The 56,559-nt window shown below is 61.2% G+C and carries 52 protein-coding genes (2 of these 52 running past the window's edge); 28 read left to right on the forward strand and 24 right to left on the reverse strand.

The window, feature by feature from the left end:
* The 3 genes from FHT70_RS02265 to FHT70_RS02275 form a co-directional block, all read right to left on the reverse strand.
* Nucleotides 1–567 carry the 5' portion of an ABC transporter ATP-binding protein gene (locus FHT70_RS02265; RefSeq protein WP_183698618.1) on the reverse strand. The gene continues 420 nt to the left of window position 1, outside the view, so the window shows 567 of its 987 coding nt (coding positions 1–567); its start codon is at nt 565–567; its stop codon lies off the left edge, out of view.
* Nucleotides 568–775: 208 nt separating this feature from the next.
* Nucleotides 776–1,936 (reverse strand): ABC transporter substrate-binding protein, encoded by a 1,161-nt coding sequence (locus FHT70_RS02270; protein WP_183698620.1) that lies wholly within the window; start codon nt 1,934–1,936, stop codon nt 776–778.
* A 118-nt stretch (nt 1,937–2,054) separates the two neighbouring features.
* The gene (locus FHT70_RS02275; RefSeq protein ID WP_097597185.1) at nt 2,055–2,963 is read right to left on the reverse strand and encodes a LysR family transcriptional regulator; all 909 of its coding nucleotides are present in this window, start codon (nt 2,961–2,963) and stop codon (nt 2,055–2,057) included.
* A 179-nt stretch (nt 2,964–3,142) separates the two neighbouring features.
* Between FHT70_RS02275 and FHT70_RS02280 the strand changes: the two genes are divergently transcribed.
* Nucleotides 3,143–3,901: a hypothetical protein gene (locus tag FHT70_RS02280; protein ID WP_183698622.1), complete on the forward strand. Its 759-nt coding sequence runs from the start codon at nt 3,143–3,145 to the stop codon at nt 3,899–3,901.
* Nucleotides 3,902–3,965: 64 nt separating this feature from the next.
* On the opposite strand, the gene lysS is transcribed toward FHT70_RS02280, so the two are convergent.
* From lysS to FHT70_RS02305, 5 genes are all read right to left on the reverse strand, one after another.
* Nucleotides 3,966–5,462, reverse strand: a complete 1,497-nt coding sequence (gene lysS, locus FHT70_RS02285) for a lysine--tRNA ligase (protein ID WP_183698624.1) — start codon at nt 5,460–5,462, stop codon at nt 3,966–3,968.
* A gap of 22 nt (nt 5,463–5,484) precedes the next feature.
* Complete coding sequence (gltX, locus tag FHT70_RS02290; protein ID WP_085779528.1) at nt 5,485–6,951, reverse strand: glutamate--tRNA ligase; 1,467 nt, start codon at nt 6,949–6,951, stop codon at nt 5,485–5,487.
* 243 nt (nt 6,952–7,194) lie between these two features.
* Nucleotides 7,195–7,944 carry a TerC family protein gene (locus FHT70_RS02295; RefSeq protein ID WP_097597189.1) on the reverse strand — a complete coding sequence of 250 codons (750 nt, stop codon included), beginning with the start codon at nt 7,942–7,944 and terminating at the stop codon, nt 7,195–7,197.
* Between the two features lie 106 nt (nt 7,945–8,050).
* Nucleotides 8,051–8,887 carry an AraC family transcriptional regulator gene (locus FHT70_RS02300; protein WP_183698626.1) on the reverse strand — a complete coding sequence of 279 codons (837 nt, stop codon included), beginning with the start codon at nt 8,885–8,887 and terminating at the stop codon, nt 8,051–8,053.
* Nucleotides 8,888–8,994: 107 nt separating this feature from the next.
* Nucleotides 8,995–9,675, reverse strand: coding sequence for a TetR/AcrR family transcriptional regulator (locus tag FHT70_RS02305; RefSeq protein WP_183698628.1), 681 nt, complete (start codon nt 9,673–9,675; stop codon nt 8,995–8,997).
* Between the two features lie 151 nt (nt 9,676–9,826).
* Here FHT70_RS02305 and FHT70_RS02310 point away from each other — a divergent pair, with 151 nt between their 5' ends.
* The 5 genes from FHT70_RS02310 to xylA all read left to right on the forward strand — a co-directional run bounded on the left by FHT70_RS02310 (nt 9,827) and on the right by xylA (nt 16,897).
* A complete protein-coding gene (locus FHT70_RS02310; protein ID WP_183698630.1) occupies nt 9,827–11,047 on the forward strand; it encodes an HlyD family secretion protein in 1,221 nt (406 codons plus the stop codon).
* 39 nt (nt 11,048–11,086) lie between these two features.
* Entirely contained in the window at nt 11,087–12,688 is a 1,602-nt protein-coding gene (locus tag FHT70_RS02315) for a DHA2 family efflux MFS transporter permease subunit (RefSeq protein WP_183698632.1), read from the forward strand.
* Between the two features lie 205 nt (nt 12,689–12,893).
* The gene (locus FHT70_RS02320; protein WP_183698634.1) at nt 12,894–13,916 is read left to right on the forward strand and encodes a LacI family DNA-binding transcriptional regulator; all 1,023 of its coding nucleotides are present in this window, start codon (nt 12,894–12,896) and stop codon (nt 13,914–13,916) included.
* Nucleotides 13,917–13,936: 20 nt separating this feature from the next.
* A complete protein-coding gene (gene xylB, locus FHT70_RS02325; protein ID WP_183698636.1) occupies nt 13,937–15,391 on the forward strand; it encodes a xylulokinase in 1,455 nt (484 codons plus the stop codon).
* A gap of 195 nt (nt 15,392–15,586) precedes the next feature.
* On the forward strand, nt 15,587–16,897 hold the full coding sequence (xylA, locus tag FHT70_RS02330; RefSeq protein WP_085779520.1) for a xylose isomerase: 1,311 nt from the start codon (nt 15,587–15,589) through the stop codon (nt 16,895–16,897).
* 61 nt (nt 16,898–16,958) lie between these two features.
* On the opposite strand, the gene FHT70_RS02335 is transcribed toward xylA, so the two are convergent.
* Complete coding sequence (locus FHT70_RS02335) at nt 16,959–17,990, reverse strand: LacI family DNA-binding transcriptional regulator (RefSeq protein ID WP_085779519.1); 1,032 nt, start codon at nt 17,988–17,990, stop codon at nt 16,959–16,961.
* 256 nt (nt 17,991–18,246) lie between these two features.
* On the opposite strand from FHT70_RS02335, the gene FHT70_RS02340 reads away from it, so the two are divergent.
* The 5 genes from FHT70_RS02340 to FHT70_RS02360 all read left to right on the forward strand — a co-directional run bounded on the left by FHT70_RS02340 (nt 18,247) and on the right by FHT70_RS02360 (nt 24,567).
* A complete protein-coding gene (locus FHT70_RS02340) occupies nt 18,247–19,773 on the forward strand; it encodes a sugar ABC transporter ATP-binding protein (protein ID WP_183698638.1) in 1,527 nt (508 codons plus the stop codon).
* A 77-nt stretch (nt 19,774–19,850) separates the two neighbouring features.
* Nucleotides 19,851–20,855: an ABC transporter permease gene (locus FHT70_RS02345; protein WP_085860497.1), complete on the forward strand. Its 1,005-nt coding sequence runs from the start codon at nt 19,851–19,853 to the stop codon at nt 20,853–20,855.
* Nucleotides 20,856–20,941: 86 nt separating this feature from the next.
* On the forward strand, nt 20,942–21,889 hold the full coding sequence (locus tag FHT70_RS02350; RefSeq protein WP_183698640.1) for a substrate-binding domain-containing protein: 948 nt from the start codon (nt 20,942–20,944) through the stop codon (nt 21,887–21,889).
* Between the two features lie 248 nt (nt 21,890–22,137).
* Nucleotides 22,138–23,190 (forward strand): sugar phosphate isomerase/epimerase, encoded by a 1,053-nt coding sequence (locus tag FHT70_RS02355; RefSeq protein WP_183698642.1) that lies wholly within the window; start codon nt 22,138–22,140, stop codon nt 23,188–23,190.
* Between the two features lie 189 nt (nt 23,191–23,379).
* Nucleotides 23,380–24,567, forward strand: coding sequence for a Gfo/Idh/MocA family oxidoreductase (locus FHT70_RS02360; RefSeq protein WP_097597198.1), 1,188 nt, complete (start codon nt 23,380–23,382; stop codon nt 24,565–24,567).
* Between the two features lie 73 nt (nt 24,568–24,640).
* On the opposite strand, the gene FHT70_RS02365 is transcribed toward FHT70_RS02360, so the two are convergent.
* Entirely contained in the window at nt 24,641–25,042 is a 402-nt protein-coding gene (locus FHT70_RS02365) for a DoxX family protein (protein WP_183698644.1), read from the reverse strand.
* 267 nt (nt 25,043–25,309) lie between these two features.
* Here FHT70_RS02365 and FHT70_RS02370 point away from each other — a divergent pair, with 267 nt between their 5' ends.
* Nucleotides 25,310–26,704 (forward strand): GH1 family beta-glucosidase, encoded by a 1,395-nt coding sequence (locus tag FHT70_RS02370; RefSeq protein ID WP_183698646.1) that lies wholly within the window; start codon nt 25,310–25,312, stop codon nt 26,702–26,704.
* A gap of 81 nt (nt 26,705–26,785) precedes the next feature.
* Nucleotides 26,786–28,999: an EAL domain-containing protein gene (locus tag FHT70_RS02375; protein WP_183698648.1), complete on the forward strand. Its 2,214-nt coding sequence runs from the start codon at nt 26,786–26,788 to the stop codon at nt 28,997–28,999.
* Between the two features lie 27 nt (nt 29,000–29,026).
* Here FHT70_RS02375 and FHT70_RS02380 read toward each other — a convergent pair whose 3' ends face one another.
* From FHT70_RS02380 to FHT70_RS02390, 3 genes are all read right to left on the reverse strand, one after another.
* The gene (locus FHT70_RS02380; RefSeq protein ID WP_183698650.1) at nt 29,027–29,956 is read right to left on the reverse strand and encodes a rhodanese-related sulfurtransferase; all 930 of its coding nucleotides are present in this window, start codon (nt 29,954–29,956) and stop codon (nt 29,027–29,029) included.
* 87 nt (nt 29,957–30,043) lie between these two features.
* Complete coding sequence (locus tag FHT70_RS02385; RefSeq protein WP_183698652.1) at nt 30,044–30,952, reverse strand: CHAD domain-containing protein; 909 nt, start codon at nt 30,950–30,952, stop codon at nt 30,044–30,046.
* Nucleotides 30,930–31,418 carry a CYTH domain-containing protein gene (locus FHT70_RS02390; RefSeq protein WP_183698654.1) on the reverse strand — a complete coding sequence of 163 codons (489 nt, stop codon included), beginning with the start codon at nt 31,416–31,418 and terminating at the stop codon, nt 30,930–30,932. The genes FHT70_RS02385 and FHT70_RS02390 overlap by 23 nt, the downstream gene beginning before the upstream one ends.
* Before the next feature lie 155 nt (nt 31,419–31,573).
* On the opposite strand from FHT70_RS02390, the gene FHT70_RS02395 reads away from it, so the two are divergent.
* The 4 genes from FHT70_RS02395 (at nt 31,574) to FHT70_RS02410 (ending at nt 34,058) form a co-directional block, all read left to right on the forward strand.
* Nucleotides 31,574–32,212 (forward strand): 2-dehydro-3-deoxy-phosphogluconate aldolase, encoded by a 639-nt coding sequence (locus FHT70_RS02395; RefSeq protein WP_097597203.1) that lies wholly within the window; start codon nt 31,574–31,576, stop codon nt 32,210–32,212.
* 110 nt (nt 32,213–32,322) lie between these two features.
* Nucleotides 32,323–33,042 carry a tellurite resistance TerB family protein gene (locus tag FHT70_RS02400; RefSeq protein ID WP_183698656.1) on the forward strand — a complete coding sequence of 240 codons (720 nt, stop codon included), beginning with the start codon at nt 32,323–32,325 and terminating at the stop codon, nt 33,040–33,042.
* A 117-nt stretch (nt 33,043–33,159) separates the two neighbouring features.
* Complete coding sequence (locus tag FHT70_RS02405; RefSeq protein WP_097597205.1) at nt 33,160–33,855, forward strand: GNAT family protein; 696 nt, start codon at nt 33,160–33,162, stop codon at nt 33,853–33,855.
* On the forward strand, nt 33,852–34,058 hold the full coding sequence (locus FHT70_RS02410) for a hypothetical protein (RefSeq protein ID WP_183698658.1): 207 nt from the start codon (nt 33,852–33,854) through the stop codon (nt 34,056–34,058). The genes FHT70_RS02405 and FHT70_RS02410 overlap by 4 nt, the downstream gene beginning before the upstream one ends.
* A 1-nt stretch (nt 34,059) precedes the next feature.
* On the opposite strand, the gene FHT70_RS02415 is transcribed toward FHT70_RS02410, so the two are convergent.
* From FHT70_RS02415 to FHT70_RS02425, 3 genes are all read right to left on the reverse strand, one after another.
* Nucleotides 34,060–35,136, reverse strand: coding sequence for a nickel/cobalt transporter (locus tag FHT70_RS02415; protein WP_183698660.1), 1,077 nt, complete (start codon nt 35,134–35,136; stop codon nt 34,060–34,062).
* Nucleotides 35,130–35,771, reverse strand: a complete 642-nt coding sequence (locus FHT70_RS02420) for a DUF1007 family protein (RefSeq protein ID WP_097597208.1) — start codon at nt 35,769–35,771, stop codon at nt 35,130–35,132. The genes FHT70_RS02415 and FHT70_RS02420 overlap by 7 nt, the downstream gene beginning before the upstream one ends.
* Before the next feature lie 130 nt (nt 35,772–35,901).
* Nucleotides 35,902–36,795 (reverse strand): LysR family transcriptional regulator, encoded by an 894-nt coding sequence (locus tag FHT70_RS02425; RefSeq protein ID WP_064805022.1) that lies wholly within the window; start codon nt 36,793–36,795, stop codon nt 35,902–35,904.
* 531 nt (nt 36,796–37,326) lie between these two features.
* Between FHT70_RS02425 and odc2 the strand changes: the two genes are divergently transcribed.
* The 3 genes from odc2 to FHT70_RS02440 all read left to right on the forward strand — a co-directional run bounded on the left by odc2 (nt 37,327) and on the right by FHT70_RS02440 (nt 40,464).
* The gene (gene odc2 / locus FHT70_RS02430; protein WP_183698662.1) at nt 37,327–38,460 is read left to right on the forward strand and encodes an ornithine/lysine decarboxylase; all 1,134 of its coding nucleotides are present in this window, start codon (nt 37,327–37,329) and stop codon (nt 38,458–38,460) included.
* 96 nt (nt 38,461–38,556) lie between these two features.
* A complete protein-coding gene (locus tag FHT70_RS02435) occupies nt 38,557–39,147 on the forward strand; it encodes an N-acetyltransferase (protein WP_183698663.1) in 591 nt (196 codons plus the stop codon).
* 213 nt (nt 39,148–39,360) lie between these two features.
* Entirely contained in the window at nt 39,361–40,464 is a 1,104-nt protein-coding gene (locus FHT70_RS02440; RefSeq protein ID WP_183698665.1) for a serine hydrolase, read from the forward strand.
* On the opposite strand, the gene cysE is transcribed toward FHT70_RS02440, so the two are convergent.
* The 5 genes from cysE to FHT70_RS02465 all read right to left on the reverse strand — a co-directional run bounded on the left by cysE (nt 40,461) and on the right by FHT70_RS02465 (nt 44,879).
* A complete protein-coding gene (gene cysE / locus FHT70_RS02445) occupies nt 40,461–41,279 on the reverse strand; it encodes a serine O-acetyltransferase (protein WP_183698667.1) in 819 nt (272 codons plus the stop codon). The genes FHT70_RS02440 and cysE overlap by 4 nt on opposite strands.
* 87 nt (nt 41,280–41,366) lie before the next feature.
* Nucleotides 41,367–41,861 carry a GNAT family N-acetyltransferase gene (locus FHT70_RS02450; RefSeq protein WP_183698669.1) on the reverse strand — a complete coding sequence of 165 codons (495 nt, stop codon included), beginning with the start codon at nt 41,859–41,861 and terminating at the stop codon, nt 41,367–41,369.
* 15 nt (nt 41,862–41,876) lie between these two features.
* Entirely contained in the window at nt 41,877–42,866 is a 990-nt protein-coding gene (locus FHT70_RS02455) for a WD40 repeat domain-containing protein (protein WP_183698671.1), read from the reverse strand.
* A complete protein-coding gene (locus FHT70_RS02460) occupies nt 42,866–43,945 on the reverse strand; it encodes a GTP-binding protein (protein WP_183698674.1) in 1,080 nt (359 codons plus the stop codon). Before FHT70_RS02460 ends, FHT70_RS02455 begins: the two co-directional genes overlap by 1 nt.
* Nucleotides 43,946–44,090: 145 nt before the next feature.
* A complete protein-coding gene (locus tag FHT70_RS02465; RefSeq protein WP_183698676.1) occupies nt 44,091–44,879 on the reverse strand; it encodes a creatininase family protein in 789 nt (262 codons plus the stop codon).
* Nucleotides 44,880–44,964: 85 nt separating this feature from the next.
* Here FHT70_RS02465 and FHT70_RS02470 point away from each other — a divergent pair, with 85 nt between their 5' ends.
* The 3 genes from FHT70_RS02470 (at nt 44,965) to FHT70_RS02480 (ending at nt 47,612) form a co-directional block, all read left to right on the forward strand.
* Nucleotides 44,965–45,477: a MarR family winged helix-turn-helix transcriptional regulator gene (locus FHT70_RS02470; RefSeq protein WP_183698678.1), complete on the forward strand. Its 513-nt coding sequence runs from the start codon at nt 44,965–44,967 to the stop codon at nt 45,475–45,477.
* Nucleotides 45,478–45,596: 119 nt separating this feature from the next.
* Nucleotides 45,597–46,619: a LacI family DNA-binding transcriptional regulator gene (locus FHT70_RS02475; RefSeq protein ID WP_020922290.1), complete on the forward strand. Its 1,023-nt coding sequence runs from the start codon at nt 45,597–45,599 to the stop codon at nt 46,617–46,619.
* Between the two features lie 27 nt (nt 46,620–46,646).
* Entirely contained in the window at nt 46,647–47,612 is a 966-nt protein-coding gene (locus FHT70_RS02480; protein WP_183698680.1) for a 2-hydroxyacid dehydrogenase, read from the forward strand.
* 13 nt (nt 47,613–47,625) lie between these two features.
* On the opposite strand, the gene FHT70_RS02485 is transcribed toward FHT70_RS02480, so the two are convergent.
* Nucleotides 47,626–48,405, reverse strand: a complete 780-nt coding sequence (locus FHT70_RS02485; protein ID WP_183698681.1) for a gamma-glutamyl-gamma-aminobutyrate hydrolase family protein — start codon at nt 48,403–48,405, stop codon at nt 47,626–47,628.
* Nucleotides 48,406–48,694: 289 nt separating this feature from the next.
* Here FHT70_RS02485 and FHT70_RS02490 point away from each other — a divergent pair, with 289 nt between their 5' ends.
* Nucleotides 48,695–49,801, forward strand: a complete 1,107-nt coding sequence (locus FHT70_RS02490; RefSeq protein ID WP_064804998.1) for a TRAP transporter substrate-binding protein — start codon at nt 48,695–48,697, stop codon at nt 49,799–49,801.
* A gap of 81 nt (nt 49,802–49,882) precedes the next feature.
* Here the strand turns inward: FHT70_RS02490 and FHT70_RS02495 are convergent, their stop codons facing one another.
* On the reverse strand, nt 49,883–51,373 hold the full coding sequence (locus FHT70_RS02495; RefSeq protein WP_183698683.1) for a TRAP transporter large permease subunit: 1,491 nt from the start codon (nt 51,371–51,373) through the stop codon (nt 49,883–49,885).
* A 20-nt stretch (nt 51,374–51,393) separates the two neighbouring features.
* Entirely contained in the window at nt 51,394–51,933 is a 540-nt protein-coding gene (locus FHT70_RS02500; RefSeq protein ID WP_085779491.1) for a TRAP transporter small permease subunit, read from the reverse strand.
* Between the two features lie 317 nt (nt 51,934–52,250).
* On the opposite strand from FHT70_RS02500, the gene FHT70_RS02505 reads away from it, so the two are divergent.
* The 4 genes from FHT70_RS02505 to FHT70_RS02520 form a co-directional block, all read left to right on the forward strand.
* On the forward strand, nt 52,251–54,554 hold the full coding sequence (locus FHT70_RS02505) for an EAL domain-containing protein (RefSeq protein ID WP_183698685.1): 2,304 nt from the start codon (nt 52,251–52,253) through the stop codon (nt 54,552–54,554).
* 137 nt (nt 54,555–54,691) lie between these two features.
* A complete protein-coding gene (locus FHT70_RS02510; protein WP_183698687.1) occupies nt 54,692–55,444 on the forward strand; it encodes a hypothetical protein in 753 nt (250 codons plus the stop codon).
* Nucleotides 55,445–55,667: 223 nt separating this feature from the next.
* The gene (locus tag FHT70_RS02515) at nt 55,668–55,892 is read left to right on the forward strand and encodes an aa3-type cytochrome c oxidase subunit IV (protein WP_011426827.1); all 225 of its coding nucleotides are present in this window, start codon (nt 55,668–55,670) and stop codon (nt 55,890–55,892) included.
* A gap of 206 nt (nt 55,893–56,098) precedes the next feature.
* A protein-coding gene (locus FHT70_RS02520; protein WP_097597220.1) for a Re/Si-specific NAD(P)(+) transhydrogenase subunit alpha crosses the window boundary here: on the forward strand, nt 56,099–56,559 show its 5' end (the start). Its footprint extends 688 nt past the window's final position; 461 of the gene's 1,149 nt are visible here — the first part of the coding sequence; its start codon is at nt 56,099–56,101; its stop codon lies off the right edge, out of view.

Genomic DNA, 56,559 nt, shown 5'->3' on the forward strand with positions numbered 1-56,559 from the left:
GACAAAGGTGATGCCGAGCGCGCGCTGCAGGCTCTTCAATTCCTCCTGCATCTGCTCCCGCAGCTTCAGGTCCAGCGCACCGAGCGGCTCATCGAGCAGCAGCACCTTCGGCTTGTTGACGAGGGCGCGGGCGAGCGCCACGCGCTGCCGCTGGCCGCCGGAGAGCTGGCCGGGGCGGCGGCCGCCATAACCCGGCAGTTTGACGAGCTCGAGGGCTTCTCCCGCTGCCTTCATCCGCTCCGCCTTGCCGACGCCCTTGACCATCAGCCCGTAGGCGACGTTGTCGAGGATGTTGAGATGCGGGAAGAGCGCGTAATCCTGGAATACGGTGTTGACGTTGCGTCGATAGGGCGGAACGCCGTCGGCCGTCTCGCCGAAGATCTGAATGTGGCCTGCTGTCGGCTGTTCGAAGCCGGCGATCAATCTAAGGCATGTCGTCTTGCCGGAACCCGACGGGCCGAGCATGGCGAAGAACTCGCCCGGCGCTATTTCGAGATCGACGCCGTCGACGGCGCGAACCTGGCCGAAATGGCGCGATACCTGTTGGAAGCGGACGGCTGGCGTCATGGAAGGCTCCGGGTCTTTCAATAGAGGGCGTCGGTCGCGGCTTAAAAGACCCCGCCCCAAACCCTCCCCACAAGGGGAGGGGCTTAATCTGCCGCACCCTCGCAAAGAACTCCGTGTTCAAGAGGAGCGAGGCGGTGCCACTTGTAGCCCCTCCCCTTGTGGGGAGGGGTTGGGGAGGGGTCTTCAACCACACAAGCCGACTTGGCTATTACCGCCCGCCAATCACGCCGATGTAATCCGACACCCAGCGGTGATAGGGCACGCATTCGCTCTGCGTTGCGCATTTGGCGACCGGTGTTTTCCAGAACTTGATCTTGTCGAAGTGATCGAAGCCGTTGGTGGCGCAGCCGGTTTCTCCCATCAGCTCGTTGCCCTTGCAGGCAGCGGGAACGGAGGGCACGGCGCCGAACCACGCGGCGGCGTCGCCCTGGACCTTGGCCTGCAGCGAATGTTCCATCCACATATAGGCGCAGTTCGGATGTTCGCTGTCGGCGTGCAGCATGGTCGTGTCGGCCCAGCCGGTGACGCCTTCATCCGGAAAGGTGGAGGCGATCTTCTGCTTGTCGGCCTGGAGCAGGTTGACCTGGAAGGGCCAGGAGCCGGAGGCGACGACGCCTTCGTTTTTGAAGTCGTCGATCTGGATCATCGCGTCGTGCCAGTAGCGTGAGACGAGCTTGCGCTGGCCGCGCAACAGGTCGAGGGCGGCCTTGTACTGGTCCTCGGTCAGTTCGTACGGGTCCTTGATGCCGAGATCGGGCTTATGGGCCATCAGATACATGGCCGCATCGGCGATATAGATCGCGCCGTCATAGGCCTGGACGCGGCCCTTGTTTGACTTGCCGTCCGGCAGGGTCTGCTCCTCGAAGACGACACCCCAGCTGGTCGGCGCCTTGTCCTTGAAGGCGTCGGTATTGTACATCAGGACGTTCGGCCCCCAGAGATAGGGCACGCCGTAATGCACGCCGCCGACCGTGTACCATGGGCCGTCCTGCAGGCGCTTGTCGACATTCTTGAAGCTCGGGATCAGATCGGTATTGATCGGCTGGACACGCTTGCCGGCGATGAGGCGAAGCGACGCGTCGCCGGATGCGGTGACGAGATCGAAGCCACCTTCGTTCATCAGCGACACCATCTCATCGGATGTGGCGGCAGTCTTGACTGAGACCTTGCAGCCGGTTTCCTTTTCGAAGCCGGTGACCCAGTCGTAATTCTTGTCGGTTTCGCCGCGTTCGATGTAGCCGGCCCAGGCGACGATGCTGACCGCGCCTTCGCCCTTACCCAAGGCCTTCAGCGGTTCGGCGGCGACCACCTGTGTCGCGAAGCTCAGGCAGGCGAGTGCTGCCGTGCAGGATTTCAAGAGATTCGTCATCTGCGTCTCCCGGTTTGGTGCCACTTCTGTGGCGATTTGTTCCCGGTTGAAAAGGTGACGCCAAAAGCCCGGTTTCGCAAATTCATTTATCAGAAAGGCGATATCGGAAATTCCGATATCAGCGAAGCCGGCCGGACCGCATGGTTTCGGCGATGCCGACGAAATCGCGCGCCGCCTGCGGCAGGCTCGAGCCCTTGCGCCAGACCATGCCCACCTGGACGACCGGCAGCGAGCCGGAGACGTCGCGGCTCTCGATGCGGTCGCCTTCGAGCGACCAGGGTCGGTAGACAAGATCGGGAAGCAGCGCCACGCCGGCGCCTGTGGCGACCAGGCTGCGCACCGCTTCCACCGAGCGGGTGCGGAAGGCGACGTGCGGGCGGGCGCCGAGTGCGGAGAGCAGTTTGCCGGTATTCTCCTCGATCTCGTCGACCGTCAGCATGATCAGCGGTTCGCGGGCGATATCGGCGACAGAGATGATATCGGCCGACACCAGCGGATGGCCCATCGGCAGCCAGAGGCGATAGGGCGAGGTTTCGAGGATTTCGGCCTGCAGCGCCATGCGGTCGCGCAGATTGGATATCACCATCACCGCCACGTCGAGTTCGCCGCCGACCAGCAGATGTTCGAGATAGCCGCCATTGTCCTCGATGGCGCTGACTTCGATGCCCGGGCAGGCGCGCCGGTATCGCGCCAGCAGATCGGAGAGAACGTAGCCGGCGACAAGCGAGGTGACGCCGATATTCAACGTGCCGGAGAGGGTGCTCTGCTGGCCGGAGAAGCTGGTCCGCGCATCGGAGACGGAGGCGAGAATCTTGGTCGCGTGACGGAGGAACTGATGTCCGTTGTGGGTAATCGTCAGGCCGCGCGGATGGCGCTCGAAGAGTTCGACGCCGAGATCGGTTTCGAGCTCCTTCAGCGCTTCCGTCACCGAGGATTGCGAGATCGAAAGGTTCTGCGCGGCTCGTGTCACCGAACCCTGTTCGGCGACGGCCACGAAATATTGGATCTGGCGAAGCGTGAAGGCCATGGGTGTTTAGAGCATGGCGGAATGTGCCGTGGCAAGCAGCCGAAAAATTCGGACCTTTTTTGGGATTTTCCTGAAATGGAGCGAGCACGGGGCGCCCACTTAAACTTTCCGAAACGTCATTTCCCTAGCATTCTCAGCACCTGTCCTGCGTTGGAGTTTGAGATGGCGGAGCAGTTGGCGTGAAGGCCTTACTGCGCATATTCCGGCCTTCCCGGAAATTGGCAATCATCATCGGCGGAGTCGCGCTTCTGGCGGGCATTTCCGGCGGCGCGGCGCTGTATGTCGGCAAGGACAGGCTGATCGGCGTCTCCGATGGCGGCGCACTCGAATGCAGCGACGTCAACCTTGTGACGATCAGAAAGCAGGATCATGTCTGGGTGCGGAAATACATAAAGACCGAACCGACCGACGGGATGACGCGGGTCAGGACCGCGCTCCGTGTCGCCCAGGCCGTCTATGCCGCGCAGAAACCGGACCTGGTACAGGTGGTGGTGCTTGATGAGAACGGCCCAACGCTGCGCGCCGATATTCGCGGCCGGGCGATAGGCGCCGATGTCGTCTTCATCCCGCATCCCGACAAGAACGTTCCCGGCCTCGACGACAAGCGCTATACGGCGCGCTACTACGACGGCAAGGCCAGCGAAAACGGATTGTTCTTCGGCGAGCGTATCGAACTGCCGGCCGATGAGATCGCCATGATCAGCGCTGGCTTCAAGGATCCGGAGGATTGCGTCGATCCGGTCGCCGTCGCCTCGACCAAGGGCGAGGCGACGGGCAAGAAGATTGAGGAGAAGGACAAGAAGGCCGAGGGCGGGGGACATGGCGCGGCACCGGCTGCCGAAAGCGAACCGGCGCCAGCTGCCGAGGGCGACGGCGCCGATGTAGTGGCCGAAGCGCCGGCCGAAGAGCCGTCGGCGGAAGCCGCCAAGACCCACTGAACAGGCATATGAAAAAGCGGAGCGCCGGCCGGCAGTCCGCTTTGATCAACCTGCCTCTTTCCTGTCAGTCGGCCTTGCTGCGGCGGGCCGGGAAGAGGATGACGTCGCGGATCGACGGCGCGTTGGTCAAAAGCATGATCAGACGGTCGACGCCGATGCCGAGGCCACCAGCCGGCGGCATGCCCTGGTCGATCGCATCCAGGAATTCGTCGTCCAGCTGCTTTTCCTTTTCGCCGCGGGCATGCGCCTGCTCGAGCTGCTCGACCATGCGGCGGCGCTGTTCCTCGGGATCGTTGAGTTCCGAGAAGGCGTTGCCGAGTTCCCAGGCGTTGCAATAGGTCTCGAAGCGTTCGACAAGCCGCGGCTCGCCCGGCACTTCCTTGGCGAAGGGCGAGATGTCCTTCGGGAAATGCGTGACGTGGGCCGGCTGGATCAGCGTCGCTTCCACCTTTTCCTCGAAGATGAAGGCGAGGCATTCGCCCCAGGTCCAGTCCTTCTCGACCGCAAAGCCGGCAGCCTTGGCGGCGGCGCGGGCTTCCTCGTCGGTCTTGATGGCGAGGAAATCGATGCCGGTTGCTTCCTTGACGGCATCCGGCATCGGCACACGTTTGAACGGGCCCTTGAAGGAGAGGCGCTTGTCGACGAAGTCGAATTCCGTCGTGCCATGAATGGAGAGCGCCAGGGTCTCGAACAGCCGCTCGACGAGGTCCATCATGTCCTCGTAATCGGCATAGGCCCAGTAGCACTCCATCATGGTGAATTCGGGATTGTGGCGGGTGGAGACGCCTTCGTTGCGGAAGTTCCGGTTGATCTCGAAGACCTTGTCGGTGAGGCCAGAGACCAGCGTACGCTTCAGGAACAGTTCCGGCGCGATGCGCAGATACATGTCGAGCTTCAGCGTGTTGTGATGCGTCTTGAACGGCTCGGCGGTGGCGCCGCCATAGACGGAATGCAGCATCGGTGTCTCGACTTCCATGAAGCCGTCATTCTCCATGAAACGGCGGATTCCGGAGACGATCTTCGAGCGCTGCTGGAAGCGCAGCTTCGAATCCTCGTTGGTCATGATGTCGAGATGGCGCTTGCGATAACGCAGCTCGATATCGGAGAGACCGTGCCACTTCTCGGGCATCGGCAGCAGCGACTTCGTCAGCATTTCGATTTTCTGCGCGTTGATCGTCAGCTCGCCGCGCTTGGTGCGGCGCACGATGCCGGTGACACCGATGATGTCGCCGATATCGATCATCGGCAGCAGCGCGCGGGCCTCTTCCGGCGTCGTGTCCTTGTGGCTGAAGATCTGGATCTTGCCGGAGGCGTCATGGATATCCATGAACATGCCGGAATTGCGCGAGGAATAGACGCGGCCGGCGACGGTGACGACATCCTGCGTCTCGACGTCGGGTTCCAGAGATTCATACTTGGCGCCAAGCTCGGCATTGGTCAGCGTCCGGTGAAAATGCGCCGGATAGACATCGCCGATCTGCGCGCGCAGCAGCTTGAGCTTCTGGGCGCGCACCTCGGTCGCGTCGGAGGAAAGGGTGTTTTCGGTCTTGTTGTCAGCCACTGTCGAAATCCTCTGACTTTTCTTATTTCGAGCCGACGAGGGCGGCGACCGCCTGTGCTGCGAGCTTCAGGCGCTGGCGCACGACGGAGCGGCCGAGCAGCGCCATGGAATCGAAGAGCGGCAGCGAACGCGACGAGCCGGAGACGGCGACGAAGAGCGGTGCCACCACGACCTTCAGCTTTTTGCCCATGCGGTCGGCGACGGCGCGCAGCTCCGCCTCGATCGTCTCGACATTCCATTCCAGGATCTTTTCGAGATCGGGCTGGACGGTGTTGAGGATCTCTAGGATCTCTTCCGGCGGCGATTTGATCTTGGCGAAATCGGACGGCTGCAGGCTAAGATCGGATTTCAGCAGGAAGCCTGCTAGATCGGGCAGTTCACCGAGCTTGGAAATGCGCGTCTGCGACAGGCGCAGGCCGGCCTTCAGGCGATCGTTCTCCATCGCCCAGGTCAGTACACGCGCCTGGAATTCCTCCTCGGAGAGCTTCTCGCGGATCCAGCGGCCGTTCAGCCAGTCGAGCTTCTGAATGTCGAAGATCGCGCCTGCTTTGGAGAGATTGTCCGGATCGAACTTTTCGGACAGTTCTTCCATCGTCAGAAGCTCTTCGCCTTCGGCGATCTGGATGAAGAACAAGCCGAGGAAGTTCATCAGCGCCTCGGGGATATAACCGAGCGCGGAATAATAGGAGATCGAGGTTGGGTTCTTGCGCTTCGACAGCTTCGACTTGTCGGCGTTGCGCATCAACGACAGATGCATGAAGACCGGCTGCTCCCAGCCGAAATAGCGATAGAGCAGGATGTGCTTCGGCACCGACGCCAGCCATTCCTCGCCGCGCGCCACATGGGTGATCTTCATCAGATGATCGTCGATAACATTGGCCATGTGATAGGTCGGCATGCCGTCGGCCTTGATGAGGACCTGCATGTCGACGGAATCCCACGGAATGGAGACGTCGCCGTAGACGCCGTCGGTAAAGTCGCACGAGCCTTCGGCCGGGATCTTCATGCGGATGACGGTGCTTTCGCCGGCCGCCATGCGCGAGGTGACTTCTTCGGCCGTGAGGTTCAGGCAGAGACCGTCGTATTTCGGCGGCTTGCCGTCGGCGCGCTGCGCCTCGCGCATCTGCTCCAGCCGCGCAGGCGTGCAGAAACAGCGGAAGGCATGGCCATTGTCCAGCAGCTCCTGTGCATAGGGCTGGTACATCGGCTTGCGGTCGGACTGGCGATAAGGGCCGTAGGGACCGCCGATATCGGGGCCTTCCTTCCATTCCAGCCCGCACCATTTCAGCGCGTCCAGCACCTTGGTCTCGAATTCCGGGGTCGAGCGCGTCGCATCGGTATCTTCGATGCGCAGGATGAACTCGCCACCGTGCTTCTTGGCAAAGAGGTAGTTGAAGAGAGCGATATAAGCGGTGCCGACATGCGGCTCGCCGGTCGGCGAGGGAGCGATGCGGACGCGGACGCCGGAAGCTGTCCCGGAATTTGTCATTGTATGTGCCCGTCAATGAATGCCGGACTGCTTTCACGGGAAAGCGACGTTCGGCCGGAAGGATGCAGATATCTTCATCGGCAAACCGGCCGAAAAAGGGCATTCGCCCGCACCATTCGCCGATCGTCCGTTCGGCTGGCCTTAGGCCATATTCAACCGGGCGCGTCAAGAAAAACCGCGTCCGCAACGGCTTGCGGACGCTGAGAAGGTGCGCCGGTTGCGGCGCACGCTCCCGTATCTGCCTCAGTGCGCGCCTTCGCGTTTCCGCTTGCGGGCGTTGCGTGCGAACATGTTCAGCACCTCGACCAGCGCCGAGAAGGCCATGGCGGCGTAGACGTAGCCCTTCGGCACGTGGAAGCCCATGCCTTCGGCGATCAGCGTCGTGCCGATCATCAGCAAGAAGGCGAGCGCCAGCATGACGATCGTCGGATTTCTTTCGATGAAGTTGGCGAGCGGGGTCGCGGCAACCAGCATGACGGTCACAGCGGCGATGACGGCGATCACCATAATCGGCAGATGTGGCGTCATGCCGACGGCGGTGATGATGCTGTCGACGGAGAAGACCAGGTCGAGCAGCAGGATCTGACCGATCGCCGATGCAAAGCCTGTCGTTGCCGACGTGGCGATGAAATCTTCCTGATGGTCTACGGGGTCGACGCTGTGGTGAATTTCCTTGGTGGCTTTCCAGACGAGGAACAGGCCGCCGGCGATCAGGATCAGGTCCTTCCATGAGAAGCCGTGGCCGAAGGCTTCAAACAGCGGTTCGGTCAGTTGCACGATCCAGGCAACGGTGCCGAGCAACGCCAGACGCATGACGAGGGCAAGGCCGATGCCGATCCGGCGAGCTCTCTCGCGGTGCTCAGGAGGCAGTTTGTTGGTCAGAATGGAAATGAAGATCAGGTTGTCGATCCCGAGAACGACTTCCATCACCACCAGTGTGATGAGCGCCACCCAGGCGGCCGGGTCCTGAATGAGCGTCATGATATCCTGCATCAGCGTATATCCTCTTTGGCGTCACATGATGGAACGAGCGCGCAATGTAATGGCGCCTGCCGTCCGGACAAGCGCCACAAGCGGGTATACGAAACTGATATGATCTTTATTCCCTTACAGGCAGCCAGATTTCGGTGACGCCCATGCCGGTATAAGGATCGAAGCGCTCGTCGTAACGTTCGAACATGTCAGGTGTTTCGCCATGTTCCAGGCCTGAGCTTGGCCACCATGTGCCGAAAATCCGGTTCATGGTCAGGGAAATGCCGGAGACATGGCCGCGATGGGTGAAGACGGCGTAGCGCTGTCCCGGAAGCTTGAGCGTCGTAAACTCCGCGGGCAAGTCGCCGGCGTCGGAAATCTCGGCTGCGGCCATGTAGCGGAATTTCTCCTCCTCGCCGATATGTCTGCAGATGCCATAGGCGACATTGCCTTTCTGGCCTGGAATATGCCCGAAATGGGTATTGAACTTTTGCCAAAGCGACGGGATGGCGGCATTGTCGCCATAAGGGTAGGTCTCCTGCAGGCCGGCAAAGAGCATTGGTTGAAGAGTCTCGAAACGGGGTGGTTCGAGGTCGTTGAGGTGGTCGGTATCCATTCGGATCGGCTCCAATAAAACAAGGTTATGGGCGTGTCCCTGTCTGCGCACAGCATCCGGCGTCATGCCGAACTGCTCGCGGAAGGCACGGGTGAAAGCTTCGTGCGAGCCGTAGCCCGCGCAAAGCGCAACCTCGAGAATGGTGGATGAGCCGGTGACCAATGCGGGCACGGCGCGGCTGAGGCGCCGTCCTCTCATGTAGCTGCTGATCGAGTGGCCGGTGACGAGCCCGAAGACGCGCGACAGATGGTAGCGCGACAATCCGGCTGCGTCCGATATCTCTTCCAGCGATATATCGCTTTCGAAATGGCTCTCTATGAACCAGATCGCCCGTGCGATGGCATTCATCTTCATTCCCCTGGTTGCGGCTCCTTCATTAGAGAAAAGCCGGCAGCCGGGTTTGATCGTCCTTGCGGAGTTTTGGCCGAAGGGGAGCGGCAGTCAAGAATGCGGGATTAAGCAGTCTCGTGCCGGCGCGCGCCGTAGGCTGCCATGAAGACCTTGATCGCACCGCGGATGACGCGGTCGATTTCCTCACGAGTCGGCGGTTCTTCCATGCTGCCGAACAGGCGGAGCTTGAAGAAGCTGCCGCTGGCAAGATCGAGAAACTGGCCGGCGGCAAGATCAATGTCGTCGATCTCGAGCCGGCCTTCGGCGACATGCTGTTCCAAAAAATCGCGCATGATCGTGCGCAGGTTTACCGGGCCCTTGAAAAAGCGTTGACAGAGTACCGGCATGCGGTCGCGAACGCCGAGAACGGTGCGCATCGCGCTGATGACCTTCTCATCGGTCATGTGGGTGACGAAGCTTATCCCGAATTCGTACAGGCCGGATTCGGGGTCATCATGCTCGGCAAGGGCCGTGCGCACGGCCGCCACGAAGGCGGCGCGCTCGGTCTCGATCATCGCCGAAAACAGCTCTTCCTTGTTGGTGAAATAGACGTAGAGCGTTCCCTTGGACACGCCAGCTTCGCGCGTTACGTCGTTCATGCTTGCGGCGTCGAAGCCCATCTTCATGAAGACGCGCTTGGCGCCGGCGAGAATCTGCTGGCGCTTGGCCGGATCTTCGCCCGCGGCAAATCGGCCTCCGGGAGCGGGAGGACTGAATACGGCGGTATCGTCGGGTTTAAGCGTCATATCTTCTTAACCGTGTTCACGGTTTCGCATTTTCCTTAAAGAAATCGAACCGATTGGTTCTATACATCTTGATATGACGATAAAACAGGTTTATGTCAACTGAACCGAACCGTTCAGTTCGATTATTTACTCCAAGATCGGTAAAGTGGCCATGTCGAGCAACCAGAAGAGCAACGTCGCGCGTATTGTCAGCGAAAACGCCGAGGCCGAAGAGGCAAAGGCCGATGTCGCGGTCGTCGCAGACGCTCCAAAGGCGGAAGCCCGCGATACGCCGCCAGCGCCAGCCCAGTCGGCGCCGGCCCAGGCTCCGGTTGCTCCTCCCGCTGCCGCGAAAAAGCGCCGTAGCCCGGTGCTTCCGATTGTCGTGCTCGCCCTTCTGGCAGGCGGCGGCTGGTATGGATACGAATGGTGGACGAACGGCCGGTTCATGGTGTCGACCGACGACGCCTATATCGAAGGTGATATCGCGACCATCTCGCCGAAGGTTACCGGCTATGTCGCGAAGGTGAATGTTGTTGCCAACCAGGAAGTCAAGGCAGGCGACGTTCTCGCCACCCTTGATAACGGCGACTACCAGAATGCCCTCGATCAGGCGAATGCCCAGATCGCAACCGAGCAGCTTTCGCTGAGCCGTATCGATGCGCAGATCGAAGGCGCCAAGGCGAGCCTCGTGCAGGCTCAGGCGCAGAAGACTGCCCTCGAAGCCACGGTTCGCGGCGCGGAAATCAAGCAGAAGCGCCAGAGCGACCTGCAGGCAAAGTCGGTCGGCACCACCGCAGATCTTGATGATGCCAATACCGCACTCGATCAGGCCAAGGCCAATCTCGCAGGTGGCGATGCCAATATCGTGGCTGCGCAGGCCAATATTGCCATCCTCGAAGCGCAGCGCAAGGAGGCCGAAGGTTCGGTCCGTTCGCTGGAAATCTCCCGAGACAAGGCCGCCCGCGATCTCTCCTTCACCGTGCTCAAGGCGCCTTATGACGGCATCGTCGGCAACCGCTCTGTCCAGGAAGGCGATCTCGTCTCGCCCGGCCAGCGCCTGATGGCGCTCGTTCCGGTGCGCCAGCTTTATATCGACGCCAATTTCAAGGAAACGCAGATCCAGCATCTCGTTCCGGGCTCGAAGGTCAAGGTCCATGTCGATGCCTATGACGATCATCCGATCGTCGGCACCGTCGAATCGATTTCGCCGGCCTCCGGTTCGGTCTTTTCGCTGCTGCCGCCGGAAAACGCTACCGGCAACTTCACCAAGGTGATCCAGCGCGTGCCGGTTCGCATTGCGCTGCCGCAAGATGCTCTCGACAGTGGGCGTCTGCGCGCGGGCCTCAGCGTCGTCGTAAACGTCGATACCCGCACGGCGCCGAACAAGTAGCTCTCAGAGCAATTCCAGAAAAAGGAAGGCGGAGGTCCGATGGCCGGGAGCGCGACAGCAACAGCGGGAACAATTCCGGCAGCGCCCGCCCACGCCGGAGATCGCATGGATCCGAGGAAACTCATCGCCTTTTTCGCGATGGTGCTCGGCATGTTCATGTCGATCCTTGACATCCAGATCGTCTCTGCGTCGCTTGCCGAAATCCAGGCCGGCCTGTCGGCCGGTTCCGACGAGATCGGCTGGGTGCAGACGGCCTATCTGATCGCGGAAGTTATCATGATCCCGCTGTCGGGCACGTTGGCGCGCATCATCTCGACGCGCTACCTCTTCGCCATCTCGGCCGCCGGCTTCACCATGGCGAGCGCGCTTGCCGCGACGGCGACGAATATCGACCAGATGATCGTCTACCGCGCCATCCAGGGCTTCATCGGCGGCGGCATGATCCCGTCGGTCTTCGCGGCCGCCTTCACCATCTTCCCGCCGTCGAAGCGCAGCATCGTCTCGCCGATCATCGGCCTGATCGCGACGCTGGCGCCGACCATCGGCCCGACCGTCGGCGGCTATCTCAGCCACGCCTTCTCCTGGCACTGGCTGTTCCTCGTCAATATCGTTCCGGGCATCATCGTCACGCTGGTTACCTGGAACTTCATCGACTTCGACAAGCCGGAACTGTCGCTCTTCAAGAAGTTCGACTGGTGGGGGCTGATCTCGATGGGCGTCTTCCTCGGTGCGCTGGAATATGTGCTCGAAGAGGGCAACTCGAACGATTGGTTCAACGACAATTCCATCGCGCTGGCTGCCGTCGCCTCCGGTGCCGCGGCCATTGTCTTCTTCTATCGCGCCTTCACGGTGGAGTTTCCCGTCGTCGACCTGAAGGCCTTTGCCAACCGGAATTTCTCCTTCGGCTCGGTGTTTTCCTTCGTCATGGGCATCGGCCTCTACGGCCTTACCTATATCTACCCCGTCTATCTCGGGCGAATCCGCGGCTATGACTCCCTGATGATCGGCGAGACGATGTTCGTCTCCGGGCTTGCGATGTTTTTCACGGCACCGATCGCCGGGCGGCTGTCGACCAAGATGGACCTGCGCCTGATGATGGTGATCGGTTTCATCAGCTTCGCCGCCGGCACATACATCATGATCCACCTGACGGCGGACTGGGATTTCTACGAACTCTTCATTCCGCAGATCCTGCGCGGTTTCGGACTGATGATGTGCATGGTGCCGATCAACAACATCGCGCTCGGCACGATGCCGCCCTCGCGCATCCGCGGTGCGTCCGGCCTGTTCAACCTGACCAGAAATCTTGGCGGCGCCGTCGGCCTCGCTGTCATCAACACCGTGCTCACCAACCGGCAGGATGTGCACTACGAGCGATTGCGGGAGAATATGGACTGGGGCAATTCGGCGGCGATCGACCAGATGAACAACATGGCCGCCAATTTTACCAGTTACGGCATGGACGGCACTTCGGTCGCGATCAAGCAGATGGTTGGCCTCGCCACTAAGCAGGCGGTCATCCTTTCCTTCAGCGATGTGTTCCTGATCCTGACCGCACTGTTCGTTGCGATGATCCTGGGTGTCGCCATGATCAAGAAACCCGCGCCGCAAGGCGGCGGAGGAGGTGGCGGCGGCCACTGACCTCCGGCCCCGTCCCTCGAAAAGGCCCTCTCCGGAGGGCCTTTTTGTTGCGGTTTTCCAGCCTCTGTGTCATCGAGTGGGCGATTGCTCATCGAATTGATGCCAGCGGCCGGCAAGACCGGAAAAATGATGCGGAAATCGCCCCGCTGGTTTTTTTGATTTACGTACATCAAATTTGGCGCTAATGGTCTCGTCAGGAGGAACGATGAGGCCAACTGTTCACGATATCGCCGCTGCGGCGGGCGTCAGTCTCGCGACTGTCGACCGGGTCCTCAATCAGCGTCCTGGCGTGCGCCACGTCACGCGGGAGAAGGTCGAGACCGCAATCCGCGAACTCGGTTATATAAGGGACGTCGCCGCCGCCAATCTCGCCAAGGGTCGCACCTATCCGCTGGTCTTCATCCTGCCGGCCAGCGACAATTCCTTCATGCACGGGCTCAATGCCGAAATCCGGCAGGCGATCCTCCGCTCGCCTGCTGAACGCACCGATATTCGTACCATCGAGGTGCCTGCCTTCGATCCAGCCGCTCTCGTCGCCGTGCTCGAAGGGCTTTCCCGCGAAAAGCCTTGCGGCATCGCAATGGTTGCGACCGATGCGCCTGAAGTGCGTGCCGTCGTCGACAGGCTGGTGCATGCGGGCTTTCCCATCGTCACGCTGGTGTCCGATCTTACCGGATCGCTGCGCCATCACTATGCCGGTGTCGACAATATTGCGGCTGGCCGCACGGCGGCCCGTCTGCTCGGCCGGTTCCTAGGGCCGCGAAAGGGCAAGATCGCCGTGCTCGCCGGCTCCATGCTGGTGCGCGACCATCGCGAGCGGCTGGAAGGGTTCACTTCGGTCATGGGAGAGGAGTTTCCCGATCTTGCGATCCTTCCGGTTCTGGAGGGCCGTGACGATCCGGAGATCGCCCATATGCTCGTCGCGGAGGCACTTGGGAATGCCGACATTATCGGCGTCTATAGCCTCGGCGCCGGCAATCGCGGCCTCATCCGTGCACTGAAGGAGAAGGCCGTCGACCGGACGCTGACGGTCATCGCCCACGAGCTGACCGCCCACACGCGGGCGGCGCTTATCGACAACACGATCGATGCGATACTCAATCAGAATGCCGGTCACGAGGTGCGCAGCGCCATCCGGGTGTTGAAGGCCAAGGCGGACGGGCTCGCCGTCATCGAAGCGCAGGAGCGCATCCGGCTCGACATATTCCTGAAGGACAATCTGCCGTAACGGCAAAGGGAGAATGCCACATGTATCTCGGTCTCGATCTCGGAACCTCCGGCGTCAAGGCGATGCTGATCGACGGCGACCAGAAGATCGTCGGTTCGGCCAACGGCGCGCTCGAAGTCTCGCGCCCGCATTCCGGCTGGTCGGAACAGGAACCGGCTCACTGGGTGCGCGCGACCGAGGAGGCCGTCGCCGGGCTCAAGGCGAAACATCCAAAGGAGTTTGCCGCAGTCAAGGGCATCGGTCTTTCCGGGCAGATGCACGGCGCGACCCTGCTCGATGCTTCCGACAATGTGCTACGCCCCTGCATCCTCTGGAACGACACGCGCAGCCATGTCGAAGCGGCGGCACTCGATGCCGATCCGCGCTTCCGTGCGCTGACCGGCAACATCGTCTTCCCCGGCTTCACTGCGCCGAAACTCGCATGGGTTCAGAAGCATGAGTCCGAGGTCTTCGCCAAGATTGCCAAGGTGCTGCTGCCGAAGGATTATTTACGCCTTTGGCTGACCGGCGAATATATCTCCGAAATGTCGGATTCGGCGGGCACCTCCTGGCTCGATACAGGAAAGCGCGGCTGGTCGTCCGAACTGCTTGCTGCCACCAACCTTTCCAAGGAGCAGATGCCGGCGCTCGTCGAAGGCACCGATCAGGCCGGCAGACTAAGGTCCGAACTCGCGGCGCAATGGGGCATATCGGGCACCGTCGTCGTCGCCGGCGGCGCAGGCGACAATGCGGCTTCGGCCTGTGGCATGGGTACGGTCAGCGACGGCGCGGCCTTCGTCTCGCTCGGCACCTCGGGCGTGCTTTTTGCGGCCAACGGCTCCTATCTGCCGAAGCCGGAAAGCGCCGTGCATGCCTTCTGCCACGCGCTGCCCAACACCTGGCACCAGATGGGAGTCATCCTGTCGGCCACGGATGCCCTCAACTGGCACTCCGGTGTGACCGGCAAATCCGCTGCCGAACTCACAGGCGAACTTGGCGAGAGGGTGAAGGCGCCTTCCGGCGTCACCTTCCTACCCTATCTCTCCGGCGAGCGTACGCCGCACAATGACGCCGTGATCCGCGGCGCATTCTTCGGGCTGGAGCATGAAAGCAGCCGCGTCGTGCTCACCCAGGCCGTGCTAGAAGGGGTGGCCTTCGCCATCCGCGACAATCTCGAAGCTTTGCGCTCTGCCGGCACCAACATTTCCCGCGTTACGGCAATCGGCGGCGGCTCGCGCTCCCGTTATTGGCTGGGTTCGATCGCCACTGCGCTCGGCGTTCCTGTCGACCTGCCGACTGACGGCGATTTCGGCGCGGCCTTCGGCGCCGCTCGTCTCGGTCTGATCGCGGCGACGGGTGCGGATCCGATCGCCGTCTGCACGCCGCCAATGACGGCAGGCACGATTGAACCGGTCGCGGCGCTGAAGGGCGCTTATGAGGATGCTTACAAGCGTTACCGGGCGCTCTATCCGGCGATCAAGTCGCTGGCGCATTGAGAGTTTGAGCCAGCGGCCCCCTCACCCTACCCTCTCCCCGAGGGGAGAGGGCGGCGCCCGCAGCGACGGCTTTGAAAGAGCTGCAACGTTGCGGCAAGTCTCTTCTCCCCCTGGGGAGAAGGTGCCGGCAGGCGGATGAGGGGGCTGGATGGCACGAACGATAAGACTGAACGACGAACCCAAGGAGACCCCAACATGAGCACCGGATTTTTCGGCGATATCCAGAAGATCAGATATGAGGGCCCGGACAGCACCAATCCGCTGGCCTTCCGCTATTACCAGCCGGACGAGATCGTCCTCGGCAAGCGCATGGAAGACCATCTGCGTTTTGCGGTAGCCTACTGGCACACCTTCACCTGGCCGGGCGGCGACCCCTTCGGCGGCCAGACCTTCCTGCGCCCGTGGTTCGAAGACTCGATGAAGGCGGCCAAGCTGAAGGCCGACGTCGCTTTCGAATTCTTCTCGCTGCTCGGTGCGCCCTACTACTGCTTCCATGACGCTGACGTGCGCCCGGAAGGCAAGAATTTTGCCGAGAACACCAGGAACCTCAACGAGATCGTCGATTATTTCGCCGAAAAGCAGGCGGCCACCGGCACCAAGCTGCTCTGGGGCACGGCGAACCTGTTCTCCAACCGTCGCTATATGTCGGGTGCGGCGACCAATCCTGATCCCGATGTCTTCGCTTTCGCAGCCGCGACGGTCAAGACCTGCATCGACGCTACGCAGAAGCTCGGCGGCGAGAACTACGTGCTCTGGGGCGGCCGCGAAGGCTACGAGACGCTGCTCAACACCGACCTCAAGCGCGAGCTCGACCAGCTCGGCCGCTTCCTCAACCTCGTTGTCGAATACAAGCACAAGATCGGCTTCAAGGGCACGATCCTGATCGAACCGAAGCCACAGGAGCCGACCAAGCACCAGTATGATTACGACGTCGCGACCGTCTACGGCTTCCTCAAGAAGCACGGTCTCGAAAACGAGGTGAAGCTCAATATCGAGCAGGGCCATGCGATCCTCGCCGGCCACTCCTTCGAGCATGAGCTGGCGCTCGCCAATGCGCTCGGCATCTTTGGCTCGATCGACATGAACCGCAACGACTACCAGTCCGGCTGGGATACGGACCAGTTCCCGAACAATGTTCCGGAAATGGCGCTTGCCTATTACCACGTTCTGGCAGGCGGTGGCTTCAAAACCGGCGGCACCAACTTCGACGCGAAGCTGCGTCGCCAGTCGCTCGACCCGGCAGACCTCTTGATCGGCCATATCGGCGGCATGGATTGCTGCGCCCGCGGTCTCAAGGCGGCTGCCAAGATGATCGAGGACAAGGCTCTCTCGCAGCCGCTCGCCGATCGTTACGCCGGCTGGGAATCGGCCGAGGCGCAGAAGCTCTTCCGCGGCGAGTATTCGCTCGAGGAGATCACCAACTGGGTCGAGACCAAGGATGTCAATCCGCAGCCGAGATCCGGCAAGCAGGAACTGCTCGAGAATATCGTCAACCGTTACGTTTGATGATGGACGCCGGCGGCCATCGGTCGCCGGCGCTTTTTGTGGTCGGCTATTCGATCTCCGTTCAGCGCTTCAACCAGTTGCGTGAGGGCGCGGAGACGGAGTTTCTCACCACGAGATCCGGCCTCAGCAGGATTTCCGTCTCGGCCGGCCGGCCATCGGACAAAAGCTCCAGCAGCAGCGCCATCGCCTGCTTGCCGATCGCCGTCCTCGGCTGGCGGATCGTCGTCAGCGACGGGGATATGAAGACGGCCTGCGGCACATCGTCGAAGCCCGTTACCGAGAAATCCCGCGGTATATCATAGCCGCGTGCGCCGAGCCCGATCATGACGCCGATCGCCGTCTGGTCGTTCACGCACATGAAGGCTGTGGGAAGCGTGTCGCGCATGAAAAGCTGTTCGACCGCATGCCGTCCGCTTTCGATCGTGCCGTCGCCTTCGAGCACGATCCTCAAGTCGGGCGGGACGCCAGCAGCGTCGAGACCGGCATCATAACCCATGCGGCGCCTGGTATAGGCGAGCCGGGTGCGGGAATCGCCGATGAAGGCGATCTTGCGATGCCCTTCGGCCAGCAGCAGGTCGACAGCTTTCCGAGCGCCCTCGGTATCGTCAACGCCAACATAGGGAATACCGCCGTTGAAGACCGGTTCGAAAACCCCGACGCTCGGCGGCAGCCGCGCCGTCATGGTCTGATGACCGAAGGGCAGGATGCCGGTGAAGAGGATGAGCCCGGCCGCCTGGTTCGAGTTGAAGAATTTCAGATATTCCAGGCCGCGCTGGGCATCGTTCTGGGTGTGGCCGATCAGGACGCCGTAGCCGTGGGCCCGGGCCTCGTTCTCCAGTCCGACGAGAATATTTGAAAAATTGGGATCGCCGATATCGGGCGCCACCACGAGGATCATGTTGGAGCGGCCGAGTCTGAGGCTCCGGGCCATGGCATTGGTCGTATAACCGGTGATGGCGATCGCCTGATTGACCTTGAGCCGCGTCGAGTTGGCGACTTTTTCCGGCGTGTGGATCGCCCGCGAGACCGTCGCGATGGAGACCTCGGCGATCCGGGCGACATCTTCGATTGTTGCGGGCGTGGAATTCGACACTGGGCTCTGCCTTAAGGCTGTCTTCGCCGCGACACTACACAGACTTGTCGAGAGGTCAAAGGCAAGCGTCAACTGATCTGTGTTAATCCACGATGTAAACCTTTACATCGTCGATGTAAAGGTTTACATAAGGCCCGAAGCGGATGGGAGCCGCATGCGCGTGCCTGTTTGAGGCCTAAGGCGGTTTTCAGACGGAAAATGTGCGCTAGTTCAAAATGGAGCGTTGCCGGGGTGCCGCGCTCTAGGGGAGGGCATAATGACCGTGGAGATCGCCGACACCGCACCCGTGGTGCTGTCCGCCAGGCGCATATGCAAATCCTTCAGCGGCGTGCAGGTCCTCTTCAGCGTCAACTTCGATCTCCGCGCCGGTGAAATCCATGCGCTCATGGGCGAAAACGGCGCCGGCAAATCCACGCTTGTCAAGGTGCTGTCGGGTTTCGAGCAGCCGAGTTCGGGCGAGATCCTGCTCGACGGCAAGCCTGTGGTGCTGCCGCCCAATGGCGCTGCGGAAGCGCTCGGCATCGTCATTATTCACCAGGAATTCAACCTCGCCGACCATTTGACCGTGACGGAAAGTCTTTTCCTCGGTCGCGAAGTCACGCGTCTCGGCGTGCTCGACCGCAAATATATGCGCGCCGAGACCCGCAAGGTTCTCGACGTGCTCGGTTCGCATGTCGATGAGAATGCCTTGATCAGCACGCTTTCCATCGCCGACAAGCAAATGGTCGAGATCGCCAAGGCGATCAGCCGCGATGCGCGCGTCGTCTTCATGGATGAGCCGACCGCCGTGTTGTCGCGGGAAGAGACCAATATGCTTTTCAAGCAGGTCCGCAAGCTCCGCGACCAGGGTACGAGCTTCGTCTTCGTGTCCCACAAGCTCGACGAGGTAATGGAGCTGACCGATCGGGTGACGGTGCTGCGCGACGGCCAATGGATCAAGACGTCGCCGACCTCAATCCTGGACGGGGAATCGATCGCGCAGCTGATGGTCGGCCGCGAACTTTCCAGCCTCTATCCGGCCAAGGTCGAGCCTGATGTCGACGAGGAGATCGTCCTCAGCGTCGCTTCGGTGTCGACCGGTTATGTCAGGGATGCGAGCTTCGAAGTGCGCAAGGGCGAGATCATCGGTTTTTCCGGCCTGATCGGCTCCGGCCGCACCGAACTGATGGAGGCGATTGCCGGACTGCGGCCCCGCCTCGAGGGCGAGGTGGTCATCAAGGGGCAAGCGGTCCCCTCCGGCGATGTGCACGCGGCCAATCGCTGCGGTCTTGCCTATATGACTAAGGACCGCAAGTCGAAGGGTCTGCTGTTGCGCTCCGGCATGGCGACCAATCTGACGCTGCAATCGCTCGGAAGACATTCGCGCCACGGCTATCTCAGCCCGAGCAGCGAGGCGGCCGCACTGTCAAAAGCCAAGCGCCGCTTCGACATCAGGGTTCGCGACACTAATATCGTCGCCGGCCGAATGTCGGGCGGAAACCAGCAGAAGCTGCTGCTCGCCAAGGTCATGGAGACCGATCCCGACATCATCGTCATCGACGAACCGACGCGCGGCATCGATGTCGGCACCAAGCAGCAGATCTATCATTTCATTTCGGCGCTCGCCCGCGACGGCCGGTCAATCATCGTCGTTTCGTCGGAAATGCCCGAAGTCATCGGGCTCTGCACAAGAGTGGCCGTCATGCGCGAAGGACGGATTGTCGGCGTGCTCGAGGGCGACGAGATTTCCGAGCAGGAGATCATGCGTTACGCCGCCGGGCTCAAAAAGAAGGTGGCTGCGTGAGGCCGGAGCGAGACTTCGCCGACGCGGACAATAGATAGGATGCCCAGACGAACTGGGACGGGAGGTTGGTTTTGGACATGAGCATTAACGAGGAGACCAGGGCGATCCGGCGCAGGTCCTGGCGTGACGTTGATCTGCGCGCGGTTGCACCGTTTGCCGCCTTGGCCTTGCTCCTGATTGTCGGCGCACTGGTCAACCCAAATTTCATCGGCATCACCAATCTTGCCAACGTCGCGACACGCTGCGCTTTCATCGCCATCATCGCGGTCGGCGCCACCTTCGTGATCTCGGCCGGAGATCTCGACCTTTCCGTCGGCTCGATGGTCGCCTTCGTTGCCAGCCTGATGATCCTGCTGATCAATTCGGGCGTCATTGCCGATCCGGTGCTGATGCTGACGGCCGCCGTGGTCTTTACGGTGATTGCCGGGGCTCTTTGCGGCCTCGCAAACGGCCTCATCACCACCGTCGGCAAGATCGAGCCTTTCATCGCCACACTCGGCACAATGGGCATTTATCGCGGCTTGACCACCTGGCTGTCGCAGGGCGGCGCGATCACCTTGCGCTCGAGTGAAATCCAGACGCTCTACCGTCCGGCCTATTTCGGCAATATTCTCGGTATTCCCGTGCCGATCGTAGTGATCCTCGTCGTCACCGCGATTGCAGCCTTCATCCTCTATCGCACCCGTTACGGCCGCCATGTCGTGGCTGTCGGTTCGAACAGCGACGTCGCGCGCTATTCGGGCATAGCGGTCAACCGCGTGCGCACCATTGCCTTCGTCATCCAGGGCCTCTGTGTGGCGATTGCCGTGCTGCTCTATGTGCCGCGTCTCGGATCCACCTCGGCAACGACCGGCATCCTGTGGGAGTTGCAGGCCATCACCGCCGTCGTCGTCGGCGGCACGGCGCTCAAGGGTGGCGCCGGCCGGGTCTGGGGGACCATCTGCGGCGCCTTCATTCTCGAACTCGTCGGCAACATCATGCTGCTGTCGAACTTCATCAGCGAGTATCTCATCGGCGCGATCCAGGGTGCAATCATCATCATCGCCATGCTGGTGCAGCGGTCGCTGGTTCGCAAATCCTAAGACAAAGAACTTCTCGGATTGGCCGGGCTTGACAGGGCACCCGGCTCGGATTGGACAAGTCCCTGATATTTTTGGGAGGAAATAGCATGCGCAAGCTCATGTTGGGTCTGGCGGTTGCGGGGGTGGCTTTTGCCGGCGCAGCCTACGCCCAGGACAAGAACTACACGATCGGTGTGTCCATTCCGGCCGCCGATCACGGCTGGACCTCCGGCGTCGTGTTCCATGCCGAGCGTATTGCCAAGAAGCTGATGTCGGAACATCCGGGCCTGAACGTCATCGTCAAGACCTCGCCGGATGCCGCCACGCAGGCAAACGCCGTGCAGGACCTCGATACGCAAGGCATCGATGCGCTCGTCATCCTGCCGTCGGATCCGGATCCGCTCGTCAACGCCATCAAGGAGGTCAAGGACAAGGGCAAGTTCGTAGCACTTGTCGACCGCGCGCCGTCGAATAACGACAATTCCGTGCGTGATCTTTACGTCGCCGGCAACAACCCTGCCCTCGGTGAAGTCGCCGGCAAATATATCGCCGAAAAGACGCCGGAAGCCGAAGTCGTCGTCATCCGCGGTCTGCCGATCCCGATCGACCAGCAGCGCCAGGACGGCTTCGACAAGGGTATCGCCGGCTCCAAGGTCAAGGTTCTCGACCGCCAGTACGGTAACTGGAACCGCGACGACGCCTTCAAGGTGATGCAGGACTACCTGACGAAGTACCCGAAGATCGACGTCGTCTGGTGCCAGGACGACGATATGGCCGTTGGCGTTCTGCAGGCGATCGAGCAGGCCAAACGCACCGACATTCAATATGTCGTCGCCGGCGCCGGCTCCAAGGACATGGTCAAGAAGGTCATGGACGGCGACAAGCTGATCCCGGTCGACGTTCTCTATCCCCCGGCAATGGTCGGCACGGCAATGGAGTTGACGGCGGCGGCACTCTACGACCAGGTCCCGGTTCACGGCAACTACATCCTCGACGCGACGCTCGTCACCAAGGAGAATGCCAAGAACTTCTACTTCCCGGATTCTCCGTTCTGATCACTTGATCAGGCAGGTGCGCCCATTCGCAAGGATGGGCGCATTTTTATGCCCTCACCTGGCGGACGGCGAAAATGCTGCACGTACCTCTTGCCCGCCACAGCCCATCATGATTAGGTCGCAGCCATACCGCATCTGGCCTCGCGCCAATCCGGCGGCAAGTGCGAGGAGGCACCTTGCTCCCGCCGAAATGCGTGCTACAAGTTCTTCAGAAACGTTTACGGTCGATATTCAGGGAGGAATCTGACATGAAGACGATCAAGGGTCCCGGCCTTTTCCTTGGCCAGTTCGCGGGCGATACCGCGCCTTTCAATTCCTGGGACGCGATTACCAAATGGGCGGCCGACATCGGTTACAAGGGCGTTCAGGTTCCGACCTGGGCGAGCCAGCTGATCGATCTGAAAAAGGCAGCAACCTCCAAGGATTATTGCGACGAGTTCGCCGGCAAGGCCCGCGAAAACGGCATCGAAATCACTGAGCTCTCGACCCATCTGCAAGGCCAACTGGTTGCCGTTCATCCCGCCTATGACGAAGCATTCGACGGCTTTGCGGCCCCCGAGGTGCGCGGCAATCCGAAAGCCCGCCAGGAATGGGCGGTCGAGCAGGTCAAGATGGCGCTGACGGCATCGAAAAACCTCGGCCTCAAGGCGCATGCGACCTTCTCCGGCGCGCTCGCCTGGCCCTTCATCTATCCCTGGCCGCAGCGTCCCGCCGGTCTGGTGGAGACGGCCTTCGACGAGCTTGCCCGCCGCTGGACGCCGATTCTCAACCATGCCGATGAGAACGGGATCGACGTCTGCTACGAGATCCATCCGGGCGAGGACCTGCATGACGGCATCACCTTCGAGATGTTCCTGGAGCGGGTGAAGAACCATCCGCGGGCCAACATGCTCTACGATCCCTCGCACTACATCCTGCAATGCCTCGACTATCTCGAGAACATCGACATCTACAAGGACCGCATCAAGATGTTCCACGTCAAGGATGCGGAGTTCAATCCGACCGGGCGCCAGGGCGTCTATGGCGGTTACCAAGGCTGGGTGGAACGCGCCGGCCGCTTCCGCTCGCTCGGCGACGGTCAGGTCGATTTCGGTGCGGTATTCTCGAAGATGACGGCCAATAATTTCGACGGCTGGGCTGTGGTCGAATGGGAGTGTGCGCTGAAACATCCGGAGGACGGCGCCCGGGAGGGGGCCGAATTCGTGGCCGCACATATCATCCGCGTCACGGAAAAGGCCTTCGACGATTTCGCGGCCGGCGGCACGGACCAGGCGGCCAATCGGCGGATGCTCGGGCTTTAAAAAAGACGTGCCGTGAGGCTGCCCCTAACCCTCTCCCGTTCTGACGGGGAGAGGGGACTTGCCGCACCGGCCGTCGAGGTGGGCGTAAACACCGCGGCATATCACCTTCTCCCCGCGAGCGCGGAGAAGGTGGCGGCAGCCGGATGAGGGGCGCGCATCCGCACCAGGTTAAATTTCAGGAGGACAAGAATGGCAATCGAAGCATCATCGGAACAGACACGCGAGCCGCGCATCCGGCTGGGGATGGTGGGCGGCGGCGCGGGCGCGTTCATCGGTGCGGTGCACCGCATCGCAGCCCGCATCGACGATCAATACGATCTCATCGCCGGCGCATTGTCGTCGACGCCTGAGAAGGCGGTTCAGTCCGGCCGCGACCTTGGACTCGACCCGTCGCGGACCTATTCCAGCTACCGCGAAATGGCGATCCGCGAGGCGAAGCTGAAGAACGGCATCGAGGCGGTCGCGATCGTTACCCCGAACCATGTGCATTACGACGCGGCCAAGGAATTCCTGAAACGCGGCATCCATGTTATCTGCGACAAGCCGCTGACATCGAACCTTGCGGACGCGAAGAAGCTGAAGAAGGTGGCCGACGAGAGCGGCGCGCTCTTCGTGCTGACGCACAACTACACCGGGTATCCGATGGTCCGTCAGGCGCGCGAGATGGTCGCGAACGGTGAGCTCGGCGATATCAGAGTGGTCCAGGCCGAATATCCGCAGGACTGGCTGACGGAAGCGGTCGAACAGACCGGCCAAAAGCAGGCGGCTTGGCGCACCGATCCGGCCCAGTCCGGCGTCGGCGGGTCCACAGGCGATATCGGCACGCATGCCTATAATCTCGCTTCGTTCATAACTGGCCTGGAACTCGACAGCCTGGCTGCCGATCTCGACAGCTTTGTTCCCGGCCGCCGGCTTGATGACAATGCTCATGTCATGCTGCGTTTCAAGGCGAAGGGCGCGGAAAAGCCGGCCAAGGGCATGCTCTGGTGCAGCCAGGTGGCGCCCGGCCATGAAAACGGCCTGATGGTTCGCGTCTACGGAACCAAGGGCGGGCTGGAATGGACCCAGAAGGACCCGAACTATCTATGGTACACGCCGTTCGGCGAGCCGAAGCGGCTGATCACCCGCGGCGGCGCCGGCGCCGGAGCGGCGGCCGGTCGTGTCTCGCGGGTGCCGTCGGGGCATCCGGAAGGTTACCTTGAGGCATTCGCGACGATCTATACGGAAGCCGCACATGCGATCAACGCCCGCAAGAAGGGCAAGGCTGTCGACAAGGCTGTGGTCTACCCCACCGTCGATGACGGCGTGAAGGGCGTGGCCTTCGTCGAAGCCTGCGTTGCCTCTTCGAAGAAAAACGGCGCATGGGTCAAGGTCTGAGTTTACCGATCGGCGTGGCTCGAGGAAAATGCCGAGGTGGGCTCAGGTCGCCTCGGCGTTTTGCTTATGGTCATTAGGCAGCAGCGCGGCCACGCTTCAGCAGGTTATCGACGCTGAGCGGGCCGGCGCCTGCCGCCACCAGATAGAGAAACACGAAGCAGAACAGGATTGCAGCGACGCCGCCGTTCTGGGCGGGATAAAAGCTCTTGCCAGCATGGCCGATAAAATAGGCGAATGCCATCAGCCCCGAGAGCACGAAGGCTGCGATGCGGGTCTGGAATCCCACCAGGACGAGGAAGCCGAGGATGAGTTCGATCAGTCCGGCAATCCAGGAGAGCGAGCCGATCGGCGGCACGCTTGCCGCGGCCGGAAAATGCAGGATCTTCTGCGTTCCATAGCTGAAAAGCACAAGCGATGAGACGATGCGCAGCAGGCTCAGCAGATGCGGCTGCAGCAGATGGATTGAAGAGAGCATTGGGTTCCTTTCATGTTTGGCGATGCCTTCGCTGTGTAGTGATCATGGGCTCGGCAGCAAGTCACGACTGCTGACATTCGCGTTATGAGAGCAATCGGAGGCGAAAAACGCGGCAAGTCGAAGCGGCTGGCTTGCGCAGTCTCCGCCGCTCGGTAGCCTATACTGTAACGTTGCAGTTTTTCTGCTGCCGGGCCTGTACTTTGCTTGCCGGCTTGGCTAAATCCGAGCCCCACGGTCAATTCAGATGCTGAGAGACAGGATTTACAGATGATCGATGCGAAGACGCTTGCAAGCCGCTTTCCCGGTGATTTCACCTTCGGTGTTGCCACCGCCGCCTTCCAGATCGAGGGCGCCGGTAAGGCCGATGGCCGCAAGCCGTCCATCTGGGATGCTTTCTGCAACATGCCCGGCCGCGTCTACAATCGCGACAACGGCGACGTTGCCTGCGACCACTATAACCGCCTGGAGCAGGACCTCGATCTCATCAAGGAGATGGGTGTCGAAGCCTATCGCTTCTCCATTGCCTGGCCGCGTATCATCCCGGAGGGCACGGGTCCGGTGAACGAGGCGGGCCTCGACTTCTACGATCGGCTGGTCGACGGCTGCAAGGCGCGCGGGATCAAGACCTTCGCGACGCTCTACCATTGGGACCTGCCCCTGCTGCTCGCGGGCGATGGCGGTTGGACGGCGCGCTCGACTGCCTATGCCTTTCAGCGTTACGCCAAGACTGTCATGAGCCGCCTCGGCGACCGCCTCGATGCCGTCGCCACCTTCAACGAGCCCTGGTGCATCGTCTGGCTGAGCCACCTCTACGGTATCCATGCTCCGGGTGAGCGCAATATGCAGGCTGCCCTTCACGCCATGCATTACATGAATCTTGCCCACGGACTCGGCGTCGAGGCAATCCGTTCGGAAGCTCCCAATGTGCCGGTCGGGCTTGTGCTCAACGCCGCCTCGATCATCCCGGGCTCCGACAGCCCGGCCGATCTTGCCGCCGCCGAACGTGCGCATCAGTTCCACAACGGCGCCTTCTTCGATCCCGTCTTCAAAGGCGAATATTCGAAGGAATTCGTCGAGGCGCTCGGTGACCGCATGCCCGTCATCGAAGACGGCGATCTGAAGCTCATCAGCCAGAAGCTCGATTGGTGGGGTCTGAATTACTACACGCCCGAGCGCGTCGTCGACGATGCCGAACGAAAAGGCGATTTCCCCTGGACGGTGAAAGCGCCACCGAGAAGTGACATCAAGACCGATATCGGCTGGGAAATCTATGCGCCGGGGTTGAAGCTCCTGGTCGAGAACCTTTATCGCCGCTATGACCTGCCGGAATGCTACATCACCGAAAACGGTGCCTGCGACAATACTGGTGTTGTCGATGGCGAGGTCGACGATACGATGCGTCTCGATTATCTCGGCGATCATCTCGACGTCGTGGCCGACCTCATCAAGGACGGTTACCCCATGCGCGGCTATTTCGCCTGGAGCCTGATGGATAATTTCGAATGGGCCGAAGGCTACCGTATGCGCTTTGGCCTCGTCCATGTCGATTACCAAACGCAGGTCCGCACGGTGAAGAAGAGCGGCAAATGGTATAGCGCACTTGCGGCAGAATTTCCGAAAGGCAATCACATGCCGGCTCAGCAGAACAAACTGAAAAAATAGACCGGCGGAAAGCTGCAACAGGCAGTTGCTTAAACGTTTCTGAACCCTTGACTGGCAAACTCCGCTGGTCAGGGAGCCGGAATGCAAATACTCGAAAAATTGCAGGGCAGGGGATCGGCCATAGGCCGTCACATCACCGTCACGGGCGTGCTGTTCTCCTTTGCTGTCATCGTCGCGGTCGCCACCATCATGGTGTTGACGGCACTCGAACGCGTCGCTGAGAACGCCAATGTCCTTGACGACGAGCGCTCACGCGAAACGACGATCGGCGCGTTGAAGACCTTCGAGGATCAGCTCGGCGCGACGCTCGACGATTATGCCGCTTGGGATGATGCCGCTGCCAACGTCTATGCGTCCGATGGCATGGCGTGGACGGTCAGCAACTACGGCGAGATGTCGGTCAACAGCTCGCTTTTCGACATGGCGATCCTTGTCGATGATGCGAAGAACTCGATCATGGCCTATCGCGACGGCAAGCCGATGGAGGAGCCGCCCGCGGATTTCTTCGCGCCCTCGCTGTGGAAACTGTTCGACGTGGTCAAGGCGGCCGGCACGGTCGAGACGCCCCAGGCGGTCGGTTTCATCACCAGCAAACGCGGCATTGCCGCTGTCGGCGTGGCATTGGTGCGGAAGAAATCCGGCGCGCTTGATGCGCCCGCCGGGCAGCACCGTTATCTTATTTTCGCCCGCCATCTCGATGACGACAGGGTGGCCGGGCTCGGGCAGACCTATGTGATCGCCGGACTGAGGCTGGCGCCGCCGAATTTCGCGGCCGAATATCTCGTACCTATCGCCGATCCGTCGGGGGCAACGATCGGCAAGCTCGTCTGGAATTCTCGCTCACCCGGCAATATCGCCTACGCGCAGGTGCGGCCGATGGTCATCCAGGCACTCGGTCTCGTTGGGCTCTTCTTCGTGGTGCTGCTGGCCATCGGCTGGTTGGCCGGCCGACGCCTGAAGGCGGAGGAAAACAGCGCGCGCGAAGAGGCGCTGCGCGACAGGCTGAGCGGCCTTTCCAATCGCGACGGCCTCGGGCTCGCCGTCGATCGTTTTGTGCTCGAAGCGCGCCAGAGCAAACGCAATGTGCTGCTCCTCTATCTCGACCTCGACGGTTTCAAGGAAGTCAATGACAGCTATGGGCATGGCACCGGCGACCAGTTGATCCGCGCGGTCGCGGCCGGCCTTAAAGTATTGATCCCGCAAGGCGCAGTTCTCGCCCGCATCGGCGGAGATGAATTTGCGATCGCCTTTCTCTCCGATGCCGAGAACGCTGCCGCCCTCCAGCTTGCCGAGCAGATCCTTGATTTTCTCGTCGAGCCGCTGGAGATCGGTCGCCGTGTTGTCGTCGTTGGCGCCAGCATCGGCATCGCCATGTCGCCTGCCGGTGCAATCGATCGCGAGGAACTGGTGCGCCGTTCCGACCTTGCCATGTACAAGGCGAAGGAGGCGGGCCGTGCGCGCATGACGCTTTACGATCCGTCGATGGATGCAGACCGGCAGCAGCGCAATGCGCTGGAGCTCGATCTCAGAATCGCCATTGAAAGCGGTGACCTGACGCTTGCCTATCAGCCGCTGGTCGATGCGGGGACGCATGCGCTGACCGGCGTCGAGGCGCTGGTACGGTGGAACCGTCCGGGACACGGCCCGGTTTCGCCCGAGGTGTTCATTCCGATCGCCGAGACCAGCGGCCTCATTGAATCGCTCGGCCTGTTCGTGCTGCGCAAGGCCTGCGAAACGGCCAAGCAGTGGCCGGAACTGAACGTCTCGGTCAATGTCTCGCCCGGCCAGTTCCGCAATCCCGCCTTCACCGATTATGTGCGCTACGTGTTGAAGCAGACGGAGATCGAGGCCAGCCGCATCACGCTCGAGATCACCGAAGGTTATATGATCCAGAATCCGCAGCGCACTCGCCAGTCGATTGAACGGCTGAAGGGGCTGGGGGTTAAAGTGGCGCTCGATGACTTCGGTTCCGGCTTCTCTTCGATCGGCTATCTCAGACAGTTCGGCTTCGACCGCATCAAGATCGACCGCTCACTGGTCATGGGCATCAACGAGGACAAGCGCCAGCGCGAAATGCTGCAGGCAACGGTGGCGCTCGCCCGCTCGCTCGATATCCCGGTGACGGCGGAAGGCATCGAGACCGAGGGACAGGCGGTCGCCATGCGCCTGTTCGGCTGCGACTGTCTGCAAGGCTATTTGTTCGGAAAGCCTCTGGCGGCCGAGCGAATTAGCGAGATGCTGAACGAGCTTCGTACTGCGGAGCAATCAACCCGGCGCCGCCTCGGCGCGGCCTGACGGCGAAATTCCCGGGGCGCGAGCTCATCAGCTGCCGATATGCCGTTGACCGCGTTTTTTCGCCAGCGCGATCTGATGCTGCCGCTGACGGTAGCGCAGCCGGTCTTCCTCTGTCCTCGTGTGATAACAGTGGCTGCAGGAAACGCCTTCCTCATAAAGCGGCGAGGCAATTTCCTCTGAAGTGATCGGGTTGCGGCAGGCGTGGCACAGCCGGTGCTCGCCTTCCTTCAAGCCGTGTTCGACGGATACACGCTCATCAAAGACGAAACAGGCGCCCTCCCAGAGGCTTTCTTCCTGCGGCACTTCCTCCAGATATTTCAGGATGCCGCCCTTTAGATGATAGACCTCATCGAAACCCTCGGCCTTCATGAAGGCCGTGGCCTTCTCGCAGCGTATGCCGCCGGTGCAATACATGGCGACTTTGGGCTTGTTGTGCAGCCCCGTATTCCGGCGCACCCAATCAGGAAATTCGCGGAATGTCTTGGTCTTGGGGTCGAGCGCGCCACGAAAGGTACCGATTGCCGTCTCATAGTCGTTGCGGGTGTCGATGACGATCGTATCGGGATCGGAGATCAGCGCGTTCCAGTCCCGGGGCGCCACATAAGTACCGACAGTCTTATTGGGGTCGATGTCCTCGACGCCCATGGTGACGATTTCCTTCTTCAGCTTCACCTTCATGCGCAGGAAGGGCATTTTCGAGGCGCGGCTTTCCTTGTGCTCCAGGCTCGCAAATTCCGGCTGGGCACGCAGGAAGGCGAGCACGGCGTGGATGCCGGCATCCGGTCCCGCGATCGTACCGTTGATGCCCTCATTCGCCAGAAGCAGCGTTCCCCTGATGTCGTTTTCCTCGCACAGCGCCTGCAGCGGGGCCCGCAAGGTGGCAAAGCGCGGCACGGATACGAAATGGTAGAGCGCCGCTACCAGGAACGGGCCGGTGTGTGTCAGGCTGTCGGTCATGGGCGGGAAATACAGAAAATTGACCGTTCGCGCAATTGCCTTCCGCGCAGGCGGCCGACCGTCTTCAGGATCGCGCCTGCCCATCGCTCAATTCGCAGCCGTCAGCCAGAGAAGCTCGATACGCTCCGATTCCTCATCGGGATCATCGGCGAAGACGGTTTCGGCTTTGAGGAGGGCGTGCCGCCGGTCTTCCTGCTGGCGGAAGATGATCGCGTCAAGAAGATGCGCCAGATCGTCGTTGCGGGTGAAGAGCTGCGGCTCGGCTTCGACTAGCTCACAGAGTACGGCAAGGTCATGGATGTGGCCGAGATCCTCAACCAGTTCCTTGGCCGCATCGCGCTTGGCCTTCATCGCGGTCGGCCAGATGTCGCGCAAAAGAGCGTGGTAGAGCCGATAATCATAGGAGCGTTTGCGCAGATCATGGAAATCCCCGGCCGATGCATCGCCGTGACATCTGGCAAGTGCCGCCTTTGCCTTGCGCGCGGTGCGGCGCCAGCTCTTCGCCAGCATGCGTGCGTTCTTGCGGTGGCTGCCATCGAAGGAAATGCCATCCAAAGCCGCGATTGCCTCCTTCAGCACGCCTGGGGCTTCTATCAGCCGCTGTTGCAGGCCGCTCTCGGCCTCCGCCATCCAGTCGCGGCGCCCCTCGAGAATGGTGACGATCCGGCCGAGCGCCTCGCTTTCCTCTTGCCCGCGGGCTGAATGCTGCAAATATTGGGCGGTGCCGATGAGCGCGGCAGCGTCGCGGATTGCCGAAAGCGAGCGCGCGGCATCACGCAGTCTTGCATTTTCCTGTTTCTGGAAATCCGGCACCTCGCGCGCGACGAGCCGGTAGAGCGAGCGCAATCGCTTCAGGTTTTTTCGGAAGGAATGGATCGCCTCGTGCGCACCGTCCGGCCGCTCTTCGAGAAAGATAATGGCACCTTCCAGCTGCTCAGTCGCGACGCTCCTGAATGCCTCGGTGAAATCGGCGTCAGGCCGAATGCGATAGGCCATGCCTGTCGTGCCCGTATTCTGTGGCAAGGGCCTGGTTGGAGTAGCGGAAATCGCCGGTCACTTCGCGGCCAAGCCAGGCGGGCAGGACGGGTTTGTCAGTTTCTGCCGTCATCTCCACTTCGGCAATCACCAGTCCGCGATGCTCACCGGCAAAGACGTCGACTTCCCAGACGAAGCCTTGATGCGGGACGCGGTAGCGCGTCTTCTCGATGACGACGCCGATCGCGCTCTGCAACAGCTCCTCGGCATCGGCAATCGGGATGTCATATTCGAATTCGTCACGGGTGATGGCACTGCGGCCAATCTTGATCGTCAGCTTCGCTTTCCTGCCGTCGAGGGTGCGAACGCGAACGGAACGGTCGTCCATCGAGGAGATGTAACCCTGCCTCAGGACAGACTTGCTCTCGACGGCGGAACGCCATCCATCGCCGCGTACAAGAAACTTCCGCTCGATCTCTTTCGCCATGTCGGTGAACCTTTTGTGACGATCGCCGCACGGTAGACCAATTTCCAGGCATTTCATACCCTTCTTCTCACGCAGCCGGGTTTTATCTCGACAAGGTTCGGCGAGGGCGTTATTCGGAATGCAAATTTCAATCGTTTCAAGGAGGTCGTGCAACCATGGGCGAGAAAACAGAGAAGCTCCTCTCCATCCTGAAACTCCAGCCGGTCGTTCCGGTCCTGATCGTTGACGATGCCAGGTCGGCGGTGCCGCTGGCCCGCGCGCTCGTCGCAGGCGGCCTGAAAGCAATCGAGATCACCATGCGCACGCCGGCGGCACTTGAGGCCGTGCGCGCCGTCGCCGCCGAGGTCGAGGGCGCCGAAGTCGGCGCCGGCACCATCCTGAATGCCGCCCATTGGGAAGCGGCTGTCGAGGCCGGCTCGAAGTTCATCGTCAGCCCGGGCACGACGCAGGAGCTGATTGATGCCGCCGCCGATTCCGACGTGCCGCTGCTTCCGGGAGCTGCGACCGCCAGCGAAGTCATGGCGCTGCGTGAGGAAGGCTATCAGGTGCTGAAGTTCTTTCCGGCTGAGCAGGCCGGGGGCGCCGCTTATCTCAAGGCACTCTCTTCGCCGCTCGCCGGCACGCTGTTCTGCCCGACCGGCAGCATTTCGCTGAAGAATGCCAGGGATTATCTTTCGCTGCCGAACGTCGTCTGTGTCGGCGGTTCGTGGGTTGCGCCGAAGGAACTGGTCGCTGCCGGCGACTGGACTGGCATCACCAGGCTCGCGGCGGAGGCCGCCGCGCTGAAGGCCTGAGGTTGCATGGGCGGGGATGTGCGCAGGCACAGCCCCCACGCCCAATATTTGTATTTCAGCCGTCGCAAACCTATGTTCTCCTCCGGCCTCAAACAGGGAGACGACGAGGAATGTTCGACGCAAAAAAGCTTCTCGACCAATTCTTGGGTTCGCAGGTGCCGGGTCTCGGCGGTTCAGTCCGCGACAGGGCGGGCGAGGCCATGCAGACGGTAAAGAACAATCCGATGAAGACCGGCGCGATCGCAGCCGTGCTTCTTGGCACCAAGACCGGTCGCAGTATCGCCGGCAATGCGTTGGCGATCGGCGGTCTTGCCGCTATCGCCGGCCTTGGCTATCAGGCCTACAAGAACTATCAGTCGGGCCAAGCGCCCGCGGCCCCCTCGGATGCGCCGTCGGCAAACAATCCGGTGCTCCTGCCGCCGCCCGTCGAATCCGGTTTCGGACCGGCATCGCCTGCTGGCAGCAACGAATTCGTGCTGGTGCTGATCCGGGCGATGATCGCCGCAGCCAAGGCCGACGGCCATATCGACGACGCCGAACGCGCCCTGATCATGGACAAGATCAAGGCCGCTGACGTCAGCGGCGAGGCTGCCGCTTTTATCGAGGGCGAACTAGCGTCACCGACGGATATCGACGCGCTCGTGGCTGCGGCGGTCACGGAAGAACAGCGCGTCGAGCTCTACACCGCCTCGCGGCTGACCATCGATCCGGATTCGCGCGCCGAGCGCGGTTATCTCGATCTGCTCGCCGGCCGGCTCGGCCTCGCCGATCAACTGGTCGACCATATCGAGGCGACGGTGTCATCCGCCAAGACGACCTTGTCACAGTGACATCCAGGCCGGTTGCCTTTATCGGGCGACTGGCCTATCCACTCCCGGAGCCTTCCCCGGTTAAATTGACGCTTTCGTCAATTTAACCGGGGAAGGCTCTGGAATAGGGGAGTGAACATGCGCGATGTTGCAAATTTCAAGGGCTGCCCGGCGCCAAAGCCGGTTACGCTGAAAGGCCGTTTCGTCACGGTCGAGCCCTATCGTCGCGAAGAACATCTCGAGGCGCTGTGGGACGGGCTCGGCGGCATGGGCATCAACCGGCTGCTTCTTTATTTCGCGCAAGACGACTTCTCCGGTATCGAGGATTTCGCCAACTGGCTGGAAAGCGTCTACACCAAGTCCGGCTGGCTCACCCATATCTTCCGTGACAACGCCACAGGAAAGGTCGTCGGCATGGCGAACTACATGCGCGCCGACCCGGCAAACGGTGTCGTCGAAATCGGCGGCGTGGCTCATGGTCGCGAGATGAGCCGTTCGCCGCTGTCCACCGAAGCGCAGTACCTTATGGCCAAACATGTGTTCGAGGACCTCGGCTATCGCCGCTACGAATGGAAATGCGACAATAAGAATGAGGCGAGCAAGATAACGGCACTGCGCTACGGCTTCAGCTTTGAAGGGGTGTTCCGTCAGCACATGATCTCCAAGCATCGCAATCGCGATACTGCCTGGTTCTCGATGATCGACGCCGAATGGCCGCTGATCAACGATGCTTTCGAGGCCTGGCTTTCGCCCGAAAATTTTGACGCGGCCGGCAAACAGATCCGCCGCCTGCAGGATATTCGTGCGGATCTGGAAAAGGAAAGGCTCGCGTGAGCCCGGAAAGCCGCTCGCAGGCGGTCGCCGCCGCTGTCATCCTGCTCGGCGCGGGCATCGTCCTCTATTTTCTGCCGACCATCGTTCTATGGATCGGCAATTTCTCGCCGATGCTGGGGATTACAGTCGGCTTCTGCCTGATCATGGCGTTTTTTGCGGTCTTCTGGCTGCGGGCGCGCTATCAGCGCCACAGAGGAAAATAGTCTACGCTTGCAGGGAGGCCCCGAGCAGGACGGCGCCCATCAGGATGACAAGCAGGGCGCCGAGGATTTCAATGGCGTTGCCAACCCAGACGGAAGCCGTCGAGCCGCGTCCGGAGAGGCGGACGGCCGCACTCTTGGCGGTGACGGCAAGGGTCGCGAGCACGGAAACCGTGATCGCCGTGCCGAGCGACATGGCAGCGACCGAAAGCGCGCCGCCGAGATAGAGGCCGTTCAGCAGCGAGAACGTCATGACAAGCAAAGCCCCGGAGCAGGGTCGAAGGCCGACGGCTACGATCGCCGACCAGGCCTCGCGGACGCTGAAGCTGTCGCCGGCGAGCAGGGCCGGATCGGGCACGTGCGTATTGCCGCAGGTCTCGCAGGCCATGCCGGGAACGAAGCTGTGGCCGGCGTTCACGGCCTGCGCCTTGCCGTTGAAGGCATAGGACTGGCGTTCGGCTGCGTTATCCTTCCATTCCAGCATCATGGACACCGGACCGGCCGACGTCGCCACCAGCCGGCGGCGCGGCAGATGGCTTGCCATCGAACGCAGTTTGCGGAACAGCAGCCAGCCACCGAAGAGGATGACCATGATGAAGCTCATGACTTCCATGGCATGAGTGGCTGTCGTCAGCGTAATCCCGGTGCCGCGCAGCACCAGCCAGGCGCCGCCGACCAGCGCCATGGCGACGACGCCCTGAATGAAAGCCGAAATGAAGGAAATAACCACGCCGCGCTTCAGCTCGACCTCGTTGGCGATCATGTAGGAGGAGATGACCGCCTTGCCGTGACCGGGGCCGGCGGCATGGAAGACGCCGTAGGCGAAGGAAAGGCCGATCAGCGATGTCAGCTGCCACGGATCTTCGCGCATGCCCTTCAGCGCACCGGTCAGCGCCCTGTAGAAGGCCTGCTGTTCATAGTTCACGTAGAGCAAAAGCGGCGCAAACGGTCCGCCTGTCGGTTGAAAACTCGGTTCGGCCGTGCCGATGCCGAGCGGCGATTGCGCGTGGGCGAGGCTTGCCGCCGTCAGGAGCGCGAGCAGTGCTGCGGAAAGGATGAGGGACGGGCGTTTGATCAGCATGTGAGCTCCAGCCGTGTGGCGAAGAGTTTGGACATGTTGGTGCCGGTGGGGTCGTTGAAGAAGGCGTCCGTCAGCGACTGCTTGTTTTGCGAGATCACCTCGTCGGCATCCGGCCTTACCACCTGGTGCTTGCAGGCCTTGAAGCCGTCGCCCACCGTTGCCAGCTCGTTGTCTGTGGGAAAATCAATCGACGTATAGAGCGTCGGATCGTAGACGCCGAAGGTAAGCCTGCCCTTGAGCGGCATCTTCTCCGCCGGCTTGACCGCAAAGAACATCAGGAGCTGGCCGTTCTTATAGTCGACATGGATGATGTCCGGCTGCTGGACGGTGATGCTCTTCCCGTTGATCGTCAGGTTCATGTAATAATCGTAATCGGCAAGCGATTGCTTCACCGTTTTGCCGACCTGCGCGAGTTCGTTCGGCTCCAGCTTCAGATCGGTGTTCTTGTCGAAATCCATGACGACCGAAGAGGAAAAGACCTCGTCAAAGCGCCAGACATTACGCAGTTCCTCGACGCTGCCGTCAGCGCCGGCCACGACTTCGAGCCGCGCCTCCACAAAGATGTGCGGATGCGCAAAGGCGGCGGCCGGCGCCAGCGAAAGAAGCGCGGTGATCAATGGTATGGATTTGTTCATGCGTCCCGCTGCCTTATTCGCTCGACCCGAGTTCTTGCCAGAAATTGGGACGGAATTGGGACCGGTTTGTCGGTGAGTCCCCATCGGCACCGCTCCATCGTCCGACCGGACAGGTCCCGCCGTGCAGATCTCAAGGATGCTTCTTGAACCAATTGTGCAGGTAATCGACAAAGATCCTCACCTTGGCCGGCAAGTATCGACGGTGCGGATAGACGGCGTAGATGCCGCGGTCGGTCGGAATGTAATCGTTGAATAGCGTCACCAGCTCGCCGCTTTCGATCGGCTTGCGGGCGATGAAATCGGGAATAAGGGCGATGCCGATCCCGGCGAGGGCAGCGCGCAGCGTCGCGTGCGGGCTGTTGACCTCGATCGGCCCGGAGACGGCGACGGCGAAGGTTGTGTTGTCAGGATTGTGGAAGCGGATGCTGCCCTGGGTGCGCGAATTGGTATCGACGATAAAGGGAAGATTGGAAATGTCGCTTGGATGCTCCAGATCGGGATGGCGCTCGAGAAAATCCGGCGTGGCGCAGAGGTGGACGCGGAAATCGGAGATCTTGCGGGCGATCATGCCGGAATCTTCGAGCTTGCTGATGCGGATCGCCACGTCAAACCCTTCCTCGATCAGGTCGACGAACCGGTCGTCGGCGGCAATCTCCAGCGAAAGGTCCGGGTTCTCGCCGGCGAAATCGATCAGCGACTGGCCCACGTCGGCGTCGACGAAGGTGCGGGGCACGGAGACGCGCAACCGTCCCTTCAGCTGTGCATTGTTTTCGCGCACGAGATCGGCAAGGTTGTCGATCTCCTTCAAAATATCGGAGGCGCTGCGATAATAGGTGTGGCCGGCCTCCGTCATGGAGAACTGCCGGGTGGTGCGGTTGAGCAGCAGTGCGCCGAGCTCGTCTTCCAGTTCACGCACATATTTCGACAACAGCGCCTTTGAGCGGCCGGTGCGCCTGGCGGCGGCGGAAAAGCCCTCAGCCTCGACGACATCGATGAAGGCGCGTATGCGCGTCAAGGTATCCATGGTGCTTTCCTAGAACTGTTTCGGAACATTGAACAAATTGGCCCGTTCTGTTCAATTATTTTTTTGCCCACAGGATCAAAAAATCGCTTGATTATGAAGGCGAATATTCTTATCTCCCAGTCAGCCCAAAGTCGCACGTGCCCATGGGTGTCCGCCGAACCCTCGAATTGGTGAGGAAATCGGTAAGGTACCTGGAATTAACCCCTCCAGTCGCTATTCCGGCCAACCGGAAAATGCGAGGACGCCTGAAGCAACGACGGTGCGGGCCTTTTTGTTCTCTCCCTGCTTTCCATCAGTGGGGGTTACTGAAGAGGCACACCATCATTGCCGGAAGTGCGGTTGGGACTCTCCCTCCAATCCATGGCAGACAAAGCCGAACTTACACCGCGTCCGCGGCGTTGGTTCACTATCCGCGCATCGAGCGCTTGCTATGGTTCCGGGGTCTCCACCGGCTGGTTCCAATGCGAGTTCTCGTATGCCCTTTGTCCTCCGGTTCATGCCGGAGCTCTGGAATTGGAAGAGGGAACTGAAATGACCACCCAGCGCATCCGCGACTTTCTCGCAACCCGACGTCCCGACGGTCCCTGCCTCGTGGTTGACCTCGATGTTATCAGAGACAATTTCCACGCCTTCCGTCACGCCATGCCGGATAGCGCCATTTACTACGCCGTCAAGGCCAACCCGGCTCCGGAAGTGTTGAAGCTGCTCGCAGGCCTCGGCTCCAATTTCGATTGCGCATCCGTTGCCGAAATCGAAATGGCGCTCGAAGCCGGTGCGACTGCTGCCCGCATCTCCTATGGCAACACGATCAAGAAGGAGCGTGACGTTGCTCGCGCGCACGCGCTCGGCGTCAGCCTCTTTGCGGTCGACAGCCACGAGGAAGTCGAGAAGATCTCGCGCGCCGCTCCCGGCGCCCGTGTCTTCTGCCGCGTGCTCACCGATGGCGAAGGCGCCGAATGGCCGCTGTCGCGCAAGTTCGGCTGCGTTCCGCAGATGGCGGTCGACGTTCTCGTCTACGCCCATCAGCTCGGCCTGCAGTCCTACGGCGTCTCGTTCCATGTCGGCTCACAGATGACCAAGGTCGATGCCTGGGATTCGGCTCTTGCCGATGCCAAGCGTGTCTTCGTCCAGCTCGCCAAGCAGGGCATCCACCTGCAGATGCTCAACATGGGCGGCGGCTTTCCGACCAAGTATCTGCGCGACGTTCCGTCCGCGGAAGCTTACGGCAAGTCGATCTATCAGGCGCTGCGCACGCATTTCGGCAACCAGATCCCGCAGACGATCATCGAGCCGGGTCGCGGCATGGTCGGCAATGCCGGTGTCATCAAGGCGGAAGTCGTGCTGATCTCCAAGAAGTCGGACAATGACGACGCCCGCTGGGTCTTCCTCGACATCGGCAAGTTCGGCGGTCTCGCCGAAACCATGGACGAGGCCATCCGTTACCCGATCCGCACGGAGCGCGACGGCGACGAGATGGAGCCCTGCGTGATCGCCGGCCCGACCTGCGACTCGGCCGACGTGCTGTATGAAAAAAACCTCTATCCGCTGCCGCTGTCTCTGACGATCGGCGACGAGGTGCTGATCGAAGGCACCGGCGCTTATACGACGACCTACTCGGCAGTCGCTTTTAACGGCTTCGAGCCGCTGAAGGCCTACGTCATCTAAGGTCTTGTTTCTGCTAGTCCCGTAACCAGCCGGGGCGGCAAATCCACAATTCTCCGAAGTCACCGTCTGAAACGGTTTTGAGTGCGGGAGGCCACGATGGCCGCTGTTCTTGATTCTGTCCGCGCATTCTTTGCGCCCTCCATTTTCACCATCGACACCGAAAATCCGTCGGATGTCGTCGCGCGTGAAAACCTGCTCGATCGCGTCATGGGCACTGACCGCCGCAAGAAATCGTCGGAGAAAATCCGTCGCAACCGCATTCCGGCCGAAGGACTTGCGCTGGTCGCGCGTGATCGCGACGGTCATCTGATCGGCACGGTACGGCTCTGGAACGTCGAGGCCGGCGTCAACGCCGAAGGCACGCCGATCAACGCGCTGCTGCTCGGCCCCCTGGCCGTCGATTGCCGTCACGGCGGCAAGGGCGTCGGCTCGGCCCTGATGCGCGCGGCAATTCTCGAGGCGAAGAACCGCGGGCATGGCGCCGTCCTGCTCGTCGGCGATGCCGCCTATTACGAGCGTTTCGGCTTCTTCGCCGAAAAGGCTCGCCATCTTGTCATGCCGGGTCCGTTCGAACGTTCGCGCTTTCTCGCGCTTGAGCTCACCGAAGGCTGGCTTGACGGCGCGGCCGGCATGATCGTTCCCTCGGGACGAATGCTGGCCAGCGCGCCGGTTCGCCGCGCAGCTTGAGCTGCGCGCCCGCCGGTGGGATAGGGAACTTTCCCTGCCGGTATTATCCGCGCCGCTGATCATGCGGGCAGGCGGGCCTGTCGTGGTTGCGGCGCGGATTGTCTTTCCAGCCGAGAGGATGAGGCGCAGGTAGCGGCTCACCAGCAGACACGATCGCGTGAAAAGTGCCATGGGCACGCGAAGATACTGCGGCGATATCCTATCTTCGGCCGCATGATCCGTATTTTTTCCCTTCTCCTTTTCTTCTGCCTCCCGTTTGGCGCAACAGGCCTGGCGTCCGCCCAGACCATGGCGTCCGCCGCTGGGCTTGGTCCGCGGCTCGACCAAGCGGCGAGCGACCCGGCGCTGCGGCCGCTCAAGACGGTGGTCGTCGCTCGCGACGGACGCGTGTTCATCGAACGCGGCTTCCGTGGTCATTCGCCGTCGGAATCGACCAATATCAAATCCGCTTCGAAATCGATCATTTCGGCGCTCGTCGGTATCGCGATCGACAAAGGATTGCTTGCTGGGCCGGACCAGAAGATCGCGCCGATCCTGAAGGCCGATCTTCCCTCATCGCCCGACCCGCGCCTCAACGACATCACCATCGGCAATCTTCTCTCCATGCAGGCGGGGCTCGACCGTATGTCCGGGCCGAATTATGGCCGCTGGGTCTCCTCGCCCAACTGGGTGCGCTTTGCACTCTCGCAGCCTTTCGTCGATCAGCCCGGCGGGGAGATGCTCTATTCCACCGCATCAACGCATCTGCTTTCGGCCATTCTGACCAAGGTCAGCGGCCGGTCGACCCTGGCGCTGGCGCGCGAATGGCTCGGCCCAGTCGAGGGTTTCCGCATCGGCGCATGGGAGCGCGACCCACAGGGCATCTATCTCGGTGGCAATCAGATGGCAATGAGCGCCCGGTCCCTACTTGCCTTTGGCGAACTTTATCGCAATGGCGGGCGTACGACGCAGGGAGTGCAGGTGGTGCCTGCCGACTGGATCGCGCAATCCTGGCAGCACCGCACCAATTCGCGCTTCTCCGGCGACGAATATGGCTATGGCTGGTTCACGCGTGAGATCGGCGGCGAGCAGGTGCATTTCGCCTGGGGTTATGGCGGCCAGATGCTCTACATCGTGCCGGCGCTCAATCTGACCGTCGTCATGACGTCCGAAGAGAGCGGTCCCTCGGCCCGAAACGGCTACCGGGATCTGCTACATGGTTTGCTGGCCGACATCATCGGCATCGTGCGGGCGGCTTCACCGCAGCGGCGGGCCGAAATCGAAGGATTCTGGGAAACCGGGCCCCATGGCGAAACGCGGGTTCTCCCGAAAGCTTAGATATTCTGATCCATCATCTCTGCCGGGATCTCATCGCCGCGGTGGATACGAACGACAGTGGCAGGAACGCCGGCGACCGTGCAATGTTCGGGGACCGGCTTCAGCACGACGCTGCCGGCGGCGATCTTGCTGAAGGCACCGATTTCGATATTGCCGAGAATCTTGGCACCTGCGCCGATCATAACGCCGTGGCGGATCTTCGGATGACGGTCGCCCGTCTCCTTGCCGGTGCCGCCGAGGGTGACGTTCTGCAGGATCGATACTTCGTCCTCGATCACAGCCGTTTCGCCGATCACGATGCCCGAGCCATGGTCTAGCATGATGGAAGCGCCGATCTGGGCCGCCGGATGGATATCCGGGCCGAAGACCAGCGAGGCGAGATTGGCGAGCCAGGTGGCAATCTCCCGGCGGCCGGCGCTCCACAGCGCATGGGCGACGCGATGCGTCTGCAGCGCATGAAAGCCCTTGAGGTTCAGAAGCGCATGCAGAAATGTGGTGCAGGCAGGGTCGCGATCGCGCACGGCGGCGAGATCGGCCTCAACTTTCCGCATGATATCGTCATCGAGCGTGGAAAGGATGAGATCGAACAGATCGCCAGTTTCGACGTGCGCCACCGCGAGCCGCGCCGCCAGCACGCGGGCGAGGATCTCATGGCTGGCGGTGGTATCCGTCACCTGCTCCGCCAGCAGTCGCCGCAACATCGGCTCGCGCCCCGCAAGCTTGCCCGCCTCAGCCCGGATCACCGTCCAGACGGATCCGCCATCTGAGGACTGCGGCTGTTGCACAGCCAAACCAGGGCCGGTCGATTTCGGCATTGACGTTTCCTCTGTCAAGTCACGGCCCGGCGGTCGTGGGTGGATTCCATGTTTTGCACAGCCAAGGCGATTAGCAAGCGTGATCTTCTAACCGGACGGTTTCAGGCCCAGCGTCGGGTCCGGAAGACGGCGCCAATGATAGAGCACGTCAGGCTCTTTTTCCTCATTGTCTGCGCCGTCGGTCTTTTCGCCGGCGATGAAGCCATGTCGCTCATAGAACGCGCGTGCGCCCGTATTGCGCTGGAAAGTCCAAAGCCGGATATCCTCCATCTCCTGCTTGGCGCGGCCGAGGAGGAGGGAGCCGATGCCGACGCCCTGGAAATCGGGCAGAACATAGAGCTGCTCTATCCAGTCGTCGCCAAAGGCGATGACACCGATGAGCCTGTTTCCCGTGGCCGCGCCGAGAATCGTGCAGTCGCGCAGCAGATGCATGCGCCAATACTGCTCTTCTTCCTCAGGCGTGTGCAGGATGGGCAGCCAGGGCAGGCGCTGCCGGAGCGCCTCGCGCCTGATTTCCGCCGCCGCACGCATGTGCCCGGCGCCGAGTGTCACGAGTTCAGCTTCCTTCGAAGCGTCGTCCATTTCAGCAACGCGGCCTCAAGCCGAGATATCGATGACGCCGCAATCGCCGGCTTCCGAGGCGAAGGCGAGCAGCTTGCCGTTTGCGCTCCAGCTCATCGCCGTGATTGCGCCCTTGCCGGGGCGGCGCAGCAGCGCTTCCTTGTTGTCGGCAACGCGTACAGCGAGGATCATGCCGTCGACGAAGCCGATGGCGAGGATATCCTCCAGCGGATGGAACTTCACCGAGGTCGCCAAGATGTTGGCGCGGGTGCCGAGCTCCAGCGGTGCCTTGCCCATCGGCCCGTCCTTGCCTTGGAAAGGCCAGACGATGGCAGCCGGCGCCCCCGAGGAGGCGAGCCATTTGCCCTTGACCGACCAGGAGAGGGATTTCACCTTGGCGGGATAGCCGGTCATGCGCATGTGCCGGGCCTCGGCGCCGGGCTTGCTGTCGAGCTTCCAGCCGTGCAGCGCGTTTTCCTGCATCGAGGTGACGAGAAAGTTGCCATCCGGCGAGAAGGTCACGCCGGTGTGCGCGCCTTTCCATTCGAGATCGACCGGTTTGGCGCTCATGCCGACCCAGTGGAGCGACACGCCGTTGTAACGGGCGGCGGCGATGCGCAGACCCTTCGGCGCGAAGGCGATGCCTTCGACCGTGCGCTCCTCCGGGAATTCCTTGGTCGTGCCGTCGGCAAGACGCACGAGCGTACTCTTGCCATAGGAATAGGCGATGGCGCCCTGGGGCCCGGCCGCGACCTGCGAGATCCATTTGCGCGGCGCGGTCGCGAGTTCGCTGACGCTGCCGTCGGCGGCGATGCGCAGGACCTTGCCGTCCTCGCCGCCCGAGATCAGGCTGTCACTATAGGGATCGCGGATTGCGGTGAGCATGCCCTGATGGGCTTCTGAAACCTTCTCGCCGCCGTCCAGCCGGTGAAACGTGCCGTTTGCGCTTGCGAAGAAGGGGACATCACCTAAAAATTCGACGGCCAGAACGTGGCCGTCGAGATCAAGCGGTGCAACTGTGGGCATCAGGCGGCTGCCTCGCAGGCTTTGAAGGAAGCCTCGAGCTTTTCGCGGTCGAGATCGCGGCCGATGAAGACAAGACGGCTTTCATGCTTCTCGCCTTCCTTCCACGGACGCTGGTGATCGCCTTCGATGATCATGTGCACGCCCTGAACGACGTAACGCTGGGGGTCGTCCTTGAAGGCGATGATACCCTTGAGGCGAAGAATGTTCGGCCCCTGCATCTGAGTGACCTTCTGGATCCACGGGAAGAAGCGCTCCGGGTTCATCTCGCCGCCCCGCAGCGACACCGACTGCACCGTCACATCGTGGATCGCCGACATTGGGCCGTGGTGATGATGATCGTGATCGTGGTAATGATGGTGGTGATCATGATGATGGTCGTGATCGCAATCCGGGCCGCAGACATGGTCGTCATGGCCGTGTTCTAGAAAGTGTGGATCGTTTTCGAGCGCGCGCTCCAGGTTGAAGGCGCCCTGATCGAGCACGCGGGCGAGGTCGACGCCGGAGCGGCTGGTCTTGTAGACGCGGGCGGCCGGGTTGATGGCGCGGACGATGTCTTCGATCACATCCAGTTCTTCCGGGGTGACGAGGTCGCTCTTGTTGATGACGACGACGTCGGCGAAGGCGATCTGGTCCTCGGCCTCACGGCTGTCCTTCAGGCGCAGCGGCAGGTGCTTGGCGTCGACAAGCGCGATGACGGCGTCGAGCTCGGTCTTGGCGCGCACGTCGTCGTCCATGAAGAAAGTCTGAGCGACGGGTACCGGATCGGCAAGGCCCGTCGTCTCGACGATGATGCCGTCGAAACGGCCGGGGCGGCGCATCAGGCCTTCGACGACGCGGATCAGGTCGCCGCGCACCGTGCAACAGACGCAGCCATTGTTCATCTCGTAGATTTCTTCATCCGATTCGACGATCAGGTCGTTATCGATGCCGATTTCGCCGAACTCGTTGACGATGACCGCATATTTCTTGCCGTGGTTTTCGGAGAGGATGCGGTTGAGCAAGGTCGTCTTGCCGGCACCGAGATAACCGGTGAGCACGGTGACGGGAATAGGCTTCTGGGTGGAGATCGCGTCGGTCATGAGAACCTCTAAATTAGGCGTACGGCCGAACGGCTAGGGATCGGCCTTTGAGCGGTTGGTCTCATATAATGGCATGGGCACCGCAGTTCAAAGGATTTTATATGTTATAAGATCACGTCGCCGCCCGATGCAGACGATCGCTTTTTCAACGGAGTTCGCCGACGTCGAATGCATCGACATCCTCCAAAAGTTCCACCAGCCCCTTCACCGCATGGGCAATCAGCGCCTCGCCCTTTTCGGCCGTCGCAGCCGCGGCATTGCCAGCCACGCCTTGTTCGTTGATGTCCGACATCTTCCAGCCAAAGGCATGCTGGCCGTAGGCGCGCAGGTGCTTGAAGCGGGTGGCGAATTCCGTCTGCCGCGAGGAAAAATCCTCAGCCTTAGCCATGTCTACCTTGTCCGGGTGAAGCGCCAGCATGACCGAGGTCTCGATATCGCCGCCATGGATGCCGATCGCCTTTTCCTCCGGCGCAATCACGCCATCCGGCAGGCCGAAGCGGGTCCAGCTCGTCGCCACCGCCAGCATGGCAAAGCGGACCCGCGCCTCGGTCGCGACGACCGATATCAGAGGCGAATTGCCGCCATGGGCGTTCAGCATCACGAATTTGCGAATGTCTCTCTTCGCCAGCCCTTCGGCAATGCCGAGCCAGCGGTTGACCGCTTCGTCGAAGGCGAGCGTCTTCGTTCCTTCAACATCCATATGTTCTACGGAATAGCCCACCGATTCAGTGGGCAGGAAGGTGACCGACAGTCCGGCGGGCAGGGCCTTCTTCAATCTTCCGGCGATGCCGTCGGCAATTAGCGTGTCGGTTTCGAAGGGCAGGTGAGGGCCATGCTGCTCATGGGCACCGAGCGGCAGCAGGGCGATCGGGCGGCCTGCGCCGGAGGCACGGACCGAGCCGCTGTCGTCGAAGCGGGGCGAAGGCGTCATCATCCGGTCGTTGCCTCTTGTTTATGACGAGATCATGGGCAATGTCATATCGCAGCGGCGTCGGGGCTTAAAGATCAAAGGGATGGCTATGGGAAAGAAGCATAAGGACGGCAAGAAGAGCAAGTCCAAGAAGAAGGACCAGACGGAGTACACGCTCGTCGATCTTTCTCCGGCGCTCACCCAGGCGGCCCGTTCGATGCGCACGGTGCTCTCGCGCAACCTGTTCGAAAGCGGTCTCTATGCCGGCCAGGACGGCGTCATTCTCTCGCTTGCCGAGAGCGACGGTATGACGGCGGGCGGCCTTGCGCAAAAGCTCGGGGTTAAGGCGCCGACGATGACGCGGACGATCGGCCGCATGGAGGCGCAGGGCTTTCTCGAGCGCAAGCCCGATGCCGAGGATGCGCGCCTCACCAAGGTCTATCTCACTGCGCTCGGCCGTGACAGCGTGCGGGCGATCGAAATGGCGGCCTCGGCCTGTGACAGACTGGCGACGCAGGAATTTTCAGAAAAGGAAATCCGCAATCTGGTTCGCCTGCTGAAGGCGATCGACGCCAATCTGCAAGCCGAAGCGCATGGTATCGAAGAACCGGACGAAGACTGAAATTTCTCCTGAAAGACGAATTGCCTCCGCCGGTTAAATCTTTTAATTAAACATTTTAAGGGGACCGCGCCGGTTGCCGTGCGGTCTTGCTGTCTTGCGTGCTGCCTGGAGGAGGACACGTGGTCCAGAAGATCAAGCTATCGACAATCGCCGAAACGCTCGGCATTTCAACAGCGACCGTATCGCTCGCCTTGCGCGACAGCCCGCTGGTGGCCGGCAATACGCGGGAGAAGATCAAGGAGCAGGCGCGCGCGCTTGGCTATATCTACAACCGGCGTGCCGCCAGCCTGCGCACCTCACGCTCGGGCATCATCGGTGTCGTCGTGCACGACATCATGAATCCCTTCTACGGCGAGATCCTGAAGGCGATCGAAAGCGAGCTCGATCGCAGCCGCCACACCTTCATTCTCTCTAATCATTACGACAATGTCGAAAAGCAACGGACTTTCATCGAGACGCTCCTGCAGCTTGGCGGCGACGGCGTCATCATGTCGCCGGCGATCGGCACGCCGCCGGAAGATCTGCAGCTGGCGGAAGAAAACGGCATGCCGGCGATCCTCGTCGCCCGCTCGATGGACGGTCTGGAACTGCCGACCTATCGCGGCGACGACAGCTACGGCATCTCGCTCGCCACCAACCACCTGATCGGTCTCGGTCACCGCTCGATCGCCATGATCGGCGGCACGGACCAGACATCCACCGGCCGCGACCGCTACCAGGGCTATGTCAACGCCCTGCGCAAGGCGGGCATCGAAGTCGATCCGAATCTGCGCATTCCCGGGCCCCGCTCGAAGCAGGGCGGTTTCGAGGCCGCGGTGCATTTCCTCTCGCTGCCGCAGAAGCCGACGGCGGCGGTCTGCTGGAACGATCTCGTCGCGATCGGCCTGATGAATGGCATAGCCCGCGCCGGTCTGGTGCCGGGCCGCGATATTTCCGTCACCGGTTATGACGATCTCGAGGAAGCCTCGATCGCCACGCCGGCGTTGACGACCGTCTGGAACGGCCAGACCGAAGTCGGCCGTCTGGCTGCGCGCGCACTTCTCGATCGTCTTGCCGGCAGCCACGAACCTGACGGCATGCATCTCATCAAGCCGGAAATGCGCATCCGCCAGTCGACCAGCCCCCATCGGCCCCGCGCCTGAACCAGACCCCGTCCAAGAGGAAAAGCCATGTCCCGCATCGCCATTCTCGTTCCTGGGAAGATACACGAGCGTGTTCTCGAAAGGCTGAAGGATCGTTTTGAGATCATTGCTGTCGCCCGCGAGGAAAAGCTGGCGCTCGACAGCGAGACCGCGGGCCGCATCCGCGGCGTTGCCGTCTCCGGCGCTTTTCCCGGCGCCTGGATGGACCATTTGCCTGGTGTCGAAGTGATCGCCAGTTTCGGCGTCGGTTATGACGGCATGGATGTGAAGCGTGCAGTCGAAAAGGGCATCGTCGTCACCAATACGCCAGACGTTTTGAACGACGAGGTTGCCGATACGGCGATCGGCCTGCTCCTGAACACGATCCGCGAGCTGCCGCGGGCTGAAGCCTGGCTGCGTGCCGGCAATTGGAAGCCGGGCACGGCTTATCCGCTGTCACGCTTCTCGCTCAAGGGCCGCCATGTCGGGCTCTACGGCCTAGGCCGCATCGGTCTTGAGATCGCCAAGCGGCTGGAACCGTTCAAGGTGAAGATCAGTTATCACACGCGTTCGCGCCATACGGAGGCGCCCTACGATTATCACCCGACGTTGAAGGGATTGGCTGAGGCGGTGGACACGCTCATCGCCATCGTTCCGAAGACGCCGCAGACGCATAAGACGATCGACGCCGATGTCCTGGCCGCTCTCGGTCCGGATGGGGTTCTCGTCAATGTCGGCCGCGGCTGGACCGTCGACGAAGAGGCGCTGAGTGCCGCCCTCGCATCAGGCGCGCTCGGTGCGGCCGGCCTCGACGTCTTCTACGAAGAGCCGAGCGTGCCGTCCGGCCTGCTGGAACCGGCCAATGCGGTGCTGCTGCCGCACGTTGCCTCGGCCTCCGTGCCCACGCGCATGGCGATGGCCGATCTGGTTGCCGACAATCTCATCGCCTGGTTCGAGAAAGGGGCAGCGCTGACGCCGGTGCCGGAGACGCCGCAAAAAATTCAGCGCGGCTGAGCTCGACTGCCTCCTAGGCGGTCGCCGGTGCCGTGATAACCGGACGTTTGCCGCCGGCGTAGCTGCGGACGGCGTCGCCGAAGGCGGCAAACAGCTTGTTCGACGCCTTGTCGGTTTCGGCCCAATATTCCGGATGCCATTGCACGCCGACGGCGAAGGCCCTGGCGTCGATGACGGAAACGGCTTCCACGGTGCCGTCTTCGGCGATGGCTTCCACCTGCAGGCGCGGTGCGGTTCTGGCGATCGCCTGGCGATGCAGCGAATTCACGCGGATATCGCCTGAACCGAGAATGCCTGCTATGCAGGAGCCTTCCTTGACATGGACGGTCTGGCGGATGGCATACATGCCGTCACGGTCGACCCCTTCCGGCCGGCGATGATCCCAGATGCCGGGCTGCTCATGGATCTCGCTTGCCAGCGAGCCGCCGAGAGCGACATTCAGTTCCTGAATGCCGCGGCAGATGGCAAGCAGCGGGATGGCACGGTCGATGGCGCGGCGGATCAGCGGCAAACTGGTGGCGTCGCGGGCGGGGTCGAAGGGGCCGTCCCTATCAGTCGCCTCGGCGCCATAGAGTGAGGGATGCACATTGCTGGCCGAGCCTGATACCAGCAGACCATCGACGCGGTCGAGCACCGCGTCGGGATCGTAGCCTGCCTCGAAGGCGGGGATCACGAAGGCCATGACGCCGGCCGCATTCAATGCGGCACCGACATATTGATGCTGCACGGCATGCCAGGTCGCGCCGTCGAAGCTGCGGATATCGGCAGGAATGGCAACGATTGGTTTCGTCATGTTTGCACCGGTAAAATCTTCTGCTCGTCGTTTTTGCCGCCAGAACGGCGGTGGAGTCAACGCCTGGCTTTGTCCGACGACCAATTGCACCGCAAACGGCGCCGCGGCTCCGCGGCTCGCGCTAAGCTGCTGATTTTGATGGACGCCTCGCGCGCTCCCTATTGCTATCCTGATGCCAAAGGCTAATAGACTAAAGCTTGAATCGCGGCCCTCTCCATGCTTAGCTCTGCCCTCGCTGCGGGTAGGGATGGATTGGCCGCGCAGTGCCATCTGTACGGGAGGTTTTTTGATGGATCGTCGTTCGTTTTTCAAGAAGGCGGGAACCGCCAGTGCCGGCGCGGTTGCCGCAACGGCGCTGGCGGCGCCTGCGATCGCGCAAGAGAATCCGAAGATCGCTTGGCGCATGACGTCTTCGTTTCCGAAGAGCCTGGATACGATCTATGGCGGTGCCGAAGACATCGCCAAACATGTTGCCGCTGCGACTGATGGCAATTTCACCATCCAGCCTTTCGCGGCCGGTGAAGTCGTGCCGGGCCTGCAGGCTGTCGATGCCGTGGCCGCCGGTACGGTCGAGGCAGCCCACACCACCTCCTATTATTTCGTCGGCAAGGATCCGGCCTATGCCTTCGGAACAGCCATCCCGTTTGGATTGAACAGCCGCCTGACCAACGCCTGGTTCTACGAAGGCAATGGCAATACGCTGATGAACGAGTTCTACGCCACGCAGGGCATGTATGCCCTGCCGGCCGGCAATACCGGTGCACAGATGGGCGGCTGGTTCCGTAAGGAAATCAACACGCTTGACGATCTGAAGGGCGTGAAGATGCGCATTGCCGGCCTTGCCGGACGCATCATGGAGAAGGTCGGCGTCGTCCCACAGCAGATCGCCGGCGGCGACATCTACCCGGCGCTCGAAAAGGGCACGATCGATGCGGCGGAATTTGTCGGCCCCTATGACGACCTGAAGCTCGGCTTCCACAAGGTGGCCAAATACTACTATTACCCGGGCTGGTGGGAAGGCGGCCCGACGGTACACGCCTTCTTCAATCTGGATAAATGGAGCAACCTGCCGAAGCACTATCAGGCAGCGCTCACCGACGCCTGCGCCTTCGCCAACACCAACATGCTGGCGAAATACGACATGAAAAACCCGACGGCGCTGAAACAACTCGTTGCCGAGGGTGCGACGTTGCGCCCGTTCAGCCAGGAGATCATGGAAGCCTGCTTCCAGGCGGCAATGGGCATCTACGGCGAAATCTCGGCCAACAACCAGTATTTCAAGAAGATCTACGAGGATCAGACCGCCTTCAAGCGCGACGCTTATCTGTGGATGCAGCTTTCGGAATACACCTTCGATACGTTCATGATGATCCAGCAGCGGGCCGGGAAGCTTTAGGCTTTCCGCGACCGACATCGACGCTTTAGGCGAATGCAAGAAAAACCCCGGATCGTTGATCCGGGGTTTGTTTTTGTTTGGCTATTTGGCAGGCGCGGGCGGGGCTCCCGGCAGGCCGTTCAGCGGCGGCAGGGTGAGGCCCGGTATCTGCGGCGAGCCGTTGCCGCCGCCGACCGGCGGCAGGCCGAGCTGGCCGCCAAATCCCGGCACTTCGATCTTGATCGAGTTCGGATCGACCTTGGGGCCATGGTCCAGCCAGTAGGTGACCGATTGCGGCCAGAAGATCACGATCGCAACCAGAATAATCTGCATGCCGACCCAGGGCAGCGCGCCCATGTAGATATCGGAGGTCTTGACGTCCTTGCTGGCGATCGAGCGGAGGTAGAACAGAGCGAAGCCGAAAGGCGGATGCATGAAGCTGGTCTGCATGTTGACGCAGATCAGGACACCGAACCAAATCAGGTCGATCCCAAGGCTGGAGGCAACGGGCGCGAGCATTGGAATGACGATGAAAGCGATCTCGAAGAAATCGAGAAAGAAAGCCAGCACGAAGATGAAGATGTTGACGAAGATCAGGAAACCGACCGGGCCGCCGGGGATGCCCGACAGCATGTGCTCGATCCACCGCGAACCATCCATGCCCTGGAAGACCAGGCTGAAGCAGGTGGAGCCGACCAGGATCATCACCACCATTGATGTAATATGCGTGGTCGATGTCATTGCTTCGCGGATTAGCGGCCAGGTGAGACGGCGGTTCATGGCTGCCAGCGCCATGGCGCCGACGACGCCGAGCGCGCCGGCTTCCGTCGGTGTCGCAAGGCCCATAAAAATCGTACCGAGCACGAGGAAGATCAGCACGATTGAGGGAACCATGCCCATCAGCACTTTCGCCAAAAGCGCCCAGTTGAAGTCGCCGCGCACCTCTTTCGGCAGCGGCGGCATCGATTTCGGCTGGATGATCGACATCACCAGGATGAAGAGCACGAAAATCGTCACCTGCAGGATCGAGGGGCCGATGGCGCCGAGATACATGTCGCCGACCGATCTGCCAAGCTGGTCGGCGAGAACGACGAGCACGAGCGAGGGCGGGATCACCTGGGTGATGGTGCCAGAAGCGGCGATGACGCCGGTGGCAAGGCGCGGGCTGTAGCCGTAGCGCAGCATGATCGGCAGCGAGATCACCCCCATGGTAATGACGGAGGCGGCTACCGTGCCGGTGATGGCGCCGAGCACGGCGCCGACGAGGATGACGGCATAGGCGAGGCCGCCGGGAACGCCGCCGAAGAGCTTCCCGGTGCCTTCGAGCAGATCCTCGGCAAGGCCGCAGCGTTCCAATATCGCTCCCATGAAGGTGAAGAAGGGAATGGCGAGCAAGAGGTCGTTGGAGACGATGCCGAAAAAGCGCAGCGGCAGCGCTTGCAGAAAGGCTTCGCTGAAATGGCCGGTGACGATGCCGATGATGCCGAAGAACAGGCCGACGGCCGCGAGTGAAAAGGCGACCGGAAAGCCGTAGAGCATGAAGATGACCATGCCCAGGAACATGGCCGGCGGAATGATGCCGAAGTCAAACAAATCCGTTCCTCCCGGGAGCGCTACTGCAGTGGCTTTTCGTATTTGGTGTCGATGCTGATTTGGCCGGTCAGCGCTGCGATCCGCTTGATCAGCTCGGAAACGCCCTGGAGGGAAAGCAGCGCGAAGCCGGCGACGAGGATCAGCTTTACGGGCCAGCGGATCAGCCCGCCGGCATTGGCCGAAATTTCCCCCTGCCGGTAGGAAAGCGCGAAGAAGGGCCAGCAGAGCCAGGTGAGGAAGACGCAGACGGGGATGAGGAACAGGATGAGGCCGACAATGTCGATCCAGATCTTCGCCTTGTCGGACACTGCGCCATAAATCAGATCGACACGAACGTGCTCATTGTTGCGCAGAGCATGCGAGGCGCCGAGCATGACGACGAAGGCAAAGAGGTACCACTGGATCTCAAGCCAGCCGTTCGAACTGTAGTTGAAGGTGTAGCGAACGATGGCATTACCGGCGCTGATGAGACAGCAGAACAGGACCATATATTCGGAAAGTTTGCCCATGATGCGACTGATCGAATCAATCAGCCGGCTTGCCGCCAGAAGTGTCGACATTCGTTTCCCTTGTTCTTGTCCTGCCATTTTTCGGCAGCTTTCCCTCTTTCGAATCGGTGTAGACCACGGCTTTTGAAATTGGAAGGATAAATGCCTCTGGCTAGAGCATAGTCTAAGTCGCAACAGGCGGCCGTCGATGTTTTAACAACCTAAGCGTGGATAAATTATTTCCTTATTCTCGCCAGGAGGATGCATGATCTCGCGTAGGCTGCGGCGTTCATCCGCTGGTTTTAGAAAATTTGACCAAATGTTTGATTCGATTGAAATCAATTTTTAAAGGGTTGAGCTTAGAATCCCCGCGCACAGGGAAAGTGTGGATGAAGCCAGATAACCCGAACAGGGTCCCTATTGATGTGTATTTGTCGTTTGTGAGCTCCCTTTCCGGGAACCGCATGACGCTTCTTGTCGGCGTGATCGTCCATGTCGCGACGTGCCTTGCTGTGGCTGCCAAGACGCAATACTCCATCTACATCCTGCTGTCGGTTGCCTTCCTTCTGGTCTTCAGCGCTCGCATGGCCATCTTCCGGCAGTTCGATCATGTCGACAAGCAGAGCCTGTCGCGCGCGGGAATCGAGCGTTGGGAGCGGATTCTTGTTGGCGCCGGATCCTGCACCACCGCACTCCTCGGCATCGCCAGCGGCTACGCTATCTTCGTCGTGCACGATTCCTTTGCGGAGCTTGCCTGCATTTCCGTCACCATGGCGACCATGGTTTCCGTTGTCGGGCGCAACTACGGCTCGCGCTTCGCAGTCGACCTCCAGACGGCCTTCTGCTGCCTGCCGATGATCGTCGGCAGCCTGCTGGCGCTCGACTTCTATCGCGGCGTGCTGTCGATCTTTCTCATCCCCTTCTGGCTGACGACGCGGGCGATGGCGAACGGCGTGCGCGAATTTCTGTACGAGAATGTCATCGCGCGCCGGGAAATCACCATCATCGCCGACCGTTTCGACACGGCGCTCAACAACATGCCGCATGGCCTCGTCATGGTCGATGACGAAAACCGCATCCAGGTCGTCAACCGCAAGGCCTGCGAACTGCTGAAAATCGGCGCGCCGGAGCGGCTGAAGGACCGCGATCTTGGCGCCGTGCTGCGCTATGGCGCACGCTACAGCTTCATGGACGCCTCACAGCCGGAGCTCATCCTGCGCCAGCTCACCCAGGTGGCCGAAGGCAACTTGTCGCGCATGCTCATTCACTTTCCCGAGGCCCTGTCGCTCGAATTCTCCGCCAGCCGCAGAGCTGACGGTGGCGCCGTGCTGATCTTCGAAGACGTATCCAGCCGTGTGAAGGCCGAGCAGAAGATCATGCACATGGTCCGCTTCGATGCGCTGACCGGCCTGCCCAACCGTGAATATTTCGGCCAGCTGGTGCAGGAGTATCTCGCCAAGAATCCGAGGAAATCGGGGCCGCTTGGCTTTATGGTGCTCGATATCGACGAGTTCAAACATGTCAACGACATGCGCGGTCACGTCACCGGCGACCATCTGCTTTGCGCCATCGCCGCCCGCATCAAACAGGTCTGTGGTAGCGCCATCCTCGGCCGGTTGATGGGCGACCAGTTCATCCTGTTCTTCCCGCATGCGAAGGAGCCGGCCTCACTCGATCTCGAGATCCGTCGCGTGCACGCTGGGATCCAGGGCCATTATGAAGTCGACGAGCTGACCTTCCTCATTTCGCTTAGTGCCGGTTACGCCATTCTGGAAAGTTCCGCTTTTGCGATGGACGAATGGAGTGTCAAGGCGGATCTTGCGCTGTTCGAGAGCAAGTCTCGCTTCAAGGGCGGCATATCAGGCTTCGAGCGCGAGATGGACGGGCGCTATATCGAGCAGCAAAAGCTGAAAGCAGACCTTCGCGAGGCGGTCGCGGCGCAGGCGCTGCACCTCGTCTTTCAGCCGATGTTCCGGGCTGACGGTTCGCGCATCGAATGCGCCGAGGCGTTGGCGCGGTGGGTGCATCCGGAGAAGGGCTCGATCCCGCCCGACGTCTTCATTCGGCTCGCCGAGGATATGGGCATCATCTCCGACATCACCCGTTTCGTGCTGTCGCAGGCCTGCAGCGAATGCATGACCTGGCCGGAGCACATCGCCGTCTCGGTTAACCTCTCTGCACGGGATTTGCGCGATGCCGACATTTTGTCGGTGGTCGCCGACGCGCTTGCCCATTCCGGGCTCAACGCGGCGCGGCTGCATCTCGAAGTCACCGAAAGCTGCCTGATCGACGAGCCGCAGGCTGTGCGCGCCATCCTGGCGGAACTCAGAGCCCGCGGCATCACCATTGCGATCGACGATTTCGGCACCGGCTTCTCCAGCCTCAGTTATCTCGACACGCTGCCGCTCGATATCGTCAAAATCGACCGCTCCTTCGTGCGGAATATCGTCGAGGATACTCGCCGCCTCAAGCTGCTGCGAGGGACGGTCAATCTCGCCCGGGAACTCGGTCTGAAGATCGTCATCGAAGGTGTCGAGACTGACGAGCAGCTCGCTCTACTCAACAAACATCGCAGCACCGATCTGGTACAGGGCTATGTTTTCTCGCGGCCGGTGCCTTCCCAGAACATCCCACTCCTGCAACAGGGCGTCGGCCGCCGCGCCGTCCAACGTCGCCGCAACAAGGTCGCCTGAGCCTTCGGTAGCCGCCGATGTCCTTGTGATACCCCGCCGTTAACCTTAATACTTTATAAACGGCCCGAATTATCGGATTTTCTTGCCTAAACCTCACTGACGTATGATTAATGATCCGTTAACGAGTGGATCAAAATATGTCAGACACACTGTTCACGCGTAGTGATTTCAGTACGAAAATTTTGGAAATTCTGGATCATGTCGAATATCGCCGCGTCGAAAGCAGCGAAGACATGGAGGAGGTGGAGCGGCTGCGCTACAAAGCCTACAAGGCCCACGGCACGCTGTCGCTTGCCCCGGAAGGCCTGTTGGACGATGTCGATTTCGACAGCCATGCCTATATCTTCGGTCTCTACTACTATGGCGAACTGGTCAGTACGATCCGAATTCATTATGTGACGCCGGAGCATCGTATCAGCCGGTCCGGAGAGGCCTTTCCCGAGGCGATGGATGAGCTTCTGGACGCCGGGCTAACCTTGATCGACCCGGCGCGTTTCGCGGCCGACCCGGAGCTCACCGCCAACATGCCATGGGTTCCCTACCTGACGCTGAGACCCGCCATCGTCGCGGCAGCGTATTTCCGGGCTGACCGCGTTATTCAGTCCGTTCGGCCCCCGCATGCCGCCTTCTACAAGCGGGTCTTCTATGCCGATACTATTGTGCCCGGCCGACTGGCGGAGAGTTACGGGGTTGATGTGACGCTGATGGCGACGAATGTGGTGGAGGTCGGGCGCAAGCTGTTGACGCGCTATCCCTTCTTCATCTCCAGCGCCAGCGAACAGCGCATGATGTTTTCGCGCAATCCCCACGATACGCTGCCGCCGCTTACCATCATCCCGACGGCGCGCTTCGTGCCGCAAGGTGAACTCGGCACCGACCTGCCGCTGTAATTTCTCCTGCTCTGCGAATGAGGAGAGGTTATGCAGCAGTGAGGAGATCCGCAGCCGGCGCCCTCACGCTTTTCCTTGCGGAAGAAGGTGGCTTGGAACCCGCGGCTGCGGCATTCTCGTGCATTGCGCTTTCGCCTGTCATTGTGTAATTCGTGCAGGCAGGGACTTCCCTCGGCCTAAGAGGGAATCAGGCAGCGCAAAAGCATTCAGGGAGACGATATTTATGGCCGAACATCATACCGGACCGGTCGAGACCGGCGCGCCGATGGATTACAAGGAACATGAGCAGACCTACAACATGTTCATTGCCGGCACGAAATACGGCACGATGCTTCTCGTCGTTCTCCTGCTCGCGATGACCGCCGGTTTCTTCGGCGGCGCCGGCCTTCTCGGCGGTCTCTTCGTCTTCATCGTTCTTCTCGCCGCCGGCATCTTCCTGTTCCGCTGATCGCGGCTGGCGCATCGGCCTGAAAATCGCAATCGATTTTCGGCAAACACGATGTGTCTATTCAAGGGAATTGGAGCGTCTTTGTGCGTCCGGGGGGACGCAGGCGCTCTAAGGGGAGGGGAGGCTTCTCCGAAGCCTTGTGAACTAGGTGCTTGGCCTGCGCAGGCGAGCCTGCGGCGGTCTGGCTGACCCGGAGGAGGGGGCAGTTGGGCAATATTGTTTTCGTTGCAAGGGAAACCACGGAAGGGGAGACGCGTGTCGCGGCCTCCGCCGAGACCGTGAAGAAGATGAAGGGTTTCGGTTTCGACGTCGTCGTCGAGGCCGGCGCCGGTGCGGCTTCGCGCATTCCGGACGCCGAGTTCGAGGCCGTAGGCGCCAGGATCGGCAGTTTTGCCGATGCAGCCTCCGCCGACGTGGTGCTGAAGGTGCGCCGCCCGAGCCCATCGGAAATCGCGGGTTACAAGAGCGGCGCCGTTGTCATCGCGATCATGGACCCCTACGGCAATGACGAGGCGATTGCCGCACTCGCAAGCGCCGGGCTTTCGACCTTCGCCATGGAGCTGATGCCGCGCATCACCCGCGCGCAGTCCATGGACGTGCTCTCCTCTCAGGCCAATCTCGCCGGCTACCAGGCCGTCATCGAGGCCGCGGCGGTCTACGACCGCGC

Origin of the sequence: Rhizobium sp. BK049, assembly GCF_014193135.1 — a bacterium.
GTDB lineage: Bacteria > Pseudomonadota > Alphaproteobacteria > Rhizobiales > Rhizobiaceae > Rhizobium.

What these genes read in the sequence shown, in the direction of transcription:
- FHT70_RS02270 (WP_183698620.1), bottom strand. Translation starts at nt 1,936, where the DNA reads ATGACGAATCTCTTGAAATCCTGCACGGCAGCACTCGCCTGCCTGAGC.
- FHT70_RS02275 (WP_097597185.1), bottom strand. Translation starts at nt 2,963, where the DNA reads ATGGCCTTCACGCTTCGCCAGATCCAATATTTCGTGGCCGTCGCCGAA.
- gltX (WP_085779528.1), bottom strand. Translation starts at nt 6,951, where the DNA reads ATGACAAATTCCGGGACAGCTTCCGGCGTCCGCGTCCGCATCGCTCCC.
- FHT70_RS02295 (WP_097597189.1), bottom strand. Translation starts at nt 7,944, where the DNA reads ATGCAGGATATCATGACGCTCATTCAGGACCCGGCCGCCTGGGTGGCG.
- FHT70_RS02300 (WP_183698626.1), bottom strand. Translation starts at nt 8,887, where the DNA reads ATGAATGCCATCGCACGGGCGATCTGGTTCATAGAGAGCCATTTCGAA.
- FHT70_RS02305 (WP_183698628.1), bottom strand. Translation starts at nt 9,675, where the DNA reads ATGACGCTTAAACCCGACGATACCGCCGTATTCAGTCCTCCCGCTCCC.
- FHT70_RS02310 (WP_183698630.1), top strand. Translation starts at nt 9,827, where the DNA reads ATGTCGAGCAACCAGAAGAGCAACGTCGCGCGTATTGTCAGCGAAAAC.
- FHT70_RS02315 (WP_183698632.1), top strand. Translation starts at nt 11,087, where the DNA reads ATGGCCGGGAGCGCGACAGCAACAGCGGGAACAATTCCGGCAGCGCCC.
- FHT70_RS02320 (WP_183698634.1), top strand. Translation starts at nt 12,894, where the DNA reads ATGAGGCCAACTGTTCACGATATCGCCGCTGCGGCGGGCGTCAGTCTC.
- xylB (WP_183698636.1), top strand. Translation starts at nt 13,937, where the DNA reads ATGTATCTCGGTCTCGATCTCGGAACCTCCGGCGTCAAGGCGATGCTG.
- xylA (WP_085779520.1), top strand. Translation starts at nt 15,587, where the DNA reads ATGAGCACCGGATTTTTCGGCGATATCCAGAAGATCAGATATGAGGGC.
- FHT70_RS02340 (WP_183698638.1), top strand. Translation starts at nt 18,247, where the DNA reads ATGACCGTGGAGATCGCCGACACCGCACCCGTGGTGCTGTCCGCCAGG.
- FHT70_RS02345 (WP_085860497.1), top strand. Translation starts at nt 19,851, where the DNA reads ATGAGCATTAACGAGGAGACCAGGGCGATCCGGCGCAGGTCCTGGCGT.
- FHT70_RS02350 (WP_183698640.1), top strand. Translation starts at nt 20,942, where the DNA reads ATGCGCAAGCTCATGTTGGGTCTGGCGGTTGCGGGGGTGGCTTTTGCC.
- FHT70_RS02355 (WP_183698642.1), top strand. Translation starts at nt 22,138, where the DNA reads ATGAAGACGATCAAGGGTCCCGGCCTTTTCCTTGGCCAGTTCGCGGGC.
- FHT70_RS02360 (WP_097597198.1), top strand. Translation starts at nt 23,380, where the DNA reads ATGGCAATCGAAGCATCATCGGAACAGACACGCGAGCCGCGCATCCGG.
- FHT70_RS02365 (WP_183698644.1), bottom strand. Translation starts at nt 25,042, where the DNA reads ATGCTCTCTTCAATCCATCTGCTGCAGCCGCATCTGCTGAGCCTGCTG.
- FHT70_RS02370 (WP_183698646.1), top strand. Translation starts at nt 25,310, where the DNA reads ATGATCGATGCGAAGACGCTTGCAAGCCGCTTTCCCGGTGATTTCACC.
- FHT70_RS02375 (WP_183698648.1), top strand. Translation starts at nt 26,786, where the DNA reads ATGCAAATACTCGAAAAATTGCAGGGCAGGGGATCGGCCATAGGCCGT.
- FHT70_RS02380 (WP_183698650.1), bottom strand. Translation starts at nt 29,956, where the DNA reads ATGACCGACAGCCTGACACACACCGGCCCGTTCCTGGTAGCGGCGCTC.
- FHT70_RS02385 (WP_183698652.1), bottom strand. Translation starts at nt 30,952, where the DNA reads ATGGCCTATCGCATTCGGCCTGACGCCGATTTCACCGAGGCATTCAGG.
- FHT70_RS02390 (WP_183698654.1), bottom strand. Translation starts at nt 31,418, where the DNA reads ATGGCGAAAGAGATCGAGCGGAAGTTTCTTGTACGCGGCGATGGATGG.
- FHT70_RS02395 (WP_097597203.1), top strand. Translation starts at nt 31,574, where the DNA reads ATGGGCGAGAAAACAGAGAAGCTCCTCTCCATCCTGAAACTCCAGCCG.
- FHT70_RS02400 (WP_183698656.1), top strand. Translation starts at nt 32,323, where the DNA reads ATGTTCGACGCAAAAAAGCTTCTCGACCAATTCTTGGGTTCGCAGGTG.
- FHT70_RS02405 (WP_097597205.1), top strand. Translation starts at nt 33,160, where the DNA reads ATGCGCGATGTTGCAAATTTCAAGGGCTGCCCGGCGCCAAAGCCGGTT.
- FHT70_RS02415 (WP_183698660.1), bottom strand. Translation starts at nt 35,136, where the DNA reads ATGCTGATCAAACGCCCGTCCCTCATCCTTTCCGCAGCACTGCTCGCG.
- FHT70_RS02420 (WP_097597208.1), bottom strand. Translation starts at nt 35,771, where the DNA reads ATGAACAAATCCATACCATTGATCACCGCGCTTCTTTCGCTGGCGCCG.
- FHT70_RS02425 (WP_064805022.1), bottom strand. Translation starts at nt 36,795, where the DNA reads ATGGATACCTTGACGCGCATACGCGCCTTCATCGATGTCGTCGAGGCT.
- odc2 (WP_183698662.1), top strand. Translation starts at nt 37,327, where the DNA reads ATGACCACCCAGCGCATCCGCGACTTTCTCGCAACCCGACGTCCCGAC.
- FHT70_RS02435 (WP_183698663.1), top strand. Translation starts at nt 38,557, where the DNA reads ATGGCCGCTGTTCTTGATTCTGTCCGCGCATTCTTTGCGCCCTCCATT.
- FHT70_RS02440 (WP_183698665.1), top strand. Translation starts at nt 39,361, where the DNA reads ATGATCCGTATTTTTTCCCTTCTCCTTTTCTTCTGCCTCCCGTTTGGC.
- cysE (WP_183698667.1), bottom strand. Translation starts at nt 41,279, where the DNA reads ATGCCGAAATCGACCGGCCCTGGTTTGGCTGTGCAACAGCCGCAGTCC.
- FHT70_RS02450 (WP_183698669.1), bottom strand. Translation starts at nt 41,861, where the DNA reads ATGGACGACGCTTCGAAGGAAGCTGAACTCGTGACACTCGGCGCCGGG.
- FHT70_RS02455 (WP_183698671.1), bottom strand. Translation starts at nt 42,866, where the DNA reads ATGCCCACAGTTGCACCGCTTGATCTCGACGGCCACGTTCTGGCCGTC.
- FHT70_RS02460 (WP_183698674.1), bottom strand. Translation starts at nt 43,945, where the DNA reads ATGACCGACGCGATCTCCACCCAGAAGCCTATTCCCGTCACCGTGCTC.
- FHT70_RS02465 (WP_183698676.1), bottom strand. Translation starts at nt 44,879, where the DNA reads ATGATGACGCCTTCGCCCCGCTTCGACGACAGCGGCTCGGTCCGTGCC.
- FHT70_RS02470 (WP_183698678.1), top strand. Translation starts at nt 44,965, where the DNA reads ATGGGAAAGAAGCATAAGGACGGCAAGAAGAGCAAGTCCAAGAAGAAG.
- FHT70_RS02480 (WP_183698680.1), top strand. Translation starts at nt 46,647, where the DNA reads ATGTCCCGCATCGCCATTCTCGTTCCTGGGAAGATACACGAGCGTGTT.
- FHT70_RS02485 (WP_183698681.1), bottom strand. Translation starts at nt 48,405, where the DNA reads ATGACGAAACCAATCGTTGCCATTCCTGCCGATATCCGCAGCTTCGAC.
- FHT70_RS02490 (WP_064804998.1), top strand. Translation starts at nt 48,695, where the DNA reads ATGGATCGTCGTTCGTTTTTCAAGAAGGCGGGAACCGCCAGTGCCGGC.
- FHT70_RS02500 (WP_085779491.1), bottom strand. Translation starts at nt 51,933, where the DNA reads ATGTCGACACTTCTGGCGGCAAGCCGGCTGATTGATTCGATCAGTCGC.
- FHT70_RS02505 (WP_183698685.1), top strand. Translation starts at nt 52,251, where the DNA reads ATGAAGCCAGATAACCCGAACAGGGTCCCTATTGATGTGTATTTGTCG.
- FHT70_RS02510 (WP_183698687.1), top strand. Translation starts at nt 54,692, where the DNA reads ATGTCAGACACACTGTTCACGCGTAGTGATTTCAGTACGAAAATTTTG.
- FHT70_RS02515 (WP_011426827.1), top strand. Translation starts at nt 55,668, where the DNA reads ATGGCCGAACATCATACCGGACCGGTCGAGACCGGCGCGCCGATGGAT.